The sequence below is a fragment of the Rhodoferax sp. BLA1 genome (assembly GCF_013416775.1).
Lineage (GTDB): Bacteria > Pseudomonadota > Gammaproteobacteria > Burkholderiales > Burkholderiaceae_C > Rhodoferax.
In genome coordinates, this window is record NZ_SZVI01000011.1 from 1 (window position 1) to 55,835 (window position 55,835).

The 55,835-nt window shown below is 61.0% G+C and carries 53 protein-coding genes and 2 tRNA genes (1 of these 55 running past the window's edge); 23 read left to right on the forward strand and 32 right to left on the reverse strand.

Annotated elements, in window-relative coordinates; all coding sequences use genetic code 11:
* Positions 1-394: 394 nt before the first annotated feature.
* Both FDG13_RS12425 and FDG13_RS12430 read right to left on the reverse strand, forming a co-directional pair.
* Positions 395-763 (reverse strand): VOC family protein, encoded by a 369-nt coding sequence (locus tag FDG13_RS12425; RefSeq protein ID WP_180128148.1) that lies wholly within the window; start codon positions 761-763, stop codon positions 395-397.
* A 644-nt stretch (positions 764-1,407) separates the two neighbouring features.
* Complete coding sequence (locus tag FDG13_RS12430) at positions 1,408-2,352, reverse strand: hypothetical protein (RefSeq protein ID WP_180128151.1); 945 nt, start codon at positions 2,350-2,352, stop codon at positions 1,408-1,410.
* Between the two features lie 517 nt (positions 2,353-2,869).
* Here FDG13_RS12430 and FDG13_RS12435 point away from each other — a divergent pair.
* Genes FDG13_RS12435 through FDG13_RS12450 form a run of 4 tightly spaced genes read left to right on the forward strand, consistent with a single transcriptional unit; the run spans position 2,870 to position 9,505 of the window.
* A complete protein-coding gene (locus FDG13_RS12435) occupies positions 2,870-3,682 on the forward strand; it encodes a CerR family C-terminal domain-containing protein (protein ID WP_180128152.1) in 813 nt (270 codons plus the stop codon).
* Entirely contained in the window at positions 3,679-5,124 is a 1,446-nt protein-coding gene (locus FDG13_RS12440) for an efflux transporter outer membrane subunit (protein WP_180128155.1), read from the forward strand. The genes FDG13_RS12435 and FDG13_RS12440 overlap by 4 nt, the downstream gene beginning before the upstream one ends.
* 49 nt (positions 5,125-5,173) lie before the next feature.
* Complete coding sequence (locus tag FDG13_RS12445) at positions 5,174-6,388, forward strand: efflux RND transporter periplasmic adaptor subunit (protein ID WP_180128158.1); 1,215 nt, start codon at positions 5,174-5,176, stop codon at positions 6,386-6,388.
* Between the two features lie 12 nt (positions 6,389-6,400).
* A complete protein-coding gene (locus FDG13_RS12450) occupies positions 6,401-9,505 on the forward strand; it encodes an efflux RND transporter permease subunit (protein WP_180128160.1) in 3,105 nt (1,034 codons plus the stop codon).
* Here the strand turns inward: FDG13_RS12450 and FDG13_RS12455 are convergent.
* The 6 genes from FDG13_RS12455 to puuE form a co-directional block, all read right to left on the reverse strand.
* Positions 9,502-10,380, reverse strand: coding sequence for a bile acid:sodium symporter family protein (locus FDG13_RS12455; protein ID WP_180128162.1), 879 nt, complete (start codon positions 10,378-10,380; stop codon positions 9,502-9,504). The two genes, FDG13_RS12450 and FDG13_RS12455, sit on opposite strands and share 4 nt — an antisense overlap.
* Entirely contained in the window at positions 10,377-11,282 is a 906-nt protein-coding gene (locus FDG13_RS12460) for a 1,4-dihydroxy-2-naphthoate polyprenyltransferase (protein ID WP_218942719.1), read from the reverse strand. Before FDG13_RS12460 ends, FDG13_RS12455 begins: the two co-directional genes overlap by 4 nt.
* Complete coding sequence (locus FDG13_RS12465) at positions 11,279-12,010, reverse strand: class I SAM-dependent methyltransferase (protein ID WP_180128165.1); 732 nt, start codon at positions 12,008-12,010, stop codon at positions 11,279-11,281. The genes FDG13_RS12460 and FDG13_RS12465 overlap by 4 nt, the downstream gene beginning before the upstream one ends.
* 132 nt (positions 12,011-12,142) lie before the next feature.
* On the reverse strand, positions 12,143-13,369 hold the full coding sequence (locus FDG13_RS12470; protein WP_180128167.1) for an ArgE/DapE family deacylase: 1,227 nt from the start codon (positions 13,367-13,369) through the stop codon (positions 12,143-12,145).
* A gap of 442 nt (positions 13,370-13,811) precedes the next feature.
* Entirely contained in the window at positions 13,812-15,632 is a 1,821-nt protein-coding gene (gene uraD, locus FDG13_RS12475) for a 2-oxo-4-hydroxy-4-carboxy-5-ureidoimidazoline decarboxylase (RefSeq protein ID WP_180128170.1), read from the reverse strand.
* 130 nt (positions 15,633-15,762) lie between these two features.
* Positions 15,763-16,725 (reverse strand): allantoinase PuuE, encoded by a 963-nt coding sequence (gene puuE, locus FDG13_RS12480; protein WP_180128172.1) that lies wholly within the window; start codon positions 16,723-16,725, stop codon positions 15,763-15,765.
* A 91-nt stretch (positions 16,726-16,816) separates the two neighbouring features.
* Between puuE and uraH the strand changes: the two genes are divergently transcribed.
* Complete coding sequence (gene uraH / locus FDG13_RS12485; protein ID WP_180128174.1) at positions 16,817-17,170, forward strand: hydroxyisourate hydrolase; 354 nt, start codon at positions 16,817-16,819, stop codon at positions 17,168-17,170.
* Between the two features lie 6 nt (positions 17,171-17,176).
* Here the strand turns inward: uraH and FDG13_RS12490 are convergent, their stop codons facing one another.
* Positions 17,177-17,686 (reverse strand): hypothetical protein, encoded by a 510-nt coding sequence (locus FDG13_RS12490; protein ID WP_180128176.1) that lies wholly within the window; start codon positions 17,684-17,686, stop codon positions 17,177-17,179.
* Positions 17,687-17,779: 93 nt separating this feature from the next.
* Between FDG13_RS12490 and xdhC the strand changes: the two genes are divergently transcribed.
* The 3 genes from xdhC to FDG13_RS12505 are packed head-to-tail and all read left to right on the forward strand — an operon-like array spanning position 17,780 to position 20,205.
* Complete coding sequence (gene xdhC / locus FDG13_RS12495) at positions 17,780-18,607, forward strand: xanthine dehydrogenase accessory protein XdhC (protein ID WP_180128178.1); 828 nt, start codon at positions 17,780-17,782, stop codon at positions 18,605-18,607.
* A gap of 13 nt (positions 18,608-18,620) precedes the next feature.
* Entirely contained in the window at positions 18,621-19,865 is a 1,245-nt protein-coding gene (locus tag FDG13_RS12500) for a urate hydroxylase PuuD (RefSeq protein WP_180128180.1), read from the forward strand.
* The gene (locus tag FDG13_RS12505) at positions 19,858-20,205 is read left to right on the forward strand and encodes a hypothetical protein (protein ID WP_180128182.1); all 348 of its coding nucleotides are present in this window, start codon (positions 19,858-19,860) and stop codon (positions 20,203-20,205) included. The genes FDG13_RS12500 and FDG13_RS12505 overlap by 8 nt, the downstream gene beginning before the upstream one ends.
* Before the next feature lie 19 nt (positions 20,206-20,224).
* Here FDG13_RS12505 and FDG13_RS12510 read toward each other — a convergent pair whose 3' ends face one another.
* Positions 20,225-21,196 (reverse strand): tripartite tricarboxylate transporter substrate binding protein, encoded by a 972-nt coding sequence (locus FDG13_RS12510; RefSeq protein WP_180128184.1) that lies wholly within the window; start codon positions 21,194-21,196, stop codon positions 20,225-20,227.
* Between the two features lie 19 nt (positions 21,197-21,215).
* A complete protein-coding gene (locus tag FDG13_RS12515; protein WP_180128186.1) occupies positions 21,216-22,286 on the reverse strand; it encodes a CDP-6-deoxy-delta-3,4-glucoseen reductase in 1,071 nt (356 codons plus the stop codon).
* Between the two features lie 47 nt (positions 22,287-22,333).
* On the opposite strand from FDG13_RS12515, the gene FDG13_RS12520 reads away from it, so the two are divergent.
* Together FDG13_RS12520 and FDG13_RS12525 are read left to right on the forward strand one after the other, a co-directional pair.
* Entirely contained in the window at positions 22,334-23,275 is a 942-nt protein-coding gene (locus tag FDG13_RS12520; RefSeq protein WP_255435239.1) for an SDR family oxidoreductase, read from the forward strand.
* Positions 23,276-23,320: 45 nt separating this feature from the next.
* Positions 23,321-25,045, forward strand: coding sequence for a hypothetical protein (locus FDG13_RS12525; RefSeq protein ID WP_180128188.1), 1,725 nt, complete (start codon positions 23,321-23,323; stop codon positions 25,043-25,045).
* A 92-nt stretch (positions 25,046-25,137) separates the two neighbouring features.
* Here FDG13_RS12525 and FDG13_RS12530 read toward each other — a convergent pair whose 3' ends face one another.
* The 3 genes from FDG13_RS12530 to FDG13_RS12540 form a co-directional block, all read right to left on the reverse strand.
* The gene (locus tag FDG13_RS12530) at positions 25,138-25,404 is read right to left on the reverse strand and encodes a Txe/YoeB family addiction module toxin (RefSeq protein ID WP_180128190.1); all 267 of its coding nucleotides are present in this window, start codon (positions 25,402-25,404) and stop codon (positions 25,138-25,140) included.
* Positions 25,405-25,407: 3 nt separating this feature from the next.
* Positions 25,408-25,662 carry a type II toxin-antitoxin system Phd/YefM family antitoxin gene (locus tag FDG13_RS12535; protein ID WP_180128192.1) on the reverse strand — a complete coding sequence of 85 codons (255 nt, stop codon included), beginning with the start codon at positions 25,660-25,662 and terminating at the stop codon, positions 25,408-25,410.
* A 167-nt stretch (positions 25,663-25,829) separates the two neighbouring features.
* Positions 25,830-25,914: transfer RNA gene (locus FDG13_RS12540), tRNA-Leu, on the reverse strand.
* 37 nt (positions 25,915-25,951) lie between these two features.
* Here FDG13_RS12540 and cysM point away from each other — a divergent pair.
* Both cysM and FDG13_RS12550 read left to right on the forward strand, forming a co-directional pair.
* Complete coding sequence (gene cysM, locus FDG13_RS12545) at positions 25,952-26,854, forward strand: cysteine synthase CysM (protein WP_180128194.1); 903 nt, start codon at positions 25,952-25,954, stop codon at positions 26,852-26,854.
* A gap of 30 nt (positions 26,855-26,884) precedes the next feature.
* Complete coding sequence (locus tag FDG13_RS12550; protein WP_078366371.1) at positions 26,885-27,112, forward strand: sulfurtransferase TusA family protein; 228 nt, start codon at positions 26,885-26,887, stop codon at positions 27,110-27,112.
* Positions 27,113-27,178: 66 nt separating this feature from the next.
* Here FDG13_RS12550 and FDG13_RS12555 read toward each other — a convergent pair whose 3' ends face one another.
* From FDG13_RS12555 to ahpC, 3 genes are all read right to left on the reverse strand, one after another.
* Positions 27,179-30,112 (reverse strand): valine--tRNA ligase, encoded by a 2,934-nt coding sequence (locus FDG13_RS12555; RefSeq protein WP_180128197.1) that lies wholly within the window; start codon positions 30,110-30,112, stop codon positions 27,179-27,181.
* 103 nt (positions 30,113-30,215) lie between these two features.
* Positions 30,216-31,838, reverse strand: coding sequence for an alkyl hydroperoxide reductase subunit F (gene ahpF, locus FDG13_RS12560; RefSeq protein ID WP_180128199.1), 1,623 nt, complete (start codon positions 31,836-31,838; stop codon positions 30,216-30,218).
* Positions 31,839-32,007: 169 nt separating this feature from the next.
* Entirely contained in the window at positions 32,008-32,571 is a 564-nt protein-coding gene (gene ahpC / locus FDG13_RS12565) for an alkyl hydroperoxide reductase subunit C (RefSeq protein ID WP_078366367.1), read from the reverse strand.
* Positions 32,572-32,767: 196 nt separating this feature from the next.
* On the opposite strand from ahpC, the gene yaaA reads away from it, so the two are divergent.
* Entirely contained in the window at positions 32,768-33,544 is a 777-nt protein-coding gene (yaaA, locus tag FDG13_RS12570; protein ID WP_180128201.1) for a peroxide stress protein YaaA, read from the forward strand.
* Between the two features lie 70 nt (positions 33,545-33,614).
* On the forward strand, positions 33,615-34,460 hold the full coding sequence (queF, locus tag FDG13_RS12575) for an NADPH-dependent 7-cyano-7-deazaguanine reductase QueF (protein WP_180128203.1): 846 nt from the start codon (positions 33,615-33,617) through the stop codon (positions 34,458-34,460).
* A 44-nt stretch (positions 34,461-34,504) separates the two neighbouring features.
* Here queF and FDG13_RS12580 read toward each other — a convergent pair whose 3' ends face one another.
* The gene (locus tag FDG13_RS12580; protein WP_180128205.1) at positions 34,505-35,053 is read right to left on the reverse strand and encodes a glutathione peroxidase; all 549 of its coding nucleotides are present in this window, start codon (positions 35,051-35,053) and stop codon (positions 34,505-34,507) included.
* 134 nt (positions 35,054-35,187) lie between these two features.
* A complete protein-coding gene (locus FDG13_RS12585; RefSeq protein WP_180128207.1) occupies positions 35,188-36,435 on the reverse strand; it encodes a DNA polymerase IV in 1,248 nt (415 codons plus the stop codon).
* Positions 36,436-36,602: 167 nt separating this feature from the next.
* On the opposite strand from FDG13_RS12585, the gene FDG13_RS12590 reads away from it, so the two are divergent.
* Entirely contained in the window at positions 36,603-39,290 is a 2,688-nt protein-coding gene (locus FDG13_RS12590) for a bifunctional acetate--CoA ligase family protein/GNAT family N-acetyltransferase (protein ID WP_180128209.1), read from the forward strand.
* Here the strand turns inward: FDG13_RS12590 and FDG13_RS12595 are convergent.
* Positions 39,256-40,182, reverse strand: a complete 927-nt coding sequence (locus tag FDG13_RS12595; RefSeq protein ID WP_180128211.1) for a LysR family transcriptional regulator — start codon at positions 40,180-40,182, stop codon at positions 39,256-39,258. The two genes, FDG13_RS12590 and FDG13_RS12595, sit on opposite strands and share 35 nt — an antisense overlap.
* 86 nt (positions 40,183-40,268) lie before the next feature.
* Between FDG13_RS12595 and FDG13_RS12600 the strand changes: the two genes are divergently transcribed.
* Positions 40,269-40,658 carry a carboxymuconolactone decarboxylase family protein gene (locus tag FDG13_RS12600; RefSeq protein WP_180128213.1) on the forward strand — a complete coding sequence of 130 codons (390 nt, stop codon included), beginning with the start codon at positions 40,269-40,271 and terminating at the stop codon, positions 40,656-40,658.
* A 46-nt stretch (positions 40,659-40,704) separates the two neighbouring features.
* On the opposite strand, the gene dmeF is transcribed toward FDG13_RS12600, so the two are convergent.
* Positions 40,705-41,688 carry a CDF family Co(II)/Ni(II) efflux transporter DmeF gene (dmeF, locus tag FDG13_RS12605; protein ID WP_180128215.1) on the reverse strand — a complete coding sequence of 328 codons (984 nt, stop codon included), beginning with the start codon at positions 41,686-41,688 and terminating at the stop codon, positions 40,705-40,707.
* Positions 41,689-41,767: 79 nt separating this feature from the next.
* On the opposite strand from dmeF, the gene FDG13_RS12610 reads away from it, so the two are divergent.
* Positions 41,768-42,043, forward strand: coding sequence for a metal/formaldehyde-sensitive transcriptional repressor (locus FDG13_RS12610; RefSeq protein ID WP_180128217.1), 276 nt, complete (start codon positions 41,768-41,770; stop codon positions 42,041-42,043).
* Between the two features lie 38 nt (positions 42,044-42,081).
* Here the strand turns inward: FDG13_RS12610 and FDG13_RS12615 are convergent, their stop codons facing one another.
* Positions 42,082-43,236 carry an alpha-hydroxy acid oxidase gene (locus tag FDG13_RS12615; protein WP_180128219.1) on the reverse strand — a complete coding sequence of 385 codons (1,155 nt, stop codon included), beginning with the start codon at positions 43,234-43,236 and terminating at the stop codon, positions 42,082-42,084.
* Positions 43,237-43,364: 128 nt separating this feature from the next.
* On the opposite strand from FDG13_RS12615, the gene FDG13_RS12620 reads away from it, so the two are divergent.
* Positions 43,365-44,504, forward strand: a complete 1,140-nt coding sequence (locus FDG13_RS12620) for an FAD-binding oxidoreductase (protein ID WP_180128221.1) — start codon at positions 43,365-43,367, stop codon at positions 44,502-44,504.
* 834 nt (positions 44,505-45,338) lie between these two features.
* Positions 45,339-45,581, forward strand: coding sequence for a hypothetical protein (locus tag FDG13_RS12625; protein ID WP_180128223.1), 243 nt, complete (start codon positions 45,339-45,341; stop codon positions 45,579-45,581).
* A gap of 136 nt (positions 45,582-45,717) precedes the next feature.
* Here the strand turns inward: FDG13_RS12625 and FDG13_RS12630 are convergent, their stop codons facing one another.
* From FDG13_RS12630 to FDG13_RS12645, 4 genes are all read right to left on the reverse strand, one after another.
* Positions 45,718-46,491 (reverse strand): hypothetical protein, encoded by a 774-nt coding sequence (locus FDG13_RS12630; RefSeq protein ID WP_180128225.1) that lies wholly within the window; start codon positions 46,489-46,491, stop codon positions 45,718-45,720.
* 102 nt (positions 46,492-46,593) lie between these two features.
* On the reverse strand, positions 46,594-46,884 hold the full coding sequence (locus FDG13_RS12635; RefSeq protein ID WP_180128226.1) for a hypothetical protein: 291 nt from the start codon (positions 46,882-46,884) through the stop codon (positions 46,594-46,596).
* A gap of 32 nt (positions 46,885-46,916) precedes the next feature.
* Positions 46,917-47,624 carry a VOC family protein gene (locus tag FDG13_RS12640; RefSeq protein ID WP_180128227.1) on the reverse strand — a complete coding sequence of 236 codons (708 nt, stop codon included), beginning with the start codon at positions 47,622-47,624 and terminating at the stop codon, positions 46,917-46,919.
* 2 nt (positions 47,625-47,626) lie between these two features.
* Positions 47,627-48,340: a YebC/PmpR family DNA-binding transcriptional regulator gene (locus FDG13_RS12645; protein WP_180128229.1), complete on the reverse strand. Its 714-nt coding sequence runs from the start codon at positions 48,338-48,340 to the stop codon at positions 47,627-47,629.
* 450 nt (positions 48,341-48,790) lie between these two features.
* Between FDG13_RS12645 and FDG13_RS12650 the strand changes: the two genes are divergently transcribed.
* The 4 genes from FDG13_RS12650 (at position 48,791) to FDG13_RS12665 (ending at position 51,745) form a co-directional block, all read left to right on the forward strand.
* Positions 48,791-49,561, forward strand: coding sequence for a basic amino acid ABC transporter substrate-binding protein (locus FDG13_RS12650; protein ID WP_180128231.1), 771 nt, complete (start codon positions 48,791-48,793; stop codon positions 49,559-49,561).
* 19 nt (positions 49,562-49,580) lie between these two features.
* Positions 49,581-50,348 carry an amino acid ABC transporter permease gene (locus FDG13_RS12655; protein WP_078366346.1) on the forward strand — a complete coding sequence of 256 codons (768 nt, stop codon included), beginning with the start codon at positions 49,581-49,583 and terminating at the stop codon, positions 50,346-50,348.
* A complete protein-coding gene (locus FDG13_RS12660) occupies positions 50,335-51,057 on the forward strand; it encodes an amino acid ABC transporter ATP-binding protein (protein WP_180128285.1) in 723 nt (240 codons plus the stop codon). Before FDG13_RS12655 ends, FDG13_RS12660 begins: the two co-directional genes overlap by 14 nt.
* Positions 51,058-51,175: 118 nt before the next feature.
* Entirely contained in the window at positions 51,176-51,745 is a 570-nt protein-coding gene (locus tag FDG13_RS12665) for a cytochrome b (protein WP_180128233.1), read from the forward strand.
* Between the two features lie 389 nt (positions 51,746-52,134).
* Here the strand turns inward: FDG13_RS12665 and FDG13_RS12670 are convergent, their stop codons facing one another.
* The 6 genes from FDG13_RS12670 to FDG13_RS12695 form a co-directional block, all read right to left on the reverse strand.
* Entirely contained in the window at positions 52,135-52,410 is a 276-nt protein-coding gene (locus FDG13_RS12670; protein WP_180128235.1) for a plasmid stabilization protein, read from the reverse strand.
* 20 nt (positions 52,411-52,430) lie between these two features.
* Positions 52,431-52,685, reverse strand: a complete 255-nt coding sequence (locus FDG13_RS12675) for a type II toxin-antitoxin system Phd/YefM family antitoxin (RefSeq protein ID WP_180128237.1) — start codon at positions 52,683-52,685, stop codon at positions 52,431-52,433.
* Between the two features lie 218 nt (positions 52,686-52,903).
* Entirely contained in the window at positions 52,904-53,557 is a 654-nt protein-coding gene (locus tag FDG13_RS12680) for a hypothetical protein (protein WP_180128239.1), read from the reverse strand.
* 54 nt (positions 53,558-53,611) lie between these two features.
* Positions 53,612-54,649: a Fic family protein gene (locus FDG13_RS12685; protein WP_255435240.1), complete on the reverse strand. Its 1,038-nt coding sequence runs from the start codon at positions 54,647-54,649 to the stop codon at positions 53,612-53,614.
* Positions 54,650-55,593: 944 nt separating this feature from the next.
* Positions 55,594-55,669: transfer RNA gene (locus FDG13_RS12690), tRNA-Thr, on the reverse strand.
* Between the two features lie 29 nt (positions 55,670-55,698).
* Positions 55,699-55,835, reverse strand: the end of a protein-coding gene (locus FDG13_RS12695) for a class 1 fructose-bisphosphatase (RefSeq protein ID WP_180128243.1). 868 nt of this gene lie beyond the right edge of the window; 137 of the gene's 1,005 nt are visible here — the last part of the coding sequence; the start codon falls outside the window, past its right edge; its stop codon occupies positions 55,699-55,701.

Here is a 55,835-nt window from a genome sequence, read left to right on the forward strand (position 1 = left end):
TCAGACATGCCAGTTGGCTCAGAAGTTTGGCGAAGTCCCTTTGGTTCATGTCGCACCTCCATCACCGCTCTTCTCCCACACTTTGGGTTGCTGTCCAGAACTTCAACAGCTAATTCAGACATAGCCTCAAACTGGCTTCTAGCCCTCGTTGAATAAGGGCAGGCAGCTATGGTTAATGCAGTAGTTTGAGGCGCTGGTTCGCGTGGCGCCAAGCGGGCGGCGGGGTTGCCGTTCTCCGGCCCCCTCGCGGGCGACGGCGTTGGTCAGCTGGGTGCTAAGGTGTAGCCGCTGCGGGTGCAGGGTGTGCAGCCTGTGGCACCACCTTATTAAACACGCGCGTGTTAGTAAACATGTCCATGTTTAAGGTTGTGCGTCAGAAAAGTACACATTGGGTTCAGTCGATATTCTGGCCAATGCGCCACAGAACACCCGCTGGATCGTAGAGGCAGAAGTCGCGCATGCCCCACGGCTGATCTTCCAACGCTGTCACGCGGACCCCGTATTTCTCAAGCACGCCACTTTGTTGGACCTGCTCCCACCACGCCTGCACATCCTCGACCAGGATGTGCATCATGAAATTCTCGGCAAACGACTCGGCGCAGAAATCCTGGAGCAGGAAACTGACCTGGCCAAAATGAAAGTAGGCGATGCCGCCACCTTCAGAGGCCATCGTGAATCCAAGATCTTTGTAAAACTGTTTGGACAGCTCGAAATCCTTGGATGGAACGAACGCTTTGATTTCAGTGATTTTGAGGTTTGACATCTCGGGCTCCAGGCTACAAGGCCGAACTTGGATGTGTCCCGCAGATGTGCGGGGCAAGCAAGCAGCCGGTTTGATGAAGTGTGTTGTTGTTCACAACAAAAAAAGTGGCTACTCCCGTCTTGCGTTCTGTTGGGCTGCTTGCCCAGCGCCGCAAGCGTATTGGCTGTCTGCACTATAGCCGCCGAGTTCAAAAGGCTTGCTTCTGGATATCAAATCGGCCTGTTTCCCTTGTTGAGTAAGGGCGGGCAGCTATGGTTAATGGTGTTCTTTTTAACCGCTGGTTTGCGTGGCACCAGGCGGGCGGCGGGGTTGCCGTTCTCCGGCCCCCTCGCGGGAGACGGCTTGGGTTGGCTGGGCGCTGAGGTGTTGCCGCTGAGTGTGGTGCGCCGCCTGCCTCTTCACTCGAATGGGTTCTGCGCCCGGCAACCCCACCACTCGCCTTCAACAGTTATGTCTATGAAAGTTGATGGCGGCTATAGGCTGGAAGAGGGCACCTAATTTTCCAGACAGTGGTTATTCAAATTCTATGATTTCGCGCTTGGCATTGGACCTAACTAGCTGACGGAGGGGGAGTGTGTCATTTCCAGAAACGCCACCAAGTTTTGAAATCGGCAGATGACTGGCCTTTGCGGATTATTTCGAACTTAGGTCGCTGCGCCACCAACCGCCTCGTGGGCACTGGCAAGACGTAGATCCTTGCCGGATGGAACTAAGTAGTGCCAGCCAGCGAGCTGCTTTTTGCCGGTTAGTCCCCTGGTCGTAGCAGCAATATCGCCGCTTGGCTCCCGTATTGCCGTGTTGAGCCAACCCGCAATGTTGTCAACAAGTAGGTCCCCCGAAAAGTCATCGCTCTTCGTTGACCGCGTTATCCTAATCGGTGTTGTTTCGCGATCAGGGTCTACGAGATTGCGGAGCGTTGTTTCGGCCTTGGTTCGAACATCATCGTCGCCGCTCAACTTGTCCGACACAACGGTGCAAAGTAGGTCATCGAATCCAAAGCGTCCGCTTTGAACAATTTCTCGATAGTAAAAGGAGTATTGGTCGGCAATCCTCCATGCTGTCAACAGCAGGACGAGGAGCTGGGTATCGGGACCCGATATCTCATGATGTCCAAAGCAATTGATGAACGAATGGCGAAGACAGCGCCGTCCTCGTCCGTCCAAGTAATCGGAGAATCCGATTCCTCGTCCTTCTACTCCCCCGATCAGTTGGTTGTAGGCCTGCAAGACCGCTGCTTCGCTCTGTCGGAGTGCGCGTTCCTGAAACGATAGGCCTGAAATCACCGGTTGCAGGCCCGCCGGAAGAAGCGTGACAGCCCGGCAAAAACGGGCCTTGTAACCCGGACCTGTGCTCCACTTCCGCAACTGCCCAGACGGGAGATTTTGCTTGATGCAATCGATGAGTGCGAGGTACTTCGGATCGGCAGGAAGTGCCGCCTCATGCGTCACTTCCCCAAAGCCATTTGTGAACAGTTGAGGATCTGTCTGTACCACGAGGTTCGCAATGGTGTGCCACTCACCTTCACTCCCTACGGACAGCCAGTCGGTCGGGCTTGCGTCGCTGAAGATGTAGATGTGGGCTGCTGGCATACAAGGGCTCTTTGTTCAGCGGTCTAGCGTTCGCGGTGAGCATCATGATCTTAGGCGCACCTCGGCGCAATGCAGTTGTGGGTCCACTCGACCAAGGGGTTATGCGGCTTTCTTGTAGATGCCATCTTATGTGCTCTTGAACTCAATGGCGACTTCGTCATTCTCTCCGACTACGGCCATATGAATCCTGGCGAAATTTGGGTCGCGAGTTGACGTCTATCAACGTTGCCGTTGGTCTGAACTATAGCCAAGTGGACCATGCGTCTGTATTTCCGCTCACGCTGCTTACCCGCAATTGGCTAACCGCTGAATTTGACTCCCCAGTTCGAGTTCCACAGGCGCTCGCCAGCAGAGGATGGGTAGGGGTGGCGGCCGATTTCTGCGCATTTGGCGGTATGAGGCCGCCGCCCCTACCCATCTCCTGCCACCCAAGGCGCGTCCGCTCAACGGAAAATCTTCACCCTGCTGGCAACCTAGTTAAATCAAACGTTTGATTTAACTAGCTACAATGGCTCGCATGAAACACGCGCCTGACTCACCCGACAACCGGCTTGCCGGGACACCGCCGCCAGCAACCACAGCTGTCACCGCCGTGCGCAGTGATGGCATCGAGGCGCGCCAGCGCCTGATGGATGCCGCGCTGGTGCTGTTTGCCGACCGGGGGTTTGCCAAGACCTCGATCCGGGAGATTGCCCTGGCGGCGCACGCCAATGTCGCGGCCATCAGTTATTACTTTGGTGATAAAGCGGGCTTGTACCGCGCCGTGTTTTGGGACCCACGCACCAACCCTCGCCTGGCCAATGACGTTCGTGAAGGTGCCGAAGTTGATTTGGAGACCGCATTGCAAGGTTTGGTGCGGGCGGTGATGGCGCCCATCAAACTGGGTGAAGCGATGCAGCGTTGTATGAAGCTGCATTTCCGCGAAATGCTGGAGCCCACCGGTTTGTGGGCTGAAGAGATTGAGACCGACATCAAACCGACCCACGCTGCGCTGGCGGCGGCGCTGTGCCAGCACCTGGGTTTGACCCAGGCGGATGACGACATTCACCGTCTCGCCTTCACGCTGATGGGTTTGGGCATCACACCGCATGTGGCGGGCGACGCAGTGGCAGCCATCCGGCCCACGCTGCTGGCGACGCCCGAGGCGATCGATGTGTATTGCGACCGACTGGTCAGTTATGGCATGGCGATGGTGGAGGCCGAAGCCAGGCGTCGCCAGAGCCCCACCGCAGAGTCCCCCGCTGTGTCATCCGCCACGTCATCAAGCCGCCAAACCCTCGTGGCAGAGTCTGTCACCCCGCCGCCTTACCTTGTGCCCCCCTCACCATGAATTTCAGAATCAAGCCTTTTGCCAGCCTGTCCCTCACCGTGCTGGCGCTCTCTGGCTGCGCCAACCTGATGCCACCGGCCCAGGTGCCGATGGTGGTGGCGCCTGCCTGGCAGGCACCGTTGCCGCACCAGGGCACCGTGTCCTCTTTGTCGAACTGGTGGCAGCAGCAGGGTGACCCGCTGCTGGTCGAGCTGATTGAAGCGGCGCAAGCCGCCAGCCCGTCGGTGGCGCAGGCTGTGAGCCGTATTGCCACCACCCGTGCCAACCAGGCCACCGCCAACGCCGCCCTGATCCCGAACCTGAGCGCTCAGGCCAGTGCCAGCCGGGGTGTCAGCCAGCCCGATGTGCCGGTGGCCACCAGCTCGCAGGCCGGGGTGCAAGCCGCCTGGGAGCTGGACCTGATTGGTGCGAACCGTGCGGTCAGCCGCGCGGCCCAGGCGCAGGTGGAAGGCAGCCAGGCCCAGTGGCACGATGCGCGGGTCTTGGTTGCTGCCGAGGTGGCCAACACCTATTACAGCTTTGCCAGTTGCACCCGCCAGCTGGGTGTGGCCGAGCGTGACGCGGCCTCGCGTTTGGAGACCGCGCGTCTGACCGCCATCAGCGCCCAGGCCGGTTTTGTGGCGCCGTCGGTGGCGGCACAAGCCCGCGCCAGTGCGGCCGAGGCCAACAGCCGCCTGACCCAGCAGACCCGTTTGTGTGAACTTGATGTCAAAGCCCTGGTGGCGCTGACCGCGGTGCCCGAGCCTGATTTGAGGCAAAAACTGGCTCTAGCCCAGGTGAAGCAAGGGCAGTTAGCTACGTTTGCCGTAGCGTCTTTGCCGGTTCAGGTGGTGTCACAACGCCCCGATGTGTTTGCCGCCGAGCGTGATGTGGTGCTGGCCAGCGCCCAGGTGGGTAGCGCCAAAGCGCAGCAGTGGCCGCGTTTGAGCCTGAATGGCAGCATTGGCAATCTGCGTGTGCGCAGCGGCGCCAGCACCAGCGAGGTGTCGACCTGGTCGTTTGGCCCGCTGGCTCTGAGCCTGCCGCTGTTTGACGGTGGCCAGCGCGCAGCCAATGTGCAGGCGGCCTACGCGGCCTACCAGTCCGCCGTGGTCACCTACCAGGCCAAGGTGCGCCAAGCCGTGCGTGAGGTGGAAGAGGCCATGCTGACCCTGCGCAGTGTGCAGACCCGCCAGGGGGATGCCGAGGTGTCCACCAAAGGGTATGCCGAGGCACTGGCCGCCACTCAGCAGCGTTTTGACCAAGGCCTGGCCAGCCTGATGGAGTTGGAGGATGCCCGGCGCAGCGCGCTGGCCGCCGAGTCCAGCGTGTTGACATTGGCGCTGGAGCGCCAGCAGGCATGGGTGGCGCTGTACCGCGCCGTCGGTGGCGGCTTTGAGCCCGACAACTTGTCCACCCCAACGCAAACGCCTGCGCTGGCCCGCACCCACACCGCCTTGTAAGCGGCGTTGTTCCGGCCACCGTCTTTTTGTATTCCAACGATTTTTTGTCATGAAGCTCATCCAACTCAAACCCCTCACCCTGGGCCTGATGGCCGCTTGCCTGCTGGTCACCGGTGGCCTGGTGCTATTGGCCCTACAGCCCACTGCGGCCGATGCCGTCACCCCCAGCGCCACCAGCAAACCCGCGCTCACGGTGACTTTGACCCAGGCGCGCGCTGGCACGCTGCCGATCAAACTCACTGCCAATGGCAACCTGGCCGCCTGGCAAGAGGCCAGCATTGGCGCCGAGGCCAGCGGCCTGCGGGTGCAAGAGTTGCTGGTGCAGGTGGGTGACCGTGTGCAACGCGGGCAGTTGCTGGCCCGTTTTGCGCCCGAGAGTGTGCAGGCCGATGTGGCGCTGGCGCGTGCCGCCCTGAATGAGGCCAACGCCAACGCGCTGGAGGCCAGTGCCAACGCGGACCGTGCCCGCGCCGTGCAGGGCAGCGGTGCCTTGAGCGCCCAGCAGATCAACCAGTATTTGACGCAGGAACTCACCGCCCGGGCCCGTGTGGAATCTGCCAAAGCCCAGCTCGACACCCAGCTGCTGCGCCTGAGCTACACCCGGGTGCTGGCGCCCGACGCCGGCATCATCTCCAGCCGCAGCGCCACCGTGGGCTCGGTCATTGGCGCGGGCACCGAGATGTTCCGTCTGATCCGCCAGGGCCGTCTGGAGTGGCGCGCCGAGCTGACCTCCAGCGAACTGAGTCAAGTGGCCGTGGGCACCCCGGTGCTGGTCACCGCCCCGGGCGGCGCCCAGACCCAGGGCCGGGTGCGCATGGTGGCACCCACGGTGGACGCCCAGACCCGCAATGGCCTGGTGTATGTGGACCTGGCTGCCCCCAAGGGAGGCAAGACGGCCCAACCGGCAGCGGGCGCGCTGGAGGCTTTCAAACCCGGCATGTTTGCCCGGGGCGAGTTTGCGCTGGGCAGCTCCAGCGCCATGACCCTGCCACACAGTGCGGTGCTGGTGCGTGACGGCTTCAGCTACGTGATGCGTGTGGGGGCCGACAACAAGATCAGCCAGCGCAAGGTACAAACCGGCCGCAGACTGGGTGAGCAGGTTGAGATCCTGGCAGGCGTTGCGGTGGACGACCGGCTGGTGGCCAGTGGTGTGAGTTTTCTGACCGAGGGTGACCTGGTGCGCGTGGTGGATGCCAGCGCCACGCCTTCCAAAGAAAAAAGCACACCAGCCCTTGTAGCACCTGGGCAAGAAGCTAGCAAATAAGGAGCATTCAAGATGAACGTCTCCGCCTGGTCCATCCGAAACCCGATCCCGGCAGCCATGTTGTTTGTGCTGCTGAGTGTGGCTGGTTTGTTGTCTTTCCGGTCCATGAAGGTGCAGCAAATGCCCGACCTGGACCTGCCCATGGTCATCGTTTCTGCCGCTTTGCCGGGGGCTGCACCGGTGCAGCTGGAGACCGAGGTTGCCCGCAAACTCGAGAACGCCGTGGCCCCGCTGCAGGGTGTGAAAAACATCTACACCAAAGTGAACGACGGCAGTGTGTCCATCACCGTTGAGTTTCATCTGGAAAAACCCACGCAGGAAGCGGTGGACGATGTGCGCTCTGCGGTGCAAGGTGTGCGCGCCGACCTGCCCACCGAGGTCAACGACCCGGTGGTGCGCAAGATGGACTTGGCCAGCTCACCCATTCTGGCGTTCACGGTGCGGGTGCCCAGCATGGACGACGAGGCGCTGAGCTGGTTTGTCGACAACACCCTGACGCGCCGCCTGTTGTCGGTCAAAGGCGTGGGTGCCATCAGCCGGGTGGGTGGGGTCACGCGCCAGGTGACGGTGGCGCTGGACCCGATCAAGCTGCAGGCGCTGGGCGCCACGGCGGCCGAGATCTCGCGCCAGTTGCGCCAGACGCAGCAAGACACCGCCAGTGGCCGCGCCGACTTGGGTGGCGGCGAACAACCGATGCGCACCGTGGTCAGTGTCAAAACAGCGGCTGATCTGGCGCAGTTGCAGATCTCACTCAGTGACGGTCGGCGGCTGCGGCTCGATCAGGTGGCCGAGGTCAGCGACACCGTGGCTGAGCCACGTTCTGCGGCCTTGCTCAACGGTGTGCCGGTGGTGGGGTTCGAAGTCACCCGCAGCAAGGGCGCCAGCGAGGTGGAGGTGGGCGCGGCCATTCAGCTGGCGCTGCAAGAACTCAAAGCCCAGCACCCGGACATGGAGCTCACCGAGGCCTTTGACTTTGTCACCCCGGTGGCTGAGGAGTTTGATGCCTCGATGGTGCTGTTGTACGAAGGCGCCATTCTGGCGGTGGTGGTGGTCTGGCTGTTTTTGCGCAACTGGCGCGCCACGGTGGTATCGGCGGTGGCGCTGCCTTTGTCGGTGTTGCCGGCCTTCATTGGCATGGCTTACCTGGGTTTTTCGGTGAACGTCGTCACCCTGCTGGCGCTCTCGCTGGTGATCGGTGTGCTGGTGGACGACGCGATTGTGGAAGTCGAGAACATCGAGCGTCACCTGCACATGGGCAAACCGCCGTACCAGGCGGCCATGGAAGCCGCTGATGAAATTGGCCTGGCGGTGATTGCCACCACTTTCACGCTGATCTCGGTGTTTTTACCCACCGCGTTCATGAGCGGGGTGGTGGGCAAGTTCTTCCGCCAGTTTGGCTGGACGGCGGCGCTGGCGGTGTTTGCCTCGCTGGTGGTGGCCCGTATGCTGACCCCGATGATGGCTGCCTACATCATGAAACCCAGCCCGCGTGCCCACAAAGACCCCTGGTGGATGGCGCGTTACCTGCGCTGGAGCGCCTGGGCGCTGCAACACCGCTGGCTCACCATGGCGGCAGCGGGTGTCTTTTTTGTGGGCTCGCTGCTGCTGATTCCGCTCTTGCCCAAGGGATTCATCCCGCCGGACGACAACTCGCAGACCCAGGTCAGCCTGGAGCTGCCACCGGGCGCCACCCTGGCACAGACCCGTGTGGCGGCAGAGGCCGCGCGCCTGCTGCTGATGAAGGTGGACCATGTGCAAAGTGTCTACACCACCATCGGCGGTGGATCGGCCGGTGCCGACCCGTTCCAGGGTGGCGGTGCGTCGGAGGTACGCAAGGCCACACTCACCGTGTTGTTGACCGAACGCGGCCACCGTCCGCTCAAACAGGGTATTGAGGACCACATCCGGACAGCCATGGCTGAGCTACCCGGTGTGCGCAGCAAGGTCGGCCTGGGTGGCAGTGGCGAGAAGTTCCAGCTGGTGCTCAGTGGGGATGACCCGCAGGCGCTGGCGATAGCGGCCAACGCGGTCGAGAAAGACCTGCGCACCATTCCCGGCCTGGGGCAGATTGCCTCAAGTGCCAGCCTAGTGCGTGCCGAGGTCGTGGTGCGCCCCGACTTTGCCCGCGCTGCCGACCTGGGTGTCACCAGCAGCGCCATTGGTGAAACCCTGCGGATTGCCACGGCGGGCGACTACGACTCGGGCCTGGCCAAACTCAACCTGAGCCAGCGCCAGGTGCCAATTGTGGTCAAGCTCAGTGATGCGGCGCGGCAAGACCTGGCCCTGCTGGGCCGCCTGAGTGTGCCCGGCACCCATGGCCCGGTGATGCTGAGCCAGGTGGCCGCCCTGACGCTGTCCGACGGCCCGGCAGCGATTGACCGGCTCAACCGCTCGCGCAACATCAACTTCGACATCGAACTCTCGGGCGTGCCGCTGGGGGATGTGGCCGCTGCGGTGGACCAGCTGCCCTCGATCCGCGCGTTGCCAGCGGGTGTCAAGCAACTGGCGCTGGGTGATGCCGAGGTGATGGGCGAGCTGTTCACTGGTTTTGGCCTGGCCATGTTGGCGGGGGTGTTGTGCATCTACATCGTGCTGGTGCTGCTGTTTAAGAACTTCCTGCACCCGTTCACCATCCTGACGGCCTTGCCGCTCTCGCTGGGTGGGGCGTTTGTGATGCTGCTGGTGACGGGCAAGAGTTTTTCGATGCCGTCCTTGATTGGTCTGATCATGCTGATGGGCATTGCCACCAAAAACTCGATCCTGCTGGTGGAGTACGCCATCGTGGCGCGTCGTGGCCATGACGGCAGCGACGGCCACCCGGTGGTGGCGCCCATGAGCCGGGTCGATGCTTTGCTGGATGCCTGCCACAAACGCGCCCGCCCGATTGTCATGACCACACTGGCCATGGGTGCAGGCATGTTGCCGATTGCGGCGGGTTGGAGCAGTGCCGATGCCAGCTTTCGCAGCCCGATGGCGGTGGCGGTGATTGGTGGCCTGATGACCTCCACCGTGCTGAGCCTGCTGGTGATCCCGGCGGTGTTCACCGTGGTGGATGACTTTGGCGACTGGGTGCTGCGCTTATTTGGGCGCGGCCGCCGCGCCAATCCAGCGTCCTAGGCTGCCGAGATGTGCTGGCTGTTGCGCCGCAGGCGCATCACCAGCACAAAGGCAATCGCCCCCACATTCATCAGCAGCGCATAAACCACGCTGGGGGCGCTCATCGCGGGTGAGGCCAGCAATTGCAGGCAGACAAAAATGCCCAACGCCGAGTTCTGCAAACCACATTCGGTGACGATGGCAATGCGGTCCGCGTGGTGCAGCCGGGCCTGTGTGGCCAGCAGGTAGGCCGCGCCCAAAATCAAGGCGTTGAGCAGCAGTGTGGCCGGGCCCAGCGTCGGCAGGTGTTGCCACAACACGGCACGCTGGTCCCAGAAGGTGGCCAGCACAATCAGCAGGAACAAGGTGGTGGCCACCTTGGACGCCACCGGCTCCAGCCGCGCCACCAGCTTCGGAAATTGCCAGCGCAGGGCCATGCCCAGCAGCACCGGCAGGGTGGTCAGCAGGAAGATGCTGCGCACCATCGGGAACAGTGGCAGCTGCGCTGTCAGGCTGCTGCCCATAAAAACTTGCAGCGCGGTGTTGACGATCAGCGGCAAGCTCAGCATCGAGGCCAGGCTGGTCACCGCGGTGAGTGAGATCGACAACGCGGTGTCACCCCTTGCCAGGTGGGTGAGCAGGCCCGAACTGACCCCACCCGGGCAGGCCACCAGCACAATCAGGCCCACCGCCATCACCGGGTCCAGCCCGGCAAAAGTGGCCACGGCAAACCCGGCCAGCGGCACCAACAGCATCTGCCCGACCAGCCCCACCAGCAGCGCCCTGGGCCGCTGCGCCACCCGGCGAAAATCGGCCAGCACCAAGGTCAGACCCAGGTAAAACATGATGAAGGCCAGCGCCAGCGGCAACAGGGTCTGCACCACGGCCGGGTTCACAGGAACACCCCGGCTGAGAGCAACAGGCCCAGCAACAGCCCCAGCTTGGCGGTGGCGCCCAGCAGCTGGTTCAGCTGCGCGCCCGAGGCCTGGCGGCGCAGTTGGGGCAGCAGTTTGAGCGCGTAGGGAATCGCCAGCCAGGCCAGCATGGCCCCGGTGTGCCCGAGCCAGGCCAAAGCCAGCACCAACCCAAAAGGCAGCAGCACCATGACCGCATAGGCACGCGCTGCACCAGCGTCCCCGAGCCGGGTGGCCAGGGTCAGACGGCCCTGGCGCAGGTCGGCCTCGTGGTCGCGGTAGTTGTTGACCAGCAGCACCGCAGCCGCAGGCAGGCCCACCACCGCGCCACCCAGCCAGGGCGCCAAGGTGGTGCTCTCACTTTGCAACCAGTGGCTGCCAGCCACGGCCAGCAGGCCAAAAAACACCAGCACAAACAACTCACCGAGTGCGCTGTGTGAAATCGGGTACGGCCCGCCCGAGTAGGCCCAGCCCGCAATCAGCGAGCAGATGCCAATGGCCAGAATCGGCCAGCCCCCTTGCCACACCAGCAACAAGCCCAGCAGCAGCGCCAGCCCAAAACTCAAGGCCGCTGCCCGGCGCACACTCTGCGGTGTGGCCCAGCCTGCGGCGGTAACACGTAACGGCCCGATGCGGTCCGGCCGGTCGGCACCGCGCTCAAAGTCGGCCACATCGTTGTGCAGGTTGGTGCCGATCTGGATCAGCAGCGCACACAGCAGCGTCACCACAAACACCGGCCACAGCGGCGCGGCGCCATCGGCCCAGGCCAAGGCCGAGCCCAGCAGCACCGGGGTGGCGGCCATGCTCAGGGTGCGCGGGCGGATCGCGGTCCACCAGACCAGCAGGCGAGAGGAGGGCACCCCCAGCATCTGTTCAGATTTCATTGAGGGCGGGTTCCATAGTGCAGGCAGGCGATGCCAAAGGACAGGTTGTTCCAGCGGATGTTTGTGAAACCCGCCTGGCGCATCAGGTCGGCAAAACCCTGCTGGTTCGGAAAACGCCGGATCGACTCCACCAGGTACTGGTAGGCAATCGGCGCGCGGGCCACCAGCGCACCCAGGCGCGGGATCACCAAAAAGGAATACAGGTTGTAGATTGGCGCCAGCCAGAACGCGGGTTGCGAGAACTCCAGGCAGACAAACTGGCCACCGGGTTTGAGTACGCGGTGAATCTCGGCCAGCGCCTGCTCCAGGTGCGTGGCGTTGCGCAGCCCGAAGGACACGGTGAGCAAGTCCACACTGGCGTCTGCCAGCGGCAGTTGTTCAGCCTCACCCACGAGCCAGTGGATGTCGGTCATGTCGGGGCGTTGCTGGCCAACCTGCATCATGGCTTGGTTGGGGTCACACACCGTCACGTGCCGCCCAGGTGCGCGCAGCAGTCGCGCCACATCACCGGTGCCGCCCGCCAGGTCGATCACCTGGCCCTGGATATCTTGCACCGAGCGGGCTAATCTGCGCTTCCACAGGCGGTGGATGCCCATACTCATCAGGTCGTTCATGAGGTCGTAACGCGGGGCCACGGCGGTGAACACCGTGCGGATGCGGTCGCGGCGCTCAGTGGAGTTGACCGATTCGCGGCCAAAGCTGTGGTTGATCTCGTGTTCTTGGCGCATCAGGTCGGTGGTCTGGCAAAAGTCTGGCCGCAGCAGCTGGCAGGTGGCCCAAGCACCTGCGACACGGTTGGCGCCGCAGGTGAGAAACTGTCAATTTTAGTTGACGAATGTCGAACGCCCGACCGACACGGCTCACAACAACTCGTGCAGACTGCGGGCGATGACCTTGGTGGCGCGGCGCAGGTCGTCGAGCACCAAATGTTCGTCAGCACGTTTGGCGTTGGACTCGCGCACGGTGCGCGGCCCGGCGCCGTAGATCACACCGGGGATGCCGCGCTCGACAAACAGGCGCACATCGGTATAGAGCGGTGTGCCCAGTGCCGGGATCGGCTCACCAAACACTTCTTGGCCATGTTTCTGGATCGCGTCCACCAGCGGCTGGTTGCCCGGCAGCGGTTTCATCGACTGGGCCAGCAAAATGCGCCGTACGTCGACGGTGACACCGGGTGAGGCTGCAGCGGTGTCGGCAATCAACTGGCGCAGATTTGCTTCGACTTGTGTAGCGTCTTCCTCAGGAATCATACGGCGGTCGAGCTTAAATGTCACTTTGCCGGGAATCACATTGGTGTTGGTGCCGCCCGAGATCAGGCCCACGTTCAAATACGGGTGGGTGATGCCAGCCACCTGCGAGGTGAGGGTGGCGCGGTAGATGTCGTTTTGGGCGTAGAGCACGTTCAGGATCTTCACCGCGGCTTGTAAAGCGTCGACCCCTGACTCGGGAATCGCGGCATGGGCCATCTGGCCGTGCACCGTCACTTCCAACTGCAGGCAACCGTTGTGCGCGGTGATCACCTGGTAGCTGAAACCGGCTGCAATCATCAGGTCGGGCTGTGTCAACCCCTGCGCCAGCAACCAGGCCGGGCCGACCTCGCCGCCAAACTCTTCGTCGTAGGTCAGCAGCAGGTCGATCTGGCCCTGGGCTGGTTTGGCCACCGCTTCCAGCGCACGAATGGCAAAGGCGTAGGTGGCAAAGTCGCATTTGCTGACCGCAGCCGCACGGCCATAAATCTTGCCGTCCACGATTTCGCCACCATACGGGTCATGTGTCCAGCCCTCACCGGGCGGCACCACGTCGCCATGCGCGTTGAGCGCAATGGTTTTGCCACCCGCGCCATAACTGCGGCGCACGATCAGGTTGGTGATGCTCTGCAGCCCGGCAGACTGCACCTCAGAGGCAGGCACCGGGTGTTTGTCAGTTGTCAGGCCCATGGCCTCAAACAATTCAGCGGCACGTTCAGCGTGTGGCGCGTTGTTGCCGGGTGGGGTGTCGGTGGGCACCTGGATGAGTTGCTGCAAAAACGCCACCTGTTCGTCAAAGTGGGCGTCAATCCAGGCGTCGAGTTGGTCTTCAGTGGTCATGGGGTGTTTTGGGTGGGTTGTGTTGTCGGTTGCGTTTTTATGCTGGCGCTTCAGCGCGCCGAGGGTGGACTCGGTCTAGCGCCTCGGATAGGCGCTGCGCAGCAGCCGGTGGGGGCGTCCGCCTCATACTGGGGTACCAGAAATCGGCGGCCACCCCCACCGGCTGCTGCGCCGAAACTGTGGGTGGTTTTACTTGGGTTGTGGATACCGAAAGTCAATTCACTGAGTCGGCTGGTGAGCGGTTCGGTCTGAGTGACCTTGGTTGCCCGGGTCACCTGGGCGGCGAGCGAGGTGGGGCCTGTGGGCGGCTGACGATTTCTGGTACCCCAGTATGAGGAAGCTGCCCACAGGCCCCGCCTCGCGGGGTGTGCCAAAAACGCTGGATCAAGGCTGTCTTCACAGCCTGCGCTGTGTTCGGCCAAGTCAGACAAAGGCCAAAGTTTCAAACTACCTGCTCCAGCAGCTGCATAAACGCCTCCACCGCCAGCTGCATGTCATCACTGGTAGTGGATTCCAGCGGGTTGTGGCTGATGCCGGCGTTTTGGCCGCGCACAAACAACATGGCTTGGGGCATCAGTTCGTGCAACTTCATCGCGTCATGGCCGGCGCCGCTGGGCAGGTGGTAGACAGGCAGTCCTAGGGCGGCCACGGCGGTCTCCCAGCGTTGTTGCCAGAGGGCGTCGCTGGGCGCGGCGCTGGCGCGCATGGTTTCCTGCAGCGTGAACTGCAGCCCCCGGCGCTGGCAGATCTGCGCCAGGGTGGCGCGCACATCCGCGTCCAGCGCATCACGCTGGCGGTCACTCGGCGCGCGCAAATCCAGGCTGAAGCAACAACGCCCCGGCACCACATTGATGCTGCCGTTGGGCACGTTGAGCTGGCCCATGGTTGCTACAGAGTCGCCGTCCTGCGCCGCGCGTTGCTCCAGGTAGAGCGCCAACTCGGCCACGGCACAGGCGGCGTCAAAGCGCTGGGCCATCGGGGTGGTGCCGGCGTGGCTGGCCACACCGGTGACTTCACCGAGGTAACGCACGCTGGCGTTGATCGCGGTGACGATGCCCAGCGGCAGGTTCAGCGTGTTGAGCACCGGACCCTGTTCGATGTGGACCTCGACAAAACCCAGGTACTGCGCCGGGTCACGTTTCAGGGCGCTGATCGCTTGCAGGGCGGCGGTTTTGTCCGCACCACCGAGCCCGGCCTGTTGCATGACCGCCAGCATCGACACGCCATCGGCATCCAACTGGTCTAGCCAGCTGGCATCAAAACTGCCGGTGAGCGCGCTGGAGCCCAGAAACGTGGCTTTAAAACGCTGGCCTTCTTCCTCGGCAAACGCCACCAGCTCAATCGCAAAGGGCAGACGTCGCCCGGCGCGGTGTAGTTCGCGCACACAGGCCATCGGCACCACAATGCCCAGGCGGCCATCGTATTTGCCGCCGTTGCGCACGGTGTCATAGTGGCTTCCGGTTAACAGTGTTTTGGGGCTCTGGCCCTTATTGGGTAAGGGCGAGCTGCTACTATTTTTGTCAATCGCCTCATATCGCCCGACCACATTGCCTACCGCGTCGATGGACACAGCATCGAACCCACTTTCCAGCATCCAGCCCCGGATGCGTTCGGCGCAGGCGCGGTGGGCATCCGTCAGGTAGGTCACCGTGAGCTGGTTCTGTTCCTTGTAGCCAGGCTCCGAAAACTCGGCCAGTTGCTCTTGCCAGTCCCACACGGCATTGCCCAGCGTGGGGGTGAGACCAAACTTGTCGTTGAGGCGAATCTCGGCAATGCGGTGGATGTTGCGCAGGCATTCCTGCAGCTCCAGGTCGGGGTGGTGGCGCAGGCGGCGCTCAAAGGTGGCGACGATCTCGGTCCGGCTTAAACCGGTGCCACGTGGCCCACGCACCGCCAGGATAAAGGGCCAGCCAAATTGGGTGTTGTAGTCGGCATTGAGCTGCTGCAGCTTAGCAAATTCGGCCGGGCTGCAGTTCGTCAGGCCCGCTTTGCTTTGTTCGTTGGTCGACTCGGCCGTGAGGTTCTGGCTGACCATGGCTTTGCCAGCCAGCTCGGGGTGGGCGCGGATCAGGCTCAGCAGGGCTTCGCGCGGGGCCGTACTCACCACCTGGGTCAACAGGACTTTGAGCTGGGCCAGCGACTGGAACGGCCGCTGCTGCAGTGCCGCCTCGGTTATCCACGGGCTGTGTTCGTAGAGGCCGTCGAGCAGCTGCAAGGCCTCTAGTTTGGAGGCGGTGTTGAGTTGGTCCAGGGTTAAGGGCATGGTGTTGGTTATTTAAGTCGGCGGCAGATGCAGCCCAAACGCTACATCTGTAAGAGCACTTGATCCATGTTTTATGAGGGCTAGCGGCCGAAAAACATATCAATCAGGCGCACATGAACTCAAGCAAATCTCAGGCCACCGCCGCCGCGTCATATGGGTGCACCGAACGCCAATGCCGTGCAATGTCCAGCCTGCGGCACACCCAAACATGCTCGTGTTGCCCGATGTGGTCCAAGAAACGTTGCAACGCGGTGATGCGCCCGGGGCGACCCAGCAGGCGGCAGTGCATGCCCACACTCATCATCTTGGGGGCGTTCAAGCCATTCGGGTCACCCTCGGCGTAGAGCGCATCGAAGGTGTCTTTGAGGTACTGGTAAAACGGGTCGGCGTGGCTGTAGCCTTGGGGCAGGGCAAAACGCATGTCGTTGCAGTCCAGGGTGTAGGGCACGATCAGCTGTTGCGCCAAACTGCCGTCGGTTTTTTTCACGTCCATCCAGAACGGCAGGTCGTCGCCGTAGTAGTCGGCGTCGTAGGCAAAACCACCAAAGTCGGCGACCAGGCGGCGGGTGTTGGGGCTGTCGCGCCCGGTGTACCAGCCCTGCGGCCGCACACCCATGAGTTTGGTCAAAATCTCCATGCCGCGTGCCATGTGTTCACGCTCCACCGCTTCGGGAACGTTCTGGTAGTGGATCCAGCGCAAACCGTGGCAGGCGATCTCGTGGCCCAGGCTCTGGCAGGCCTGCACCAGCTCGGGGTAACGCTCCAGCGCCATGCTGACGCCAAACACGGTCAGTGGCAGGCCGCGTTTCTCAAACTCGCGCAAGATACGCCAGACACCGGCGCGAGAGCCGTATTCGTAGATGCCCTCCATGCTGATGTGGCGCTCGGGGTAACTGGCCGGGTTGGCCATTTCCGAGAGGAATTGCTCGCTGCCCGCGTCGCCGTGCAACACGCAGTTTTCGCCACCTTCTTCGTAGTTCAGCACAAACTGCACCGCAATGCGGGCCTGGTTGGGCCATTGGGCGTGGGGTGGATTGGGGCCGTAGCCCTTCAAATCGCGCGGGTAGGGTAGGGTGCTGTTGTAGTGGCTCATGGTGTGAAATCAGCGTCAGACAGGGTTGGCTGGCATGATAGCTGCGTCGTTTAGGCCCAATACACTTTGACCTTATTTTGAGGACACATCCATGGGATTGAGTACACATGTGTTGGACACCATGCACGGCACACCGGCGGCAGGCATGTCGGTGGCGCTGTGGGCCACCGGTGCCGGTGCACCGCGCCTGATCAAACAGCTGGTGCTGAATGCCGATGGCCGCAACCCCGACGGCCTGCTGCTCGATGCCAGCAGCCTGCAGCGCGGCACCTACCGTCTGGTGTTTGAGGTGGCGGCTTATTTCAAGGCTCTCGGCGTGGTATTGCCCGAGCCCAACTTTCTGGACCAGGTGAACCTGGACTTTGGGGTGGCGGATGCGGCGGCGCACTACCACGTGCCGCTGTTGGTGAGCCCCTGGAGTTATTCCACCTACCGGGGCTCCTGAGTGGTGTTAATACTGCCCTTCGGTCAGGGTGTCGAGCTGGAAGGTGCCGCTTTTGTGCCACAACCAAGTGTCGGTGTAGGTCACCCGGCCCATGCGCACCGGCACCGGGTAGGGTGCGGCGGCACGCACCGTGTGTTCGATCTCGGCAATCACCTCGGGCGCGTGTTTGGGCGCGCGCATCCAGCTGGTGCCGGTGACGCGGCCTTTGTTGTCCACCTCAACCTGCAGCACACCAATCGCATACAGCAGCGGCGGCATCTTGCCGCGGTAGATGCGGTCGGCGTTTTTGGCGTACAGATGCTGGGCTGCGTCACGCCGGTAGGCGCGCGGGGTCACCGCCTGCGACACCAGAGCCGGTGCGGCGGCGGGCGGCGGTGGGACAACCACCGGCGCGGCGGGTGGTGCAGGCGGCGCCTTGGGTGGGCTACTGCAGCCACTCAGCAAGGCCGCCAGCGTCGAGGCCAGCGCCAGGCCCCAGCTGGCTTGGCGAGTGTGTTGCGGGGTGAACAGGTTCATGGTGTCTCTTTTGGGCAGGATGTGCAGGTGCGCTACTGTGCCGCAAAAACGCCGTGTTTGGCAGGCTTTGTGGCCCTCATTGGGTAAGGATTTGTGACAGTGTTGGCAGCTTTTATTCAGAATCTGGCCACCCAGGACGCGGTGCTGGTCACGGTGCAGGCCTCGCGCGGCTCGGTGCCCCGTGAGGCCGGTGCCTGGATGGCCGTGTTTGCCGGGCACACCCAGGGCACGGTGGGCGGTGGCCAGCTGGAGTGGCAGGCCATGCAGGACGCCCGGGCACAGCTTTTGTCTGGCGAGCACAGACAACTGCGTCGCTACCCGCTGGGGCCAGCTTTGGGCCAGTGTTGTGGGGGTGAGATGACGCTGTTATTTGAGCGCGTGGGTGCCAAGGACGTGCCCTCCCTGACCCAGCGTTTGACGGCACAACAAGCCAGCTGGCCGCTGGTGGCGCTGTTTGGGGGGGGCCATGTCGGGCGGGCACTGGTGGCGGTGTTGCAAACCCTGCCGCTGCGCCTGCACTGGATCGACAGCCGTGACGAAATTTTCCCGGACGAGCTGCCGACCCAGGTGCTGTGTGAACATTCCCAGCCGGTGCAGGCCGCGGTGGCAGACTTGCCATCCGGCGCGCTGGTGCTGATCATGAGCTTCAGCCATGCCGAGGATCTGGACGTGGTAGCGGCTTGCCTGCTGCGCCAGCGCCAGCAGGCCGATCTGCCGTTTATCGGCCTGATTGGCAGCCGAACCAAATGGGCCAGCTTCAGCCACCGCCTGCTGGCGCGTGGTTTCACAGCCCAGGAGCTGGCCCGGGTGACTTGCCCGATTGGTGTGCCGGGCATTGTTGGCAAGCAGCCAGAGGTGATTGCGGTGGCGGTGGCGGCACAACTCTTGCAAGTTGTCGGGCAGACGTCGTCTGGACATTAAAAAGGGATAGTGGATGGAAAGTTATTACCTCGATTGGGCCAACCTGCTGCTGCGCTGGGTACATGTGATCACCGCGATTGCCTGGATTGGTTCCTCGTTTTATTTTGTGTTTCTGGACAGCAGCCTGACCCCGCCCGAGGACGAAGACCTCAAGAAACAAGGCGTCAGTGGTGAGTTGTGGGCGGTGCACGGCGGCGGTTTTTACCACCCGGTGAAGTTCGCGGTGCGCCCGCCGCAGCTGCCCAAACACCTGCACTGGTTTTATTGGGAGAGTTACACCACCTGGCTCACCGGCTTTTCGCTGTTCACCGTGTCCTACCTGTGGAGTGCCACCACTTACCTGATTGACAAGTCCAAGATGGACTGGTTGCCCTGGCAGGCGATCACGGTGGCGATTTTCTTTCTGGTGATTTTCTGGCTGTTGTACGACCTGATCTGCCGCCTGTTTGGCCAGCGCAAACACGGCGATGCCATCGTGGGCGCCCTGGTGTTGGTGCTGGTGTGTGTGGCCAGTTGGCTGGCCTGCCACTGGTTTGCCGGACGCGCTGCCTTTTTGCTGGTGGGCGCGATGATGGCCACCACCATGAGCGCCAATGTGGCGCACTGGATCATTCCGGGCCAGCGCAAGGTGGTCGCTGCGATCAAGGCCGGTGAACCGGTGGACCCGATCCATGGCAAACGCGGCAAACAGCGCAGTGTGCACAACACCTATTTCACGCTGCCGGTGTTGTTTGCGATGCTCAGCGGCCACTACAGCTTCACCTACACCCACCCGCAAAACTGGCTGGTGTTGATTGCGATGATGTTTGCCGGTGCCGCGATCCGCCAGTTTTTTGTGCTGCGCCACGGCTTCAAGCTCGGGCGCAATGGCAACCCCTTGCCTTACGCGCTGCTGGGTGTGGTGGTGATTGCCATGATGATCGTCTGGCTCAAACCTGCGCCAGAATCCAGCACCCCGCAAGCTGCTGCGTCTTCCATAGCGGGTAGCCCAGGTAATACGGGGGCTAGCGGCCAAATCTCTTACAAAACTCTGCAAACTGTGCTGGAGCAGCGTTGTTACCTGTGCCATGGTGAGGCGGTGCAGTCCAAGGGTTTGCGTTTTGACAGCCCGCAGTTGGTCCAACAAAACGCGGCCAACATCTACCAGCAGGTGGTGGTGAGCAAACTCATGCCCATGAGCAACACCACCCACATCACCGCAGCTGAGCGGCAGATCATTGCGCAGTGGTACTTGTCCGGGGCCGGTGTGGATGAGTAGGCGCCTGCGCCTGGCCACCTGTGTGCTGACGGGTGCAGCTGGGCTGCTGGCCAGCCCTGTCGCTGTGTTGGCGCAGTCCGCCAGCACTGGCAGTGTTGTGCCGTTGCTGATCCAGCAGCGGGGTCAGCAACAAGAGCAGCTGATCCAGGGCCAGGCCGCCACCCAGTTGAGTCGGCGTCAGGCCAACGCGGTGGTGCAGGCGCCGCAACCCGCCGTGGCGCCGGTTGTCAGCCCTGTCTCATCCCCGCAACCCGTGACGCAGGCCGATGTGCTGCGGCAGCGGCAAGAGCGTATCCGTCGCCTCAACGCCGCCAAGGTTGAGCCAGCGGCCCAACCTTGATCTCGCTCCGTACGGGCGTTTAGTCCACCTTGGCGCCGGAGGACTTGACCATGGACTCGTATTTGCGGCGCTCGCTGTTCATCAACGCACCAAACGCCTCGGGGGTGCTGGGTACCGGCTCGGCCAGCAGGGCCGCAAAGCGGGTTTTGGTCTCAGGCGCGTTGAGCGCGGCCACAAACGCGGTGTTGAGTTTGGTGATCACGTCCTTGGGTGTGCCTGCGGGTGCCACCAGGCCCCACCAGGTGTCGACCGCAAAACCTTTGAGGGTATCGGCCACCGGTGGCACACCGGGCAGTGCGCTCGACGCGGTCAGGGTGGTCACCGCCAGCGCCTTGAGTTTGCCAGCCTTGATGTTGGGTGCGGCGGTGGACAGGTTGTCAAAGTTGTAGTCGACCTGGCCGCTGAGTAGGCCCAGCTGCGCCGGGTTGCCACCGTTGTAGGGGATGTGCACCGCAAAAATACCGGCCTCTTTTTTGAACAGCTCCCCGGCCAGGTGACCGGCGCTGCCGTTGCCGCCGCTGCCGTAGTTGAGCTTGGCCGGGTTGGCCTTGGCGTAGGCGATCAGGTCTTTCACACTGTTGATCTTCAGGCGGGCGGCGGTGTCGGCATTCATCACCAGCACATTGGGCACCCGCACCATCTGGGTGATCGGGGCAAAGTCGGTGGCGGCGTTGAATGGCATCTTGCTGTACAGCCAGGGATTCACCGCGTGGGTGGCGGTGGCGGCAATACCAATGGTCAGACCGTCCGGCGCCGCCTTGGCCACCGCGCTTGCGCCGATGTTGCCACCGGCACCGGGTTTGTTGTCGATGATCACGGTGCCCAGGCTGTCCTTGACCCGTTCGGCCAGGGCGCGTGCGGTGATGTCAAGCGGGCCACCGGCGGCGTAGGGCACGATCAGGCGGATCGGTTTGTCTTGCGCCTGTGCCAGCGGCATCAGGGTGGCGGCGGCCAGCGCCAGGGTACTCAGCAGAAATGATCGGGTGTGCATGACAGGTCCTTGTCTTGGGTTAAACAATGGCGCCGTCCGCAGCCTTGTCGGCCTCGGAGGTGAATGAATCGGCATAAAACTCGTCGACCGGCAGCCCGGCCTGGATGTAGTCGCGCTGGGCAGACGCCACCACAATCGGCGCACCACAGGCATACACCTGGTAGGCCGACAGATCGGGTGTGTCCTGCAGCACCGCCTGGTGCACAAAACCGGTGCGCCCGGTCCAGCCGTCCTCAGGTAGCGCGTCGGACACCACCGGCGCATAGCGCAGGTTCGGCATCTCGGCCAGCTTGGCCTGCACCCAGTCCGCCATGTATAGGTCGGCCGGGCGGCGGCCACCCCAGTACAAAGTGGTGGGGCGGCTGATCTTGGCAAACTGCATGTGTTCGATCAGCGCCTTGAGCGGGGCAAAACCGGTGCCCGAGGCCAGCAGGATGATCGGTTTGTCGCCGCCTTCACGCAGGTAGAAGCTGCCAAAAGGCCCCTCGATACGCAGGATGTCGCGCTCTTTCATCGTGCCAAACACCTGGTCAGTGAACTTGCCACCGGGCATGTGGCGGATGTGCAGTTCGATGCCTTCGCCCGCCGCCAGGGTGTGGGGTGCGTTGGCCATCGAATAACTGCGGCGCAGGCCACCGGGCAGCAGAAAGTCGATGTATTGCCCGGCGTGGTATTGAAAAGCTTCGTTGGCGGGCAACTGCAGCTGCAGGCGCATCACGTCGTCTGACTTCTTCTCCATCAACTTGAGGCGGGTCGGCATTTTCTTGATCGGGAACGCGCCCTCGGCCGTGACCTGGCGCGACTCCAGCACCACGTTGCTGGTGGCTGTGGCGCAGCAGGTCAGCACAAAACCCTGGGCCAATTCTTCGTCGCTGATGGCCTTGGCCTGGTAGCTGCCGTGTTCCACGCTGCCGCTGAGTTTTTTGCATTTGCAGGAACCACAGGCGCCGTCTTTGCAGCCATAGGGCAGGTTGACACCCTGGCGGATGCCACCGGCCAGCAGGGTCTCGCCAGGGTCGACGCTGAATGTGCGCAGACTGGGCTCCATGGTGACCTGAAAAGTGGTGGGGGAGGTGGCGGCAGAGCTCATGTTGTCGTTATCCTAGGCGCTGAAATCAAAACTGGAAGGATCACATTTTGCCCGCATTAACAAGCACGTCTCCCCTTTTGTACGCCACCCGACCTGGCGCCTTGCCCGCCCGTTTCCGGCGCGAACGTGTGCTGCTGGTGGGCTGTGGTGATGTTGGCCTGCGTGTGGCGGCCCTGATGCACCGCCAAGTGCGCCTGCTCGCGCTGACCTCCAGCGCCGCCCGCCTGGCCGAGCTGCGTGCCCAAGGCATTACCCCGCTGCTGGGCAACCTGGATGAACCGCCCAGTCTGCGCCGCCTGGCCGGTCTGGCGACCCGCGTGGTGCATCTGGCGCCGCCGCTCGAAAGCGAAGCGGGCGACCCGCGCACCCGCGCGCTGCTACGGGTGCTGCGCAGGCGTAGCCAGCCCGAGTCGCTGGTGTACGGCTCCACCAGTGGTGTGTATGGCGACTGCGAAGGTGCGGTAGCTACAGAAACAAGAGCTGTCAACCCTTTTACATCAAGGGCTAGGAGGCGAATTGATGCGGAAAGACTGGTGCGCCACTATGGCCGCGCCACGGGTGTGCCCAGCACCGTGCTGCGTATTCCCGGCATCTACGCCCCCAACCGCGTGGGCGGCACACCGCGTGAACGCCTGTTGCGCGGCACACCGATGCTGCGCGCCGAAGACGACGTCTACACCAACCACATCCACGCCGACGACCTGGCGCGCGCCTGTGTGGCCGCCCTGTGGCGCGGCGCCCCGCAACGGGTCTACAACACCAACGACGACACCTGCCTGAAGATGGGTGAGTACTTTGAGCTGGCCGCCGACCTGTACGGCCTGCCCCGGCCCGAGCGCCTGTCGCGCGCCGAGGCACAACAACGCCTGCCACTGGCCCTGCTGAGCTTCATGAGTGAGTCCCGGCGCATGGACAACACCCGCCTGAAAAAAGAGCTGCGCCTGAAGCTGCGTTACCCGACGGTGGTGCAGGGGTTGGCGGGGTCATGAGCGGCTCATAACCTGTCGTCGCCACAAGCGCAGGAGGGCACCCGCATGGCTTCGAATGACGAGCTCAACTCAACCCAGTGGATCGCGCTGATCGCTTTTTTACTGTGTCTGCTGGTGCCACTGGCTGTTGGTTTGGCGGTTTGGATCAAGCGCCGCTACGCCAGGGCCGTGGTTGACTTGCAGGCCAAAACTGCGGTGAGCCACACCGTGCTCCCAACCGAGCCGCATGGCGCCCCAACAACCGACTTGCCGCTGGCGACAGCTGACTTGCAGCAATCCTGGTGTGCGGCAGATGCCTTCCAGCCAGCAGGGGCTGATGACCCCACCCGGCCTGCGCGTCGTCTGCGGGCGTGGGTGTTGTGGATCCAGTTTGTCAGCGGCTTGCTGTATTGGTGGCTTCTCTTGATCATTCTGGTTTTTGGGATTGCGCTCTTGTCGACCATGACCGGTCAAAAGTTCGGAGACAGTGCCCCTTTGGCCACCTGGATCACACAACTGGTGTTGTGGCCCATGCTTGTGCTGCCAGCAGCTTTACCCTGGGCATTTCAAGCGTGTGTGAGAGAGTCCCGTGTTTGGGCGGTTTTTGCCCTGGTGATGCTGTGTTTGGGCCTGGGTTTGGTTTTTGCGGGTTTGGGCTGGCTGGGCAGCGGCATTTTTTTGTTGTGCGCTGTACTACTGGCGTTGACCCTGGTCACATTCATGCGTCCGGCGGTGCGCGGTGCTGGCCCGCCTTTGGTCGCTGCATTCACCGTGGGCCTGTTGGTGTTCTGCACCCTGATTTGGGTGCTTGTTCTGTTTGATGACTCACCTGACACGGAACCAACGCTTCAGGACTGGCTTCTTGCGGGGGGGACCTCTGTGGTGTTGCTCGGCATCGCGGCGTACGGCTCATGGCGCATGCTGATGCGCCTGGCGCGCCGGTACACCGAACGCAAGTTCAGCGAGCAGCAGCTGGCCTTGGGTGCCTACTGGGCACTCGTCACATCCTTCATGGCTACGGTTGTTTTGATGATGTCGTTCGAGCAGCGCACCCAACACAGCATGGAGTGGCTGGGGACTGCCATTTTGGTGTCTTGGTTGTTATGGCGCGTTGTGCAGCGTGTGGCCTTGCGTTGGACCATTCGACGCGCGCCCCAACCCTTGGGTGCTTTGTTGTTGCTGCGTGTGTTCAAACCCTCAGAGCGCTCAGAGGCCTTCACCGACCGCTTTCTGGCGCGCTGGCGTTTTGCAGGCCCGGTGTGGATGATTGCAGGCCCCGACCTGGCGGGTGCCTACCTGGAACCGGATGAGTTCTTTGCCTATCTTCAGCGCAGTTTGCACCAGCGCTTTATCACCGACGCAGACAAGCTCAAGCAGGCACTGTTGACGCTGGATCAGACGCGTGACCCCGACGGCCGCTGTCGCGTTCATGAGTTGTTCTGTGCGAACACCAGCTGGCAGGCCACGGTCTTGTCCTTGATCGACCAGGCCGCCGTGGTGATGCTTGACCTGCGTGAGTACAACGACCAGCGTGCTGGCACCCGGTTTGAGCTGGAGGCCTTGTTACGCCGCGCACCCCTTGAGAAAGTGCTCGTGGTGGTCGGTAAAGACGATGACAGCCAACACATCGGGCAGGAGATCACCGCCATCTGGCAAGACATGGCAGGCCAGCGTCAGGAGACCAACACACCAAACAGCTTGCAAGTGCTTAGCGTGGGCGAGGGCACGGACGCGGAAATGCGGGGCCTGTTTTGTGCCGCAGCCCAGGCCGCTCGCGGCCAGGGTGTTTGAGTTTGAAAGAGCCATTGCTCCAAGCCCTGGCGTTCGCCCTGACCGTGTCGAAGCCCTTTGACGACGCGCGCTACGACCGCGGCATCCAACGGTCAATCATCGTAATGCCCACGGCACGCGATCACGTCCATGTCGGTTTCGTCCACGGCATACACCAGGCGATGCACGTTATCAATGCGCCGTGACCAGTAACCAGCCATGTTGCCCAGCAAGGGCTCGGGCTTGCCGATACCTGCGAACGGCTCTCGCGCCGCAGCTTCGATCAGCGTGTTGATGCGCCGCAGTGTCTTTCTGTCCTGCCCCTGCCAATAGGTGTAATCGTCCCAGGCCGCCGGTGTGAAGCGGATAGAGCGCGCCATGCCTCAAACCTTGGTCAATTCGCGTCGTGTGGCTTTGCCTGCTTTGTGTTGCGCGATGGACTTGGCAATGTGCGCAGCGTTCGCCGGGGTCGATAGCAGGTGCATGGTTTCCATGATGCTCTGATAGTGGTCGAGAGACATCACCACGGCATCCGCACCGTCACGCCTGCTGATCACCGTCACGTCTGCATCATCGTGCACGGCATCCAGCAGGGACTTCAACGAGCTGCGGGCTTCAGAGTAGGTGATGATTTTCATGGTTTGGGTGTCCTGCTACTTGTACGTAGATTTGTCCAAGTATATGCCTGTGTCCCGGGGCAGGGTGTTTTGACGGGACGCCATGCTGCCCCGGCATCCAGCGAGACAACAAAAAACCCGCGACGTTGGTACAACGTGCGGGTTCGACGAGAGCTGAAACGGAATTCTGGTGCCCGGGGCCGGAATCGAACCGGCACTCCTTTCGGAGGGGGATTTTGAGTCCCCTGCGTCTACCAATTTCACCACCCGGGCTACGGGAGAGAGGCCGAATTATGGCACAGTGTGAGGTATGAAATATCCAACTATTGAAGATTTGATTGGCAAAACACCGTTGGTGCGTTTGCAGAGGCTTTCCGCAGACGTCAACCAGCTCAACGGCAACGTGATTTTGGGCAAGTTGGAGGGCAACAACCCGGCCGGTTCGGTCAAGGACCGGGCCGCGTTTTCGATGATTGTGCGGGCGCAGGAGCGCGGTGAGATCAAGCCCGGTGACACGCTGATCGAGGCCACCTCGGGCAACACCGGCATTGCGCTGGCCATGGCGGCGGCCGTCAAGGGTTACAAGATGATCCTGATCATGCCCGAGGACTTGTCGATCGAGCGCGCCCAGACCATGAAGGCTTTTGGCGCCGAGCTGATCCTCACACCCAAGAGCGGTGGCATGGAGTACTCACGCGACCTGGCCGAACAGATGCAGCGCGAAGGCAAGGGCCGCATGCTGGATCAGTTTGCCAACCAGGACAACCCGCGCATCCATGTGGAGACCACCGGCCCCGAAATCTGGGCCGACACCAAGGGCAAGATCACCCATTTTGTGAGTGCCATGGGCACCACCGGCACCATCACCGGTGTCTCGCAGTACCTCAAAAAGAAGAACCCGGCGATCAAAATCATTGGTGTGCAGCCGCATGAAGGCTCACGCATTCCGGGCATCCGCAAATGGCCTGAGGCTTATCTGCCCAAGATTTACGACCCGACCCATGTCGACGACCTGATGTACGTGAGCCAGGAAGATGCCGAGGCCATGTGCCGCACGCTGGCGCGTGAGGAGGGCATTTTTGCCGGTATTTCAGCGGCAGGCGCCTGCTGGGTGGCGCAAGAAATTGCCAAGACCGCGCGCCACGCGACAATTGTCTTCGTTGTCTGCGACCGGGGCGACCGGTATCTGTCCACCGGTGTGTTCCCGGCGTGAGTCCAGACCCCTATTTATCAGGAAACAGCCATGCACATTGACAAAGAGATCGACACCAGCGGACTGAACTGCCCGCTGCCCATCCTGCACGCCAAAAAGGCTTTGAGCACCATGGAAAGCGGCCAGACGCTGCAGGTGATTGCCACCGACGTGGGCTCGATGCGCGACTTCAAGGCCTTTGCCCGGCAGACCGGCAACGAGTTGCTGGACCAGCAAACCGTGCACGACACCTATATCCACGTGCTGCGCCGTCGCTGAGCCTGGCGCTGACCAAGGGGCCCCCCGACTTCAGTCAGGGCCGCAGCTTGGCGGCCCCCATTCACATCAGCCCAGGCGTGCCAGCTGGTCTTTGACCTTGGCCACCGTGGCTTCAAAGTCAGCCAGACGTTTGCGTTCCTGATCAATCACCGCAGCCGGGGCACGTGCCACAAAGGACTCGTTACCGAGTTTGCCGTTGGCTTTGGCGATTTCGCCTTCAAGCCGCGCCAGTTCCTTGCCCAGACGCGCCTTCTCGGCGGCCACGTCGATTTCCATGAAGAGGCAGATGCGCGCCTCACCCACCACCGCCACAGGGGCGGCTTGGGCGGCTGCGGCCCAGGTCGCTTCGTCGCTGAACACCCGAACTTCGTTGAGTTTGGCCAGCGCCTGCAACACCGGTGCGGCCTCGGTCATGAAAGCGGCTTCGGCAGGGGAGCCTGCCAACACAAACAGCGGCAGCCGGGTGGCGGGTGACACATTCATTTCACCACGCAGGTTTCGGCAAGCGTCCACCAGGGTCTTGAGTCTGGCCACATGGGCAATCGCGGCAGGGTCAATGCGCTCGGGTTGGCTCACCGGGTAGGTTGCAATCGCCACCGAGGCACCCGCGCGGCCGGCCAGCGGGGCCACCACTTGCCACAACTCTTCGGTCACAAACGGGATGATCGGGTGCGCCAGCCGCAAAATGGTTTCCAGGGTGCGGATCAGGGTGCGGCGCGTCGCGCGTTTTTGCGCCTCGTCACCGGTCTGGATCTGCACCTTGGCAATTTCCAGGTACCAATCGCAGAACTCGTTCCAGACAAAGTCGTAAATTGTGCTGGCGACGTTGTCGAGCCGGTATTCGGTGAAGCCTTGGGTGACATCCGCCTCGGCTTTTTGCAGCAGCGAGACGATCCAGCGGTCGGCCTGGCTGAACTTCAGGTAGTCGCCTGTGGCGCACTCAGCCGGGCTGTGGTCGTTCAAACCGCAGTCCTGGCCTTCGCAGTTCATCAGCACAAAACGGCTGGCGTTCCAGAGTTTGTTGCAGAAGTTGCGGTAACCCTCGCAGCGTTTGGCGTCGAAGTTGATGCTGCGGCCCAGAGAGGCCAGCGAGGCAAAGGTGAAGCGCAACGCATCGGCGCCAAAGGCGGGGATACCAGCCGGGAATTCCTTCTCGGTGTTTTTGCGCACCTGGGGAGCGGTTTCAGGTTTGCGCAGCCCCTCGGCGCGTTTGACCAGCAGCTCTGGCAGGGCAATGCCGTCGATCAGGTCGACCGGGTCGAGCACATTGCCTTCAGACTTGCTCATCTTGTGGCCCTGTGCGTCGCGCACCAGCCCGTGGATGTAGACGTGTTTGAACGGCACCTTGCCGGTGAAATGGGTGGTCATCATGATCATCCGGGCGACCCAGAAAAAGATGATGTCGTAACCGGTGACCAGCACACTGCTGGGCAGGTAGAGGTCGTAGTCAGGCGTTTTTTCTGGCCAGCCCATGGTGCTGAACGGCACCAGCGCGCTGGAGTACCAGGTGTCGAGCACGTCATCGTCACGCTTGAGGGCACCGGTATAACCGGCTTTTTGGGCCTGAGCCCTCGCATCGTCTTCGTTGCGTGCTACAAAAACCGTACCATCCTCGGCGTACCAGGCAGGGATTTGATGGCCCCACCAGAGCTGGCGGCTGATGCACCAGTCCTGGATGTTGTTCATCCACTGGTTGTAGGTGTTGACCCAGTTCTCGGGCACAAACTTGACTTCGCCGGATTGCACCGCGTCGATGGCTTTTTGGGTGATGGACTTGCCGGTGGGGTCTTGGTCGGACACCTTGCTCATCGCCACAAACCACTGGTCGGTGAGCATTGGCTCAATCACCTGGCCGGTACGGGCGCAGCGCGGCACCATCAGTTTGTGTTTTTTGATCTCGACCATCAGCTCCAGCGCCTGCAGGTCCTTGACGATCTGTTTCCGTGCTGCAAAGCGGTCCAGGCCCACATAGGCGCTGGGTGCATTGCTATCAATCTTGGCATCCAGGGTCAGCACACAGATCATCGGCAGCTTGTGGCGCTGGCCAACTTGGTAGTCGTTCTGGTCATGCGCCGGGGTGACTTTCACCACACCGGTGCCAAAAGCCTTGTCCACATAGTCGTCGGCAATGATCGGAATCGTGCGGTTGCACAAGGGCAGGGTGACTTCCTTGCCAATCAGGTGCGCGTAACGTTCGTCCTCCGGGTGCACCATGGCGGCCACGTCGCCCAGCATGGTCTCAGGGCGCGTTGTCGCCACCACCAAGCCGGGAGCCATTTCGCCGTTCACCAGCTGCGGGCCGTCGGCAAAGGGGTACATGATGTGCCACAGGCTGCCATCTTCTTCCTCAGACTCCACTTCCAGGTCACTTACGGCGCTCATCAACACGGGGTCCCAGTTGACCAGGCGTTTGCCGCGGTAAATCAGGCCTTGTTCATACAGGCGGACAAAGGTTTCGGTCACGGTTTTGGACAGCTTGGGGTCCATCGTGAAGTATTCGCGGCTCCAGTCCACCGTGTCGCCCATACGGCGCATCTGGGTGGTGATGGTGTTACCGCTTTTTTCTTTCCACTCCCAGACTTTGCTCACGAAATTCTTGCGGGCTTCCGCAGGTGTCGGGCCCATGTCGTGGCGGCTGATGCCTTGGGCTTGCAACTGGCGTTCCACCACGATCTGGGTGGCAATGCCGGCGTGGTCGGTGCCCGGAATCCAGGCGGTGTTGAAGCCGGCCATGCGGTGGTAACGCGTCAGGCTGTCCATGATGGTCTGGTTGAACGCGTGGCCCATGTGCAGCGTGCCGGTCACATTGGGTGGTGGCAGCTGGATGCAGAAGTTGTCACCGCGCGCGGCAGCCTCGGCATCAGGCTGGCCGGTGCCCCGGGCGCCCGCTGTGCCATAACCGCGCTTTTCCCACTCCGGGCCCCAGTGGGCTTCCAGGGCGGCGGGCTCAAAGGATTTGGACAGGCTGTTCAAGCCGGGTTGCTGCGGTGCGTCGGTCATGGGAGTGGGTCAATCAATGACGAACGGCGCCAACAGGCGCCGCTCAATGTAAAAAGGAGAGGACTGGCCCGATTTTACCGAGCCAGCCTGAGGCCGTAAGCCTTTATGCCGTGGCCATCTCTGCGGCTGGTGCAAGCTGAGGTGCTGCAACTGCTGTCGGGACGACTGCTGGCAGGCGCATCATGTAGTCAAACGCGCTCAGCGCCGCCTTGGCGCCATCACCGGTGGCGATGATGATTTGTTTAAACGGCACAGTGGTGGCGTCTCCGGCGGCAAACACACCGGGCAATGAGGTCTGGCCTTTGGCGTCCACCACAATTTCGCCGTGTTTGGAAAGCTCCAGTGTGCCTTTGAGCCATTCGGTGTTGGGCACCAGGCCAATCTGCACAAACACACCTTCGAGTTCCACGTGGTGCACAGCTTCAGAAGCGCGGTCCTTGTAGCTCAGGCCGTTGACCTTTTGGCCGTCGCCGGTGATCTCGGTGGTCTGGGCATTCACCACGATGGTCACATTGGGCAGGCTCTTGAGTTTGTTGACCAGCACCGCGTCGGCACGCAGCTTGGTGTCGAACTCGATCAGCGTCACATGCGCCACTACACCGGCCAGGTCAATCGCGGCCTCGACACCGGAGTTGCCCCCGCCAATCACCGACACGCGTTTGCCCTTGAACAGCGGGCCGTCGCAGTGCGGGCAATACGCCACGCCTTTGGTTTTGTACTGTTCTTCACCCGGCACATTGACATTGCGCCAGCGTGCGCCAGTGGACAGGATGACGGTTCTGCTCTTGAGTGAGCCGCCATTGGCCAGCTGGATCTCGATCAGGCCACCGGGCTCGGTGGCCGGGATCAGCTTGTCGGCGCGTTGCAGGTTCATGATGTTGACGTCGTAAGCCTTCACATGGGCTTCGAGCGCGGCGGCAAATTTGGGGCCGTCGGTCTCCAGCACCGAGACAAAGTTTTCAATCGCCAAGGTGTCGTTGACTTGGCCGCCAAAACGCTCAGCAGCAATACCGGTGCGGATGCCTTTGCGGGCGGCGTAGACAGCGGCAGCGGCACCAGCGGGGCCACCACCGACGATCAGCACTTCATAAGGGTCTTGTGCTGACAGCTTGGCAGCGTCACGTGCAGCAGCGCCAGTGTCGAGCTTGGCCACAATTTCCTCGACCGTCATACGGCCTGAGCCAAACATCTTGCCATTGAGAAAAACCATCGGCACGGCCATGATTTCGCGGTCATTGACTTCGGCCTGGAAGGCGCCGCCTTCGATCACCACAGTCTTGACCTTGGGGTTGAAGATCGCCATCAGGCTCAGTGCTTGCACCACGTCCGGGCAGTTGTGGCAGGTCAGAGACATGTAGACCTCGAAGTTGAAGTCGCCGTCCAGCGCGCGGATGCTGTCCAGCACATCGGCCTCAACCTTGGGCGGGTGGCCACCGGTCCACAGCAGCGCCAGCACCAGCGAAGTGAATTCGTGGCCCAGCGGCAGGCCTGCAAAACGCAGGCTGTTGTTGGCACCCACACGTTGCAGTGTGAACGACGGCTTGCGCATGTCGTGGCCGTCGGTTTTGAGTGTGATCTTGTCGCTGCGCAGGCTCTGGATGGTCTGCAGCAGGTCGAGCATTTCGCGCGAGGTGTCAGAGTCATTGAGGCTGGCCACCATCTCGAACGGTTGAGTCACGCGCTGCAGGTAGGCGGCTAATTGTGTTTTGATGTCTTGGTCGAGCATGGTGGATTCCTTAGGTGCTACCTTTAAAGTAGCTGATTGCGCCCGTTATAAAAGGGCTGGAGGCTAATTTTGTTCGAAAAAAAACCGGAAGGCAAGCTGCGCGGGGCAGCTTGTCCCAGTCCGGCTTGGGGCACACCGGTGACGGTGTGCCGTTGATGTCACCGGGGATTTAGATCTTGCCGACCAGTTCCAGCGACGGAGCGATGGTCTTGGCGCCTTCGTTCCACTTGGCGGGGCACACTTCGCCTGGGTGGCTGGCGGTGTACTGGGCTGCTTTGAGCTTGCGCAGGGTTTCTTTCACATCACGGGCGATTTCGTTGGAGTGGATTTCCAGGGTCTTGATCACGCCGTCCGGGTTGATCACGAAGGTGCCGCGGTAAGCCAGGCCGTCTGCGTCGATATGCACGTCAAAAGCGCGGGTCAGTTGGTGGGTCGGGTCACCCACCAGCGGGAACTTGGCCTTGCCCACAGCGGGAGAGGTTTCGTGCCACACCTTGTGCGAGAAGTGGGTGTCGGTGGTGACGATGTAGACCTCGGTGTTGGCCTTCTGGAATTCAGCGTAGTTGTCAGCAGCGTCTTCCACTTCGGTCGGGCAATTGAAGGTGAAGGCGGCGGGCATAAAAATCACGACCGACCATTTGCCTTTGAGGCTGGCTTCGGTCACGTCGATGAACTGGCCATTGTGGAAAGCTTTGGCTTTAAACGGTTGAACTTGGGTATTGATCAAGGACATGGAAGACTCCTGGTTGGGTGGTTAAGAAAGCGTCGGCGCACTGTTTGTTTCACCGATGGGCAAATCATAGTGCTGATCTATCGTTTTCATGATGCATTGTCTATAAGCTATCCATAGCCATTCTTTATCATGCTGTCACGATAATGAAAACCTGACAGGTCTGCAGTTTGCGACCCAACCCTAATCCCTTGCCTCCATGCTGCTTTTACTCTCCCCCGCCAAAGCCCTCGACTACGACACCCCGGCCGGTGATGTGCCACACACCCAGCCACAGTTTGTGGCCCAGTCTACTGAGCTGATCGAGATCCTGCGCCAGAAGTCGCCGCAGGACATCGCCCAACTGATGCACCTGAGTGACACCTTAAGCGGCCTGAACGTGGCGCGTTACCAGGCCTGGACGCCCAAGTTCACCGCCAAAAACGCCAAACAGGCGGTGCTGGCCTTCAACGGCGATGTTTATGGCGGGCTGGACGCCAAAACCCTCAATGCCAAGGCATTGGCCTGGCTGCAGGAGCATGTGGGCATTTTGAGCGGCCTCTACGGTCTGCTGCGCCCGCTGGACTACATGCAGCCCTACCGGCTGGAGATGGGCACCCAACTGGCCAATGCCCGGGGCAAAAACCTGTACGAGTTCTGGGGCAGCCAGATCGCTGAGCACCTCAACACCTGCCTGAAAAAAGACGCGGCGCCAGTCATCGTTAACCTGGCTTCGGTTGAGTATTTCAAGGCGGTGGACCTCAAGACCCTGAAAGCGCGCGTGGTGGAATGTGTGTTTGAGGAATACAAGGGCGGCAAGTACAAGATCGTGAGTTTTCACGCCAAACGCGCGCGCGGCCTGATGGCGCGTTTTGCGGCTGTGCACGCGCTCAAGAAGCCTGAGCAGCTGGTCGGTTTTGATGCCGAGGGTTATGCCTATGACGCCGCTGCCTCGACGCCTGAGCGGCTGGTGTTCCGCAGGCGTGCTGCGGATTGAGGTTTACAGAAGAAATAATGCTTAAGCCTTTGTAAAACAAGGGCAAGCAGCTATTGAAAGCAGAGTATCCATGAACCCCATCGACCATTCCCCTCTTGGCCATGCCACGCAGTATGTAGACCAGTACGACGCCAGCCTGCTGTTCCCGATCCCGCGTTTCGCGCAGCGCGAGAAGCTCGGTATCAGTCAGCGGCTGCCGTTTCTGGGCGCGGATTTGTGGACCGCGTTTGAGCTGAGCTGGCTCAATGCCCGTGGCAAACCTCAGCTGGCGTTGGCCCACATCACGGTGCCGTGTGAGTCGACCAACATCATCGAGAGCAAGTCGTTCAAGCTCTACCTGGGCAGTTTCAGCAACACCCGCTTTGGTGATGCGGCGGAGGTGCAGGCGCGTCTGCGTGCCGATTTGACCGAGGCCGCCTGGCGCGGCGCAACCGTGCAAAGCAGTGTCGGGGTCAAGTTGATTGCGCCTGAGTTTTTTGACCAGGAACCGATCCATGAACTCGACGGCCTGAGCCTGGACCGGCTCGACCTGGACTGTGACCGTTACACCCCCGCACCCGAGTTTCTGAGTGCGGCCACTGAGGAGGCGCCGGTGTCCGAGGTGTTGACCAGCAACCTGCTCAAAAGCAATTGCCCGGTGACTGGCCAGCCCGACTGGGGCAGTGTGCAGATCAGTTATTTTGGGCCGCAGATCGACCAGGCCGGGTTACTGCGTTACATCGTGAGTTTTCGCAACCACAACGGTTTCCATGAAGACTGTGTGGAGCGCATCTTCATGGACATCCAGGCCCGTTGCCAGCCGCACAAGCTCAGCGTGTATGCGCGTTACACCCGCCGTGGCGGGCTGGACATCAACCCGTTTCGCTCGAGTTTTCCGCAAGCGCTGCCCAGCAACGTGCGCAGCGCGCGGCAATAGCCGTATTGGCTTCTGGCCCTTATGGAATAAGGGCCTGTAGCTATTTATTTGTTAGCCAATTCCTGTTTGACCGCCTCCACCAACTGGGGGGCTTCGGCGGTGGTGGCGGGGGCAAAACGGCGCACCACTTCACCTTTGCGGTTGATCAGGAACTTCTCGAAGTTCCACACCACCTCGGGCGCGCTGGTAGGTTCGATCTTGTGGCCACGCAGCATGGTCTCCACACCAGCGCGTTCTTCGGTGACCGGCTGGGCGGCTGTGAGCCACTGGTAGAGCGGGTGTTTGTTGTCACCGGTGACGACGATCTTGCTGAACACCGGGAACTGCACACCGTAGTTCAGGCTGCAAAAGCTGGCGATTTCGGCATCGGTGCCGGGTTCCTGGCCAGCAAAGTCGTTGGCCGGGAAGCCCAGCACCGTCAGACCCTGGTCGCGGTAGGTTTCAAACAGTTTTTCCAGGCCTTCGTACTGCGGTGTCAGACCACATTTAGAGGCCACGTTGACGATCAGCAGCACCTGGCCTTTGTAATCGGCCAAGGTGGTGTCAGAGCCGTTGGCTTGGCGCAGGGTGATGTCGTACAGCGATGTGGTCATGGTGTTGTCCTTGGTGGATGGGGTCGGGGAAAAGAAGGCCGGTGTGAACCGTGACCTGGTTGAAAAAAGCACAGGCGGATTACAGCAAAAGCGCCATTCTTGTGACGCCAGAGGGGCTATGCGGGCCACCGCTGTTAATCAAACAGCTGCGGCTCAGAGACTATGGATTTGGAAGCTGTTGGCCCTTGATATATAAGGGCTGGAGGCTGATTTGATGCCGTCTCTGCTGCGTCCTGCAGACGCATCAGCGAGGCCACCCGCACACCCAGCAGGCGCAGGCGCCGGTTCAATGGCACACGTTTGAGGCAGTGCCCCGCGATCCGGCGGATGGTTTGGGCGTCACCCACATAAGCCTCCACCGTCTGGTCGCGTGTGACACTTTTGAAATCGTCAAAACGCAGTTTGATGCCAATCGTTTTGCCGACATACCCCTTGTTGGCCAGGTCGGCCGCCACCTGCTCACACAGCTTGGTGAAGATGGCGCCTAACTCGGCCTTGTCGCGCACCGCATGCAGGTCGCGCTCAAAGGTGGTTTCGCGGCTGATGGAGACCGGTTCACTCTCCAGCTCCACCGGCCGGTCATCCTGGCCGTGGGAGGCAGCGTACAACCAGGCCCCGGTTTTCTGGCCAAAGTGGTCGATCAGCCAGTCCAGCTCCTGTTGCGCCAGCTGTCCAATGGTGGTGATGCCCAGACCTTGCAGTCTTTCATCTGCCTTGGGGCCGATGCCGTTGATCTTGCGGCAGGCCAGCGGCCAAATCTTGCTCTCCAGGTCCTCCTCAAACACGATGGCTATGCCGTTGGGTTTGTTGAACTCGCTGGCCATTTTGGCCAGCAGTTTGTTGGGTGCCACCCCAATCGAGCAAGTCAGGCCGGTCTGCTGAAAAATCGTCTTCTGGATCAGGCGCGCCAGCACCCGGCCACCGTCGCGCTGGCCACCGGGCACCTCGGTGAAGTCGATGTAGACCTCGTCCACCCCCCGGTCTTCCATCAGCGGGGCAATGTCCAGGATGATGTCCTTGAACGCGCGCGAAAAACGCCGGATCTCGGCGAAGTCCACCGGCAACAAAATGGCCTCTGGGCAGAGTTTGGCCGCTTTCATCAGGCCCATGGCCGAACCCACACCCGACTGGCGCGCCGCGTAGGTGGCGGTGGTGATGACCCCGCGCCCGGTGTATCCGGCCAGGCGCGGAAAGTCCGCCACCGGGATCTTGCTCAGCGGCACATCGGCATGGGCTAACAACAAGGCGTCATCGGCCGAACGCCGCCCGCCGCCAATCACCACTGGCAGCCCTTTGAGCTGCGGATAACGCAGCAGCTCCACCGAGGCGTAAAACGCGTCCATGTCCAGGTGGGCAATACGTCGGATCAGGCGGGGCGGCATATCGGGTGGGGCAACACAGGCATGTTGGCAAGGATACCGCGCCAGGCGGTGTTTTTACCCACCCACACCGGCGCTTGTCCTGTGCTGTCTAGATGACAAATTCCAGTGCTTTTTGGGCGGGGACAGGTTAAGCTTGTCGGGGTTTTTCAAACGTCAGTGGGTTGTTTATGGACAAGCATTTTTTGACATCGCTGTTTTCCCCGGGCTCCATTGCCGTGTTTGCCGGCCAGACCAGCGATCCCGAATCGCAAACGCCGCAAGCGCGCGCCTTGCACCGGGCGCTCACCGCCCAGCAATACGCGGGCAAACTGGTGTTTCTGGACACCCATGCCAGTGGCACCTTGGCAGATCTGGCCACGGTGCATGCCGATCTGGCCATCATCGCGCTGCCGCCCGATGAAGTGGCTGCGGCGATGGAGCTGGCCGGGCGCATCAAATGCCGCTCGGCGCTGGTGATCTCCAGTGGCATCGACGCCGCCCAGGCCGCCGAACTGCACAAAATGGCCTCGCGCGATGGCATCTACCTGCTCGGGCCCAATTGCCTGGGTTTCCAGCGGCCCCATTTGCAGCTCAACGCCAGTGTCGCCGGGCCGCTGGGCACACCCGGCCCGCTGGCGCTGGTGTCGCAGTCGGGTGCGCTCACCTCGTCGATCCTGGACTGGGCGCGCAAAAACGCAGTGGGCTTCTCGACCGTGGTCTCACTGGGCCCCAATACCGCCGTCGACATGGCGCAGGTGCTGGACTATCTGGCGTCGGATGCCAAAACCCACAGCATCGTGGTGTATCTGGAAGGCATCACCAACGCCCGGCGTTTCATGAGCGCCCTGCGTGCGGCGGCCAATGCCAAGCCGGTGGTGGTGCTCAAGGCGGGCCGCAAACCGGCCAGCAACCACGCGGCGTTGACGCACTCGGGCGCGATTGTGGGCAGCGACGAGGTGTTTGACGCTGCTCTGCGCCGCGCCGGTGCGGTGCGGGTGCGCTCCTTTGTGCAGCTGTTCTCAGCCGCCAAATGCCTGGCCTCGCGGTACAAGCCGGTGGGCAGGCGTTTGGCCATCATCACCAACGGCGGTGGGCCAGGGGTGCTGGCGGCTGACTGGGTCAGTGAAATCAACCTGGAACTCGGGCGCCTGAGCCCGCAGGCGATCGAGGCGCTCAAACCCGCGTTGTCGCACCTGGCCACGCTCAGCGATCTGGTCGATGTCTCGGAAGAGGCTGGCCCCGAACACTACCGCGCTGCCATCGAGGCGGCCAGCCAGGCCAGCCAGATCGACGGCATTCTGGTGATTTATTCCCCCAAGGTCGACCGGGATGGGGATGCCATCGCCAGCGCCATTGCCGGTTTCAACCGCCAGGTCAACAAACCGCTGCTGACCTGCTGGATGGGTGACGCCTCGGTGGGTGACGCGCGCAAGATCCTCAATGACGCGGCCATCCCCACCTTTCGCACCCCTGAGGCGGCGGTGGGCGCCTTTGGCAACATCGCGTCCTTCTACCAGAACCAGCTGTTGCTGCAGCAAACACCGCCCCCCTTGAGCGAGCTGTCTCGCCCCGATGTGGAAGGTGCGCGCCTGCTGATCGAGAGTGTGCTGGCCGAGCGGCGCAAGGTGCTGACCGAGATGGAATCCAAGGCACTGCTGGCGGCGTTCCACATCCCGGTCACCAAAACCATCCTGGCGCGCAGCCCCAACGAGGCCATGATGATTGCCACTCAGCTGGGTTTCCCGGTGGCGCTCAAGATCGACTCGCCCGATGTCAGCCACAAGTCGGACGTGCAAGGTGTGGCCCTGAATGTGATGAACGCCATGGGTGTGCGTGATGTGTATCTGGAGATGATCCAGAACGTCAAACGCCTGCAGCCCGACGCCAAGATCAACGGTGTCACGGTGCAGAACATGTCGAACCAGACACGTGGCCGCGAGGTCTGTGTGGGCCTGGTCACTGACGACCCGTTTGGCCCGGTGATCACCTTTGGTGCCGGTGGCACCATGATCGAGCTGATCAACGACCGCGCCATGGAGCTGCCGCCGCTGAACCAGTTCCTGGCGCGTCGGCTGATTGAGCGCTCACGCGTGGCCGACACCCTGGGTGCCTGGCGCGGCGCCAGAGCCGCCGATGTGGAATCGCTTGAGCAGATTCTGTTGCGGGTGTCGGAAATGGTGTGTGAGCTGCCGCAATTACGCGAGATGGACATCAACCCCATCATCGTGGACGAGTCGGGTTCGCTGGCGGTGGACGCCCGCATCATCATCGACAACGCCGCGCCTTCGGTGCGCCACTACAACCACCTGGCGATCCTGCCTTACCCCTCGCAGCATGAGCAGGTGTTCCCGATGGCCGGTGGCGGTGAGTACGTGGTGCGCCCGATCCACCCCGACGACGCCCTGATGCTGCAGGCCTTTGTGCGCGGCCTGTCGCCCGAGAGCCGTTATTTCCGCTTTGTGTCGAGCATGCAGGAGCTGCCCGCCACCATGTTGTCGCGTTTCACCCTGATCGACTATGACCGCGAGATGGCGCTGGTGGCCTTGCATGCGTCCACCAGCCTGGACGAACACGGCCAGTCACAGCAGACCACACGGGTGGTGGGTGTGTCGCGCTACATCACCAACCCGGACCGCGCCAGCTGCGAGTTCTCGCTGGTGGTGGCTGATGACTTCAAGGGCCAGGGCCTGGGCTCGCGCCTGATGCTCTCGATCATGGACTTTGCCCGTGAAAAAGGGCTGACCGAGATCGAAGGCCTGGTGCTGGCCAACAACGCCAACATGCTCAAACTGATGCGTGGCCTGGGCTTCCAAGTCAAGGCTTTCCCGGAAGACCCGGACTTCAAGCTGGTGACACACCAGTTGCAGCTGTCCTGATCTTCGCCCTGACAAGCTCAATGAACGGACGCAAGACTGGCGACGGGTTGTGTTGTGCATAGGCCAGCGCGATACCCATCGACAGCTTGTTGTCACCTTCTTTCAAGGCCCTGAAGCTGACGCCTTGGCGTCTGACTTTTTGTAATGACGCCGGCAAGAGCCCCAAACCCTGTCCTTGTGCAATCAAGCCCAGCAGGATGTGGTGGTCGGGTGGTTCCGGGATCACATTGGGCTTGAAATCGATCCGGTTAAAAAATGCCTGGCAGTGGTCGTAAAAACCGGGGTTCAAGCGGCGTTCAAACCAAAACAAGGCTTCATTGCGAAGGTCGTCAAAGCCGAGCCTACGTTTTTTGGCGAGTGGATGGGCGGTCGGCAAGGCCACCACAAGCGGTTCCTCCAGGACGGTTTCTACTGTCAAGCCTTCGGTATGGGTGTGCAAACCAATGAAGGCGGCGTCCATGTTGCCGTTTTTGATGTCCCGGACAAGACGCGTCGAGTGCTTACCTTTGGAGGTGATCCGCCACTCAGGGAAACGCTGCTGCAGGCTGTCGACAACGTCGGGGATGGCGCTGCGGTCGAACACCGTGGTGTAGCCCAGCACAAACTGGCCCCCTTGTGTTGCTTGTGCCGCTCTGGCCACCGCAATCGCCTTGTCCACCTGCCGCAAGCTTTGCCGCACTTCTGGCAGGAATGCGAGCCCAGCTTCTGTCAGCGTGACGCCTGACTTGCCCCGCAGGAACAAGGCCACGCCCAATTGCTCTTCCAACTGTTGGATTTGCCTGCTCAAGGGGGGTTGTGAGATGTGCAATCGCAGCGCCGCACGCCCAAAGTTGAGCTCTTCACTCACGGCCAGAAAGTAGCGCAGCTGGCGCAGGTCAATCGAATCATTCATACCGAAAAGGTATCACAGAAATGGTATTGGACGCGTCACAGAGCGCGACATACAGTGCGCTCACTTATCAACACCAAGGAACTCCCATGAACAGCGAACGGTATGTACGGGGCTTGGCCAAGCTCAAAGAGATCGATGGTCAAGCCGGTGAAAACGTGATCAACAGTCTGAGCGATATCGCGCCCGACTTTGCACGTCTACTGATTGAATTTCCCTTTGGCGACATCTATTCGCGGCCCGGTCTGGACCTCAAAACGCGTGAACTCGCCGTGGTGGCTGCACTCACCGCGCTGGGCAACGCCGCACCTCAACTCAAGGTGCACATCCAGGGCGCGCGCAATGTGGGTTGCTCCGAGCAGGAAATTGTCGAAGTCATCATCCAAATAGCGGTTTATGCCGGGTTTCCTGCTGCACTGAATGGCCTGTTCGCAGCCAAGGAGATTTTTGCGCAGCACCCCACACCACCCAGCCACTGAAGGGCGCCAAAACGCAGCTCAGCAGGGCATGGGCTGGCGGATGACTTCAAGCGGGTGACACACCCGCTGCAGCGGCCCCAAAGTACTGCGGGTGGCAGGTGGGGCCGCAGGGGTGGATTTCTACCGTGATGTGCACCAGCTCTTCGTGGATGCGCAACTGGTTCTTGAAGTACTCGGGCGTGGCCGCTTCTGAGGTGGCCAGTGACAGGATGCAAGCGTATTTGCCTTTGCCAACGCGCCACACATGCAGGTCGGTGATGGCCGCCGGGATCGGGCTGGCGGCAATCACCTCGCGAATCTCTTCACTGACCGGCGCGTCCATCTCGGCATCCAGCAGCACACGCCCGCTGTCACGCAACAAACCGTAGGCCCACACACCCACCAGTGCTGCACCGGCGATGCCCATCAGCGGGTCGAGCCAGTCCGCGCCCCAGAGTTTGCCGCCCATCAGCGCCAGGATGGCCAGCACCGAGGTGGCGGCATCGGCCACCACATGGATGTAGGCCGAGCGCAGGTTCAGGTCTTCGTGGTGGGCATGCCCATGGGAATGTCCGTGGTCGTGCCCGTGGTCATGGTGGTCCCGCAGCAGCCAGGCGCAGGCCAGGTTGACCAGCAGCCCGACCACGGCGATGCCGATGGCCTGGTCGTACTGGATCGGGGTGGGTGAGATCAGCCGCTCGACCGACTGGTACAACATCAGCACCGCAATGCCCACCAAAAAGGTGGCGCTGGTGTAGCCGCCCAGCACTTCGATCTTCCAGGTGCCAAAGGCAAAACGGCTGTCCTTGGCAAAACGCCGCGCCGCGCCATAGGCCATCACCGACAGGCCCAGCGCCAGCGCGTGCGAGCTCATGTGCCAGCCGTCCGCTAGCAGCGCCATCGAGTTGTAGTACCAGCCGCCAGCGATTTCGGCCACCATCATGACGGCCGTAAGCATCACTGCCCAGCGGGTGTTCCGCTCAGCCAGCGGGTTGCCTTCGTCAAACACGTGGCTGTGGTCCAACGGGGCGGCGGTGAGGGTGGGCTGCATGGTGGTACGCTTCCTGTTCTGACGGGGGTGTCTAGATACTATACCCCAGTATACTTTTATCGACAGAAAGAGACTGACCGTGCCGCATACGATCAAAAGCAAGAAGCAGTTGTTGACCCGCGTCCGCCGCATCAAGGGCCAGGCCGATGCGCTGGAACGCGCGCTGGAGCAAGAGACTGACTGCTCAGCCGTGCTGCAGCAGATTGCCGCCATCCGCGGTGCGGTGAATGGGCTGATGGCCGAGGTGTTGGAGGGCCACCTGCGTGAACACCTGGACGCGCAAGACCTGCCGCTGGAGCAGCGCCGCAACGACCTGGAGCAGGTGGTGAAAACGCTGCGCTCTTACCTCAAATAAACGCAGGTTGCTGGGGCAGGGCAAGCCCGCCCCAGGCTTTACACCGGGTAGGTGCCGGGCAGCAAGATGCCCTTGTCCACGGTGTCGAGCTGGGTGTGGCCACAAAAGGCCATGGTCAGGTCGAGTTCTTTGTGGATGATCTCCAGCGCCTTGGTTACCCCTTCTTCACCCATGGCACCCAGGCCGTATAAAAAGGCGCGGCCAATGTAGGTGCCACGGGCACCCAGGGCACGCGCCTTGAGCACATCCTGGCCGCTGCGGATGCCGCCGTCCATGTGCACCTCGATGTCCTTGCCCACCGCGTCGACGATGGCGGGCAGGGCGCTGATGGAGCTGGGTGCGCCATCCAGCTGGCGGCCACCGTGGTTGCTGACAATCATCGCGTCAGCGCCCGAGTTGACCGCCAGGCGCGCGTCTTCCACGTCCTGGATGCCCTTGATGATGAGTTTGCCGCCCCAGCGGTTTTTGATCCACTCCACATCGTCCCAGCTCAGGGCCGGGTCAAACTGTTTGGCGGTCCATTCACTCAAGCTGCCCATGTTCTCCACACCTTTGACATGGCCCACGATGTTGCCAAAACCACGTCGCTGGGTGCCCAGCATGCCCAAACCCCAGCGTATTTTGGTGGCCATGTTGATGATGTTGGGGATGGTGAGTTTGGGTGGTGCCGACAGGCCGTTTTTGATGTCCTTGTGGCGCTGACCCAGGATCTGCAAGTCCAGCGTGATCATCAGCGCCGAGCAGTGCGCTGCCTTGACGCGGTCGATCAGGCGCTCGATGTAGTCGCGGTCCTTCATCACGTAGAGCTGAAACCAGAACGGGTGGCCACCGGTTTCCTTGGCCACGTCTTCGATCGAGCAGATGCTCATGGTGGACAGCGTGAACGGGATGCCGAACTTCTTGGCTGCGTTGGCCGCCTTGATTTCACCGTCGGCACTCTGCATGCCGGTCAGCCCGGTGGGGGCAATCGCCACCGGCATGGCCACCTTCTGGCCGATCATGGTGCTGGCTGTGCTGCGGTTTTCCATATTGATGGCCACGCGCTGGCGCAGTTTGATCGCCTGGAAGTCCGCCGAGTTGGCACGATAGGTGCTCTCAGTCCAACTGCCGGAGTCGGCATAGTCGTAGAACATGCGCGGCACCCGCGCTTTGGCCAGAATGCGCAGGTCTTCAATGTTGGTGATCACGGGCATAACAGGGGCTCCTTTGAATGCCCTGCATGTTACGGGGCCAAACTGGCGTGCCATTTGAAAAGTGCTGAAGCGCTTGTGAAATTTGTTGACGGCGCCCCCTGTGCGCCATTTTTTGAGAAGGTGAACACATGCAGAAAACAGATGTCTTGATCGTGGGTGCGGGCATGGCGGGTGCCTCTGCCGCCTATTTTTTGGCGCCACACCGGCAGGTGACGCTGCTGGAGTGGGAGTCGCAGCCGGGTTACCACGCCACCGGGCGCTCGGCCGCGCTGTATTCGGAAACCTATGGCAATGCCACCGTGCGCGCCATCACCACCGCAGCCAAGGCGTTTTACTTTGATCCACCCGAGGGGTTTTCGCCCTACCCGCTGGTCACACCGCGTGGTACGTTGATTGTGGGCACCGCGGACGACCACGACGCACTGCGCGAACGGTTTGAGGCGATGCAGACGCTGATTCCCAATGTGCAATGGTGGACGCAGGACCAGATGTTGCAAAAAGTGCCGGTGCTGCAGCCCGAGTTTGCCGCGTTTGGCATCTTCGAGCCCGACGCCATGGACATGGATGTGCATGGCATCCACCAGGGTTTTCTGCGCGGCGCCAAAGCCGCTGGCGCCAAACTGGTGTGTGACGCCCAGGCGCAGGCCGTGGTGCGTGAGGACGGCGGCTGGCGTGTGGACACACCGGCAGGCAGTTTCTGGGCGCCGGTGCTGGTCAACGCGGCAGGCGCCTGGTGTGACGAGCTGGCCCAACTGGCCGGTGTGGCCCCGGTGGGCTTGCAACCCAAACGCCGCACCGCCTTCACCTGCGAGCCACCTGCTGGCAGCGACAGCGCCCACTGGCCGATGGTGATTGACCTGCAGGAAACTTTTTACATCAAGCCCGATGCGGGCCTGCTGCTGGTGTCACCCGCCAACGAAGACCTGGTGCACCCGCAGGACGTGCAACCCGAAGAGCTGGACGTGGCGATTGCGGTGGACCGGGTCGAAACCGTGACCACGCTGCAGATCCGCAAGATCAAACGTTCTTGGGCGGGTTTGCGCTCGTTTGTGGCCGACAAAACCCCGGTGGTGGGTTTTGCCCCCGACGCCCCGGGCTTTTTCTGGCTGGCCGGGCAGGGCGGCTACGGCATTCAGACCGCACCCGCCATGGGTGAACTGACGGCGGCGCTGGTGCAGGGGTTGCCGGTGCCTGCGGCCCTGGCGGCGGTGGGTGTGCGGGCTGAGGATGTGTCGCCCTTGCGTCCCGGTTTGGGTGTAACGCCCTGAAGGTTTATATATAAAATTGGCCTCTAACCCTTTGAAAATAAGGGCTAGTAGCTATGAAGTTTGAGTACCTGTAAGCAGCAGGCTGTTGTGGCTTGGTGTTGTTAGCGGGCTGTGTTTGTCCTCTTCTCCGCTGGACGCACGGCAAACGTCGTGGCAGAGGCACTTTTTTACAGCCTCAACGTTCAAGATCAGTGGCCGTCGAAGTTGGTCCGCTGGGGCGAGAGGTCAGAACGACCCCTATTCGCCAAAAGGTGAGACCTCCGCTCAAGATCGCCCACGCAACCGGGACCCAGAGCCCATGGAAGAGCCAGTAGAGGGACGCCACGATCCCTAAGGCGTAAGCGACAAAAGCAACTTTTTTCCGTAACGCTGGGGCTACCAACGTGGGGAAGAGGACAAGCAGAGAACCACACATCAAAGAGCCAACCGCCAAACCCAAGTCCGAAACGAAGGATGACCATGGGGCGTTGCACTTGCCCGAGACTAGGTACTCCGAGGGGCACAGCCACTCATTCACTTTGTAGATGACCACGGCCGCAAAAACGCCAAGGTAGAAGCCGACCAAGGCGGCAGGTACTGTGAGAATCCAACGGAGGGTGCGCATGGTTCTAACGATTGAAAGGCGCTTCCCCGTCTCGAGCCAGGCGCGAGCCTTGAGGGTGGCGGTGAACGGCAAGCACGTGCCACGATGGAGAGGTCAAACTGTTGGCGTGCCGCAATGTTGTTGTCATCAACTTGTCCGAGAGGGGAAGTTGTGAGCATCGTAACGGTTGGAATCGATCTGGCAAAAAATACGTCTTTGCCGTTCCTGGTGTCGATGCCGCAGGCAAGCCCGTGCTACTGCGGCTCAGTCCGATGCGGGCCTGCTGCTGGTGTCGCCCGCCAACGAAGACCCGGTGCACCCGGCTTTTCTGCCTGGCCGGGCAGGGCGGCGACGGCATCCAGATCGCGCCCGCTGTGGGTGAGTTGTCGGCGGCGTTGGTGCAAGGGCTGCCGGTGCCAGCGGCCTTGGCAGCGGTGGGTGTGCGGGCCGAGGATGTGTCACCGCTGCGTCCTGGCTTGGGTGCAACAGCCTGAGGGTTTATCAGGAAAATTGGCCTCTAGCCCTCGTTTTATAAGGGCTAGTTGCTATGAAGTTTGAGTCATAACCAGTAGCACGCTGTTGTGGAATCGGCGCAGGGCCTCGCCTCGAACGAGGGACTTGGCTTCCGCGTCACGGTAGCTCGATACCCGTGTTCCAGGAGTCGTCGATTTGTTTGAGCAACGACGTTCTGTTTCCGTCGTCTTCAATCTTGCTCAGCATGAATGCCTTATTCCCGGCGTCCTTGATGGAGCAGCCAATGTGCCAGCACGTTGAGTTGTCCAATACGATGAATCGATCATGAAACTCTTTCGTCGTATGGACTTCGAGCGTAGCGTCCTTGTACTGAGTACGCCAAGTTTTCATCTCGTTTGGAAAATCTGCTGGGGTTTTCGCCGAGAGGATTCGTACGCTCATCCCGGGCTGCAGGGCAGACGCAAGGAGTTTGAGGACTGATTGATCAATATATGGATCAACGACGGTGATCGATCTCGCCGAAGACTGCAGGATAGAGCGAAGTTCAGTATAGGCATCATGCTGGCTTTGCCTGGGAAAGAACAGTTCATTGACCTCCGCAGAGTCTGGGGTCAACTTTCCTTCTTCCAGGCGCCAACCGATGGCCCTGAGCGCGCCATCAAGCTGTTCCGCGTAGCCGCGCTTGACCAACTCGCCAGTGACTACAAACGCGGCTCGGAGTTGAGCCTCTGCGTTCAGTTCATCGTACGCGCTGTCAATCTTCGGTCTGTAGGCCGCGATGCGCATCTTGTCCGAGAAGTCCTTTTGTGTCTTGAGCGCCCAGTCGACATTGATGCCTGAACGATCAATGACTTTTGGGACCTCGTAGCTGTTCAGCTCAAGTACAACGCTGCGGAGAACTCGCCAAGGATGAAGTTCGAAGGAACGCATAGAGTAGCACCGGTGAGTGTTTCGGAAGCCTAATGTTGGCGGTAAGGGGCGCAGAGCTGACCTGCTGGCGGAGCATCCCGCTTGACCGAAAGGGCAGATGACTTACTTTGTGAAAGGGGCATTGCCAAGTTTTCCATCTCGGAGAATGATTTCGCAATCGAAGCCATTCCATGACGCACATTTAATCCGGTCATTGCCAACAACCCGAATCGGGTTTGCGTATGCGTCATCGTCCATCGCGCGTTCAGCAAACCAAACTATCTCCCCAGAAGAGTTAACTAAGTAAAGGTTCGATTCATTCTTGGGGTGTTGGTAATAGTCCTCACGCACGACCGTACCAAAACTGGTGTCTATGGTTTCAATAATTGCTGTGTGGCGTGGACGAAGGTTCATGTCATCTAAAGCAATGTAGACGGCCGCACCAGCTAAACACCTTGGCTCTTCAGCGTGACCGGGCCTTTGGGCGTGTTCAGGGTGACGGTGATATTGGCCGGGCCATCGGCTACCGTGACACCGCTCAGCCCGATAGCCTCATACGCCGCTTGTAATTTGGCTGCCGTCGGGTGGGTCACCGCCACACTTTGCAGCGTGACGCCAGATCGTGGCAGGCTGTTGCGGGGGTGCAGGCGCAGCGGTTCGGCCTCAGCAGGTTTGCCCCACTGGATCAGGCTGGGCAAGGCGCCGTCAAACAGGCGCTGGCCGTCGTCGCGCACGGTGATCTGCCATTGCAGCAGGCCTTTGCGCGAATGGCGGCTGGTTTGTAGCGCCGGGCCACGGTCAATACCCAGGGCCTTGAGCGCAGTGCGCCCGGCCTGTAACTCGTCGGTCTGGGCCACAAAATGCACCAGCTGCGGTGCCACGGCCACAGCGGCCTGCAGGGCTGCATCATCCATGTCAAACCAGCGCTTAGCCCTTGTATCACCTAGGCTTTTAGCTTCTGGATTGATAGCGATGATTTCCAGATAGGCCAGCGGAAATTTGGGCGTGGCGATCTTGATCAGGCGGTTGTGGGTGCCAAACTGCGGGTGTTCACCGCCCGGGCCGGGGCTGACGCCCAGCGTGGCTTCGCACCAGGCCACACCCTGGTCCAGGGTCTGGGCAAGAATCACCAGATGGTCAATTTGGCTTTTCATCCTCAACCCGCCAAACCAACGTAGACGTTTTGCACATCGTCATTGGCGTCGATGGCGGCCAGAAAGGCTTCCACCTCTTCCAACTGCTCGGCGCTCAGGCTGGCCGGGTCGACCGGGTTTTTGGGTTTGTAACCGAGCTTGGCCGACAACACGGTGAAGCCCTGGGCGGGCAGGGCGCGGCTGACCAGGTCCAGGTCGGTCGGGTCGGTCAGGAACAGCGTGGTGCCTTCTTCGTCGCCGGGCTCCAGGTCTTGCGCTCCGGCTTCAATAGCGGCTACCTCAGCATCTGCGTCGGGTAAAGCTGGTTCGGCCTCGATCATGCCGAGGTGGTCAAAGTCCCAGGCCACCGAGCCCGAGGTGCCCAGCTGGCCCTTGCGGAATAACACGCGCATCTCAGGTGCGGTGCGGTTCAGGTTGTCGGTCAGGCACTCCACCATCAGTGGCACGCGGTGCGGCGCAAAACCTTCGTAGATCACGTGTTCAAAGTGGACCGCCTCGCCAGTCAGGCCAGCGCCTTTTTTGATGGCGCGGTCGAGTGTGTCCTTGGGCATGGAGGCCTTGCGGGCCTGTTCCACCAGCAGGCGCAGGCGCGAGTTGGCGGCGGGGTCGGCGCCGCTGCGTGCGGCCAGCATGATGTCCTTGGACAGTTTGCCAAACACCCGGCCCTTGGCGTTGGCGGCCAATTCCTTGCCCTTTGCTTTCCACTGCGCACCCATGACTGTTCTTCCTTGCGTTGTTTGCGCCCTAGGGGCGCGGTTCAAATATGAGAGGGGGTTGAGCGTAACACCGGTAGGAGCCTAGGCGGCAGAAGAAGTCGAAGCGAAACGGTTGGGAAAAGAGGCCAGTTTGTGCCCACTTTTGAGGACGGTAGCCGTAGCTACCGCCGGAAAAATGGGCGCGAAGTGGGACTTTTCTCCAGCCGTTGCAGCCGACGCCCTTCTGCCGCCCAGGTTCCTAGGGTCGGTGAAAGCCTTTTTTGCCACATGCCGCGCTGACACGGCCCGGATGAAAGATTTATTAAAATCAAAACGTCTGTTCTCAAACAGCGGCGCCAAAAGCGTTTGCGGATGGGTCCGCCAGGCCTGTGCTCAGCTTGTTTTTGACCGCCTGGGCAGCGGGTTTTTCACTGTCTATCGTCTCTTTTTCCCCCCTACAAAGGTATTTCCATGAACATCACAAAGATCGTTGGTTTGGCGTTGACTTCCGTGGCCCTGTGCACACCGGTGATTGGCTCGGCGCAAAACAAGGAGCTGGTGGTGGCCTCCAGCGCCACCTACCGCCCGTTTGCTTATGAAACCCCCAGCAAAGAGATCGTGGGTTACGACATCGACATGATCAAGGCGGTGGCACACAAGGCCGGCCTGCAGATCAAGATCGTCAACACCCCCTGGACCGGCATTTTTGCCGCGCTCAACAACGGTGATGTGGACCTGGTGATCTCTGGCGTCACCATCAACGACAAGCGCAAACAGTCCTACGACTTCACCGCCCCCTACTTTGAAGCGCGCCAGCTCATTGCTGTGCCCAGCAACAGCACCGCCAAAGGCCTGAAAGACCTGGCTGGCAAGAAGATTGGTGTGGTCACCGGCAGCACCGCTGACGACATGAGCTCGCGCGAGTTTGGCAAGACCAACCCCGACATCCGCCGCTTTGAGAGCACCCCGGTGGTCATCAGCGAGCTGGTCAACAACGGCCTGGACGCCGCCATGGGTGACAACGGTGTGATCGCCTTCCGCGTGCAAGAACACAAGGGCCTCAAAACCGTGGCCGACGCGAGCTTCCCCAAGGAATACTTCGGCATTGTGGTGAAACAAGGCAACAAGGCTTTGCTCGACAAGCTCAACACCGGCCTGGCCGCTGTGAAGGCCGATGGCAGCTACGCCCAGATCTACAAGAAGTGGTTCCAGGCTGAAGCACCTGCGCTGCCCGCGCAATAAACACTGATCCTTGCGGTTTATGGATCAAGTTTTATGGTTCGGCTGGTTCCGCGCCGACATCATTGCGGAGTACGCCGAGCTGTTCTGGCATGGCCTGCAGATGACCGTGCTGGTCACGGTGATCTGCATCATCCAGGGCACCGCCCTGGGGCTGGCGATTGGGCTGGCGCGGGTGGCCGATGCGCGCCACGCGCCGCTGCGCCAGCTGTGCCGTTTTGCGCTGCGCTGGCCGTCCACGGTGTATGTGAGTTTCTTCCGTGGCACACCGCTGTTTGTGCAGATTCTGCTGATGCATTTTGCGGTGCTGCCGCTGTTCATCAACCCGGTGGACGGCATCCTGATCGACGGTGATCTGGCCAGAAACCTCAAACAGAACTACGGTGCGTTCCTGTCCGGTGTGGCGGCTTTGACGCTCAATGCCGGCGCCTACATCTCCGAGATTTTCCGCGCCGGTATCCAGTCCATCGACAAGGGCCAGGTAGAGGCCTCGCGTTCACTGGGCATGAGTTATGGCCGCACGATGTACCACGTGGTGCTGCCGCAGGCGTTTCGGCGCATGTTGCCGCCGCTGGGCAACAACGCGATCTCGCTGCTGAAAGACTCGTCGCTGATCTCGGCGATTGGCCTGGCCGAGCTGGCCTACGCTGCCCGCACGGTGGCAGGGGCTTACTCCCGCTACTGGGAGCCGTATCTGACGATTTCTCTGATGTATTGGGTGTTGACCCTGGGCCTGGCCTATGTGGTGAAGAGACTGGAGGCCCGTTATGGACGAGGTGATTCGCGTTAAACAACTGAGCAAAACCTTTGGCAGCCTGGCCGTGTTGCGCGGCATCGACTGCGCCATCCAGGCCAAAGAGGTGGTGTGTGTGATCGGCCCATCGGGCTCGGGCAAAAGCACGTTTTTGCGTTGCTTGAATGGTCTGGAAGACGCCAGCGGTGGTGAGGTCTGGGTCAATAACTTGGCGGTGCACGAGCCCAAAACCGACATCGACGCCCTGCGCTCCGACATCGGCATGGTGTTCCAGCGTTTTAACCTGTTCCCGCACAAAACGGTGCTGCAAAACATCACGCTGGCGCCGTCCAAGGTGCGCGGCTTGAGTGAGGCCGACGCCCGGGCCCGCGCAGTGGCGCTGCTGGACAAGGTGGGCCTGATCGACAAGATCGACGCCTACCCCAACCAGTTGTCGGGTGGCCAGCAGCAGCGCGTGGCGATTGCCAGGGCGCTCGCGATGCAGCCGCGCATCATGCTGTTTGACGAACCCACCTCGGCACTTGACCCCGAAATGGTGGGTGAAGTGCTGGCGGTGATGCAGGCCCTGGCGGACGAGGGCATGACCATGGTGGTGGTCACCCACGAGATGGGGTTTGCACGCCAGGTGGCCGACCGTGTGATCTTCATCGACGAAGGCGTGATCGTCGAGCAGGGTGCCCCGGCCGACCTGTTTGACCGCCCGGCCGAGGAACGCACCCGCCGTTTCCTGAGCAAGGTGTTGTGATCTGACCCTGGCCGCTGCGGCGGCCAGGCGCGTGTGTTCACAGCGGGGGCGCTGTGGGGGCTTAAGAGTTTGTTAATTTAAGAAACCCACAATGGCCTTTTCGTTTGACGAGCAGACCATGACCCCAAAAACCACCACCCATTACGACCCCCTGAGCCGCGCGTTCCACTGGCTTACCGCCATCGCGGTGACCATTGCCTTTGTGCTGGCGCCAGAGGGTTTTGGCCGCCTGATGCACAACGGTGTTGACCCCGCCACCCTCAGCGGCATCGTCTGGCACGAAACCCTGGGCATGGTGGTGTTTGGCTTGACCGTGCTGCGCCTGTTGTGGGTGGCTGTGCGCCCCGCCGCACCCCAGATCACCATGGCCAGCTGGATGCATCTGGCGTCCAAAGCGGCGCACCTGGCGCTGTGGGCGCTGATGCTGGCCCTGCCCATCTCTGCCGTGCTGGCGTTGGGCAGCGAAGGCCACCCGTTGACCCTGCTGGGTGGTTTTCGGGTGGACCAGATGCCGCTGATTGCCAACTCGGCTGTGGCCGATCTGGCCGACTGGGGTGAAGTGCATGAAACCCTGGGCGACGCCATCATGTGGCTGGCCGGTATCCATGCCGTGGCGGCGATTTACCACCACGTGATCCTCAAGGACGGCGTGCTCAAAAGCATGTTGCCCCAGCGGGCAGTGCGTTAAACGCGTCCTCAAGTGGCTGAATTAGACGGAGAGGGAGGTGCTTAAACACCCCCCGACCCCTCGCCGCTGTCTGGCTTGGCCACTTCGCGACTGCTGGTGATTGTCAAGGCGGTTTGTGTCAGTGGGCTTACAGTGGGCAGCCAGCCTGGGGTTTTGGCGGTGACTTGCGGAACATACGCAAGCAGCAAGGCGGACACCGGGCTCGGTCGTAGCCTTCGATATGTCCCTCGGATTGGGGCCAGCCATGGCTACCTAGGGGCTGTCAGATGTCTGCCTCAAAGCTGATCTCTTTGTGCAGGTTCATAAGCCTCCCTGGGTATGTCTTTGTATGTCAAATCGGCTTCTAACCCTTTTGAAAAAAGGGTGAGTAGCTATCAAAATAAATGCACTCAGTACACCGCATCATGGTCGCCCACGTTCACCGGGATGATCTGGCTGTCTTGAATCAACAGCTCCAGCGTGATCCGGTACGAAAAGTTGATGGACACCGAATGCAGACCGTCCAGCTTGCCACGCAAAGGGTGCAGCCGCAGCGACGGGTGAGCCGGGTTGGCCTCCAGCACTTGCAGGGTTTTGAGGTATTGCTGGCGCAGGTCGGGGTGGCGTTTTAAAAAGCGTGCCGCCCTGCGGTTGTATTGTTCGGTGAAGACCAGTGCAAAAGGCATCTTGGGCACCGCAGCCGGGTTCACATCGCGTCCAGCCGCGCCAGGTGCGCCGCGGGCGACTCTTGCACCGCGCGCCCTGCCGCCAGGTCGGCGCGCGTCTGGGCCAGCGCGGCGTCCAGTTCACATTCACGCAGGTAGTGGTAATGCGCCATGTCCATCACCACAAACTTGTCTTTGCCACGCACCGACACAATCGCCTCAGGCGCCGTGCTCAGGGCCAGTTCAATGGCCGAAATACCTTTGGTTTTGAGGTCGTTGGCGCTGATGTGGGGCATGACAAGCTCCTAACAGGTTGTAAAGAGAGTGGTGAATCATACGATTGATCACACGTTAAGTCCAAAGTTGAAGCCTGCTTGGCTGACAAATTTTTAGGAAATAAGTCTCTAGCCCTTATTCAGTAAGGGCACGTAGCTACATATTGCATAGTTAAACCACAGCGCCGCGCACGTCGAACTGGCAGCGGGCAAGTGTGGTGATGTGTGGAGCGACTTTGTCAGCAATGCAATTCAAACTGTCTTGACCGTACCCGCTGTCGCTCTTGGCGCAATCTGTCCTGAGACGATGCCGAAAGCGCCTGACGGGCCAGCGCATCAATTTGCTTGATCTGCTCATCCAAGTAAGTGCATTCGGCGTTGCGTGTGGGCAGGTGGTTGGTGGTGCCCGGCGACGGGGTTTGGACCTCAACAAGCTGTGGCTGTGCGGTGGCGGGCGTGTACGCTGGCATCCGCGGGGCCACTGTCCCGACATTGGCGGTGTTCACCTTCACGCTGCTTTTGTGGGAGCCACTGGGACATTCGCCGTCGGTAAAGATCACCTTGCCGCTGACGACGCACTTGGTCACAGTGTGGGTGTTGTTGTCCATGGGCTGGCTGGCGCCGGGTGGGTTGGCTGCATCTGCCCGATCCGCGTGTGTTGTGTCCGTCGAACCCATGCCGTGTCTGGTGATCACCTCGGTGGCAGGTGAACCTACAGCGGTTTTTGGGCGGGCTTCCCACCAAAGAAAAGACTTGTAGAGCAGAAACAGAACCACAACGCAGGCTAGGACCAGCCACAACATCGTGCGCCATGCACTGTCCCCGTCAGACCTTGGATTGGCAAACATGCTGATGGGTCGTTCTCGCACGTCCTCGCGGTCTGGCAGACCCATATCCCGTCCTCCATTGGTCATCGGCCCTATCGGGCTGGTTGCTGCTGCGGTTGCTTAGCTAGCCAATACCGCGTTCAAGGCCAAGTTCACATAGTAGTTGCCGCGACCTATCTTCTGTTTTTGCACGAATCCACCCTCGGTCAAAGCCTCCAGGTATTTGGTGGCGGTGATGCGCGACACCCCCAAGTCACGCTGCACAAATTCGATCTTGGTGTAGGGGTGCATAAACAGGTTGTTGATCAGGTCCTGGCTATAAAACCTGTAGTCGGCTCGAATGCGCTGCTTGTAATCAAACAGCGCGGTCTTGATGGCCTGCACGGTGTGGATGGTCTGCCCGGCGGTCTGCTCCACCGCATCCAGCAGATACAGTACCCAGTCCTCCCAGCGGTCGTTGTCACGCACACTTTGCAGCAGGCGGTAGTAGTCTGCCTTGTGACGCACGATGTGCTGGCTCAGGTACAGCACAGGGATGTCGAGCAGGCCCTCTTTCACCAGGTACAACACATTCACAATGCGCCCGGTGCGGCCATTGCCATCGTAAAACGGGTGGATGCTCTCAAACTGGTGGTGGATCAGCGCCATTTTGATCAGCGGGTCGGCATCAAACTGATCCGCCTCGTTGATGAAGCGCTCCAGGTCACGCATCAGGAGAATGATCTCTGCCGGGTCTTGCGGTGGGGTATAGACGGTTTGCCCACCACTGTCCTTGAGCGCGGTGCCTGGCAACTTGCGAAAACCTGCGTTGTTGCGCTCCAGTTCACCTTGAATCTGCATGATGTGGTTGCAAGTTAGCAAACCACTGCCACGCACCTGCTCAAACCCGACTCGCAATGCCTGGCGGTAGCGCAGCACCTCTTTGGCGGCCGGGTTGGCAAAAGACTCAGGTAATACATCGTCTTTGAACAGCTCATCGTGGGTGGTGACGATGTTCTCGACCTCCGAACTGTCCTTGGCCTCTTGCAAGGCCAGCGTGTTGATCAGAATACCCTGGTTGGGAATGGACCCGGCAATACCTTTGAGCTCGGCCAGCTTGCGACTGCTGCTAGCCAGTTTCTTGAGGATGGCAGGCGTCTCAAACCGGGTGGGGCTCAAGTGATCAAGTGGGGTGAGTGGTGGCATTAACGGACCTAAAAACGCTGTGACGTGTATAGCTATGAAAGAATTTTTGACATGATAGGCTGTATGTGTATAGAAAAGCCAAATATTTATACACGTCAACTCAAACCTAGCCCAAAAGGCAACGCTTACCGATCCATTTTTGCAATGACTCGTAGGCACTTGGCTCCAGCAGTTGTCAGAGGGATGACCGTGTACTGTGATCAAGCGGATCTTTTTGCTGGTTGTGTCTGTGCGGCAGAGTGTCGGAAAATATATGCCAAATCAGGATATAGCCCTTTATTCATAAGGGGATGTAGCTATCAACAGAATAGTACTTGCTGAGTTGAAGTTGGCTCGACTCTCCAAGTCATGACCTGCGCTACGATTTTGCCGCTTGGCATCGGGGGGCAGGAATCCCGATCCATGAGTTACCGAAGCTTGGATTCTGGAAAACGCAAGCAATGGATGAGCGCTATGCACATGTGGCACCTGAGGGGCTGCAACACGCAGCTAGTCGGCTAGACTTACTCTTCAAGAGCACGATACAACTAGATTCACGGTTTGCATTGTGAGTCAGAAGGCTTTCGCTGCAAATGCAGCTTCACCCAGCGCGCGGAGGCGCTAAAAATCATGTCAAACGAAAGAGTAACTGTTTCGGGTCCTGTTGATGTCACATCGAATGCGACCGCTCGTGTCGCGTTTGAATTGATGAACCACATTTCGAGTTGGGAGGAGGTGCCCGCCGACAAAAAAAATCGCGAGTATTGGTTGACTCTCTATGCCCAAGCCCATAGTGCCGTTTCGGGCTACTCTCTTGACAGTGTATTAAAAGTTGGGAAGTAGAGAGAACAGCGCAAAGGGTCCATAGTTCACATGGAGGTTACACGTTGGTCACGTGAAAAAGCCCCTAGCCATAACAGCTAGGGGCTTTTTGTATTTGGTGCCGGAGAGATGAATCGAACACCCGACCTTCTCATTACGAATGAGCTGCTCTACCGACTGAGCTACACCGGCTTGGTAAGCCAGCGATTATAACCAGCCGCTCAGGCCTCAGCGTGGTAGCTGATCAGGCGGTTGATCTCGTTTTTGGAGCCCATGAACACCGCCACACGCTGGTGCAGCGCGGTGGCGGGGATGTCCAGAATGCGGCGTTTGCCGTCGGTGGCGATGCCACCGGCTT

Excerpts from the sequence above, each read along its gene's own strand:
- FDG13_RS12425 (WP_180128148.1), bottom strand. The coding sequence starts at position 763 with ATGTCAAACCTCAAAATCACTGAAATCAAAGCGTTCGTTCCATCCAAG.
- FDG13_RS12430 (WP_180128151.1), bottom strand. The coding sequence starts at position 2,352 with ATGCCAGCAGCCCACATCTACATCTTCAGCGACGCAAGCCCGACCGAC.
- FDG13_RS12435 (WP_180128152.1), top strand. The coding sequence starts at position 2,870 with ATGAAACACGCGCCTGACTCACCCGACAACCGGCTTGCCGGGACACCG.
- FDG13_RS12440 (WP_180128155.1), top strand. The coding sequence starts at position 3,679 with ATGAATTTCAGAATCAAGCCTTTTGCCAGCCTGTCCCTCACCGTGCTG.
- FDG13_RS12445 (WP_180128158.1), top strand. The coding sequence starts at position 5,174 with ATGAAGCTCATCCAACTCAAACCCCTCACCCTGGGCCTGATGGCCGCT.
- FDG13_RS12450 (WP_180128160.1), top strand. The coding sequence starts at position 6,401 with ATGAACGTCTCCGCCTGGTCCATCCGAAACCCGATCCCGGCAGCCATG.
- FDG13_RS12460 (WP_218942719.1), bottom strand. The coding sequence starts at position 11,282 with ATGAAATCTGAACAGATGCTGGGGGTGCCCTCCTCTCGCCTGCTGGTC.
- FDG13_RS12465 (WP_180128165.1), bottom strand. The coding sequence starts at position 12,010 with ATGCGCCAAGAACACGAGATCAACCACAGCTTTGGCCGCGAATCGGTC.
- FDG13_RS12470 (WP_180128167.1), bottom strand. The coding sequence starts at position 13,369 with ATGACCACTGAAGACCAACTCGACGCCTGGATTGACGCCCACTTTGAC.
- uraD (WP_180128170.1), bottom strand. The coding sequence starts at position 15,632 with ATGCCCTTAACCCTGGACCAACTCAACACCGCCTCCAAACTAGAGGCC.
- puuE (WP_180128172.1), bottom strand. The coding sequence starts at position 16,725 with ATGAGCCACTACAACAGCACCCTACCCTACCCGCGCGATTTGAAGGGC.
- uraH (WP_180128174.1), top strand. The coding sequence starts at position 16,817 with ATGGGATTGAGTACACATGTGTTGGACACCATGCACGGCACACCGGCG.
- FDG13_RS12490 (WP_180128176.1), bottom strand. The coding sequence starts at position 17,686 with ATGAACCTGTTCACCCCGCAACACACTCGCCAAGCCAGCTGGGGCCTG.
- FDG13_RS12500 (WP_180128180.1), top strand. The coding sequence starts at position 18,621 with ATGGAAAGTTATTACCTCGATTGGGCCAACCTGCTGCTGCGCTGGGTA.
- FDG13_RS12505 (WP_180128182.1), top strand. The coding sequence starts at position 19,858 with ATGAGTAGGCGCCTGCGCCTGGCCACCTGTGTGCTGACGGGTGCAGCT.
- FDG13_RS12510 (WP_180128184.1), bottom strand. The coding sequence starts at position 21,196 with ATGCACACCCGATCATTTCTGCTGAGTACCCTGGCGCTGGCCGCCGCC.
- FDG13_RS12515 (WP_180128186.1), bottom strand. The coding sequence starts at position 22,286 with ATGAGCTCTGCCGCCACCTCCCCCACCACTTTTCAGGTCACCATGGAG.
- FDG13_RS12525 (WP_180128188.1), top strand. The coding sequence starts at position 23,321 with ATGGCTTCGAATGACGAGCTCAACTCAACCCAGTGGATCGCGCTGATC.
- FDG13_RS12530 (WP_180128190.1), bottom strand. The coding sequence starts at position 25,404 with ATGGCGCGCTCTATCCGCTTCACACCGGCGGCCTGGGACGATTACACC.
- FDG13_RS12535 (WP_180128192.1), bottom strand. The coding sequence starts at position 25,662 with ATGAAAATCATCACCTACTCTGAAGCCCGCAGCTCGTTGAAGTCCCTG.
- cysM (WP_180128194.1), top strand. The coding sequence starts at position 25,952 with ATGAAATATCCAACTATTGAAGATTTGATTGGCAAAACACCGTTGGTG.
- FDG13_RS12550 (WP_078366371.1), top strand. The coding sequence starts at position 26,885 with ATGCACATTGACAAAGAGATCGACACCAGCGGACTGAACTGCCCGCTG.
- FDG13_RS12555 (WP_180128197.1), bottom strand. The coding sequence starts at position 30,112 with ATGACCGACGCACCGCAGCAACCCGGCTTGAACAGCCTGTCCAAATCC.
- ahpF (WP_180128199.1), bottom strand. The coding sequence starts at position 31,838 with ATGCTCGACCAAGACATCAAAACACAATTAGCCGCCTACCTGCAGCGC.
- ahpC (WP_078366367.1), bottom strand. The coding sequence starts at position 32,571 with ATGTCCTTGATCAATACCCAAGTTCAACCGTTTAAAGCCAAAGCTTTC.
- yaaA (WP_180128201.1), top strand. The coding sequence starts at position 32,768 with ATGCTGCTTTTACTCTCCCCCGCCAAAGCCCTCGACTACGACACCCCG.
- queF (WP_180128203.1), top strand. The coding sequence starts at position 33,615 with ATGAACCCCATCGACCATTCCCCTCTTGGCCATGCCACGCAGTATGTA.
- FDG13_RS12580 (WP_180128205.1), bottom strand. The coding sequence starts at position 35,053 with ATGACCACATCGCTGTACGACATCACCCTGCGCCAAGCCAACGGCTCT.
- FDG13_RS12585 (WP_180128207.1), bottom strand. The coding sequence starts at position 36,435 with ATGCCGCCCCGCCTGATCCGACGTATTGCCCACCTGGACATGGACGCG.
- FDG13_RS12590 (WP_180128209.1), top strand. The coding sequence starts at position 36,603 with ATGGACAAGCATTTTTTGACATCGCTGTTTTCCCCGGGCTCCATTGCC.
- FDG13_RS12595 (WP_180128211.1), bottom strand. The coding sequence starts at position 40,182 with ATGAATGATTCGATTGACCTGCGCCAGCTGCGCTACTTTCTGGCCGTG.
- FDG13_RS12600 (WP_180128213.1), top strand. The coding sequence starts at position 40,269 with ATGAACAGCGAACGGTATGTACGGGGCTTGGCCAAGCTCAAAGAGATC.
- dmeF (WP_180128215.1), bottom strand. The coding sequence starts at position 41,688 with ATGCAGCCCACCCTCACCGCCGCCCCGTTGGACCACAGCCACGTGTTT.
- FDG13_RS12615 (WP_180128219.1), bottom strand. The coding sequence starts at position 43,236 with ATGCCCGTGATCACCAACATTGAAGACCTGCGCATTCTGGCCAAAGCG.
- FDG13_RS12620 (WP_180128221.1), top strand. The coding sequence starts at position 43,365 with ATGCAGAAAACAGATGTCTTGATCGTGGGTGCGGGCATGGCGGGTGCC.
- FDG13_RS12630 (WP_180128225.1), bottom strand. The coding sequence starts at position 46,491 with ATGCGTTCCTTCGAACTTCATCCTTGGCGAGTTCTCCGCAGCGTTGTA.
- FDG13_RS12635 (WP_180128226.1), bottom strand. The coding sequence starts at position 46,884 with ATGAACCTTCGTCCACGCCACACAGCAATTATTGAAACCATAGACACC.
- FDG13_RS12640 (WP_180128227.1), bottom strand. The coding sequence starts at position 47,624 with ATGAAAAGCCAAATTGACCATCTGGTGATTCTTGCCCAGACCCTGGAC.
- FDG13_RS12645 (WP_180128229.1), bottom strand. The coding sequence starts at position 48,340 with ATGGGTGCGCAGTGGAAAGCAAAGGGCAAGGAATTGGCCGCCAACGCC.
- FDG13_RS12650 (WP_180128231.1), top strand. The coding sequence starts at position 48,791 with ATGAACATCACAAAGATCGTTGGTTTGGCGTTGACTTCCGTGGCCCTG.
- FDG13_RS12655 (WP_078366346.1), top strand. The coding sequence starts at position 49,581 with ATGGATCAAGTTTTATGGTTCGGCTGGTTCCGCGCCGACATCATTGCG.
- FDG13_RS12665 (WP_180128233.1), top strand. The coding sequence starts at position 51,176 with ATGACCCCAAAAACCACCACCCATTACGACCCCCTGAGCCGCGCGTTC.
- FDG13_RS12670 (WP_180128235.1), bottom strand. The coding sequence starts at position 52,410 with ATGCCTTTTGCACTGGTCTTCACCGAACAATACAACCGCAGGGCGGCA.
- FDG13_RS12675 (WP_180128237.1), bottom strand. The coding sequence starts at position 52,685 with ATGCCCCACATCAGCGCCAACGACCTCAAAACCAAAGGTATTTCGGCC.
- FDG13_RS12680 (WP_180128239.1), bottom strand. The coding sequence starts at position 53,557 with ATGGGTCTGCCAGACCGCGAGGACGTGCGAGAACGACCCATCAGCATG.